The 57,671-nt window shown below is 71.9% G+C and carries 45 protein-coding genes (1 of these 45 running past the window's edge); 21 read left to right on the top strand and 24 right to left on the bottom strand.

Going from position 1 to position 57,671, the window contains the following annotated elements:
• Positions 1-8: 8 nt before the first annotated feature.
• Positions 9-1,550, bottom strand: a complete 1,542-nt coding sequence (locus tag RB608_RS06625; protein WP_308087024.1) for a PucR family transcriptional regulator — start codon at positions 1,548-1,550, stop codon at positions 9-11.
• A 112-nt stretch (positions 1,551-1,662) separates the two neighbouring features.
• On the opposite strand from RB608_RS06625, the gene RB608_RS06620 reads away from it, so the two are divergent.
• On the top strand, positions 1,663-2,121 hold the full coding sequence (locus tag RB608_RS06620; RefSeq protein WP_308087023.1) for a nucleoside deaminase: 459 nt from the start codon (positions 1,663-1,665) through the stop codon (positions 2,119-2,121).
• The gene (gene codB / locus RB608_RS06615) at positions 2,118-3,434 is read left to right on the top strand and encodes a cytosine permease (protein ID WP_308087022.1); all 1,317 of its coding nucleotides are present in this window, start codon (positions 2,118-2,120) and stop codon (positions 3,432-3,434) included. The genes RB608_RS06620 and codB overlap by 4 nt, the downstream gene beginning before the upstream one ends.
• A 66-nt stretch (positions 3,435-3,500) precedes the next feature.
• On the opposite strand, the gene purQ is transcribed toward codB, so the two are convergent.
• Together purQ and purS are read right to left on the bottom strand one after the other, a co-directional pair.
• Entirely contained in the window at positions 3,501-4,169 is a 669-nt protein-coding gene (purQ, locus tag RB608_RS06610) for a phosphoribosylformylglycinamidine synthase subunit PurQ (RefSeq protein ID WP_308087021.1), read from the bottom strand.
• The gene (purS, locus tag RB608_RS06605; RefSeq protein ID WP_308087020.1) at positions 4,166-4,423 is read right to left on the bottom strand and encodes a phosphoribosylformylglycinamidine synthase subunit PurS; all 258 of its coding nucleotides are present in this window, start codon (positions 4,421-4,423) and stop codon (positions 4,166-4,168) included. Before purS ends, purQ begins: the two co-directional genes overlap by 4 nt.
• Positions 4,424-4,498: 75 nt before the next feature.
• Here purS and RB608_RS06600 point away from each other — a divergent pair, with 75 nt between their 5' ends.
• The 6 genes from RB608_RS06600 (at position 4,499) to RB608_RS06575 (ending at position 9,240) form a co-directional block, all read left to right on the top strand.
• On the top strand, positions 4,499-5,005 hold the full coding sequence (locus RB608_RS06600) for a general stress protein (RefSeq protein ID WP_308087019.1): 507 nt from the start codon (positions 4,499-4,501) through the stop codon (positions 5,003-5,005).
• 163 nt (positions 5,006-5,168) lie between these two features.
• On the top strand, positions 5,169-5,537 hold the full coding sequence (locus tag RB608_RS06595; protein WP_308087018.1) for a hypothetical protein: 369 nt from the start codon (positions 5,169-5,171) through the stop codon (positions 5,535-5,537).
• Between the two features lie 178 nt (positions 5,538-5,715).
• Entirely contained in the window at positions 5,716-6,213 is a 498-nt protein-coding gene (locus RB608_RS06590; protein WP_308087017.1) for a hypothetical protein, read from the top strand.
• Between the two features lie 35 nt (positions 6,214-6,248).
• Positions 6,249-7,382, top strand: coding sequence for a peptidoglycan-binding domain-containing protein (locus RB608_RS06585; RefSeq protein ID WP_308087153.1), 1,134 nt, complete (start codon positions 6,249-6,251; stop codon positions 7,380-7,382).
• Positions 7,379-8,065 (top strand): ABC transporter ATP-binding protein, encoded by a 687-nt coding sequence (locus RB608_RS06580; protein ID WP_308087016.1) that lies wholly within the window; start codon positions 7,379-7,381, stop codon positions 8,063-8,065. The genes RB608_RS06585 and RB608_RS06580 overlap by 4 nt, the downstream gene beginning before the upstream one ends.
• A complete protein-coding gene (locus RB608_RS06575) occupies positions 8,062-9,240 on the top strand; it encodes an ABC transporter permease (protein ID WP_308087015.1) in 1,179 nt (392 codons plus the stop codon). Before RB608_RS06580 ends, RB608_RS06575 begins: the two co-directional genes overlap by 4 nt.
• A gap of 41 nt (positions 9,241-9,281) precedes the next feature.
• Here the strand turns inward: RB608_RS06575 and RB608_RS06570 are convergent, their stop codons facing one another.
• The 4 genes from RB608_RS06570 to RB608_RS06555 form a co-directional block, all read right to left on the bottom strand.
• Positions 9,282-10,847, bottom strand: a complete 1,566-nt coding sequence (locus tag RB608_RS06570) for a long-chain fatty acid--CoA ligase (RefSeq protein WP_308087014.1) — start codon at positions 10,845-10,847, stop codon at positions 9,282-9,284.
• A gap of 140 nt (positions 10,848-10,987) precedes the next feature.
• Positions 10,988-11,890: a phosphoribosylaminoimidazolesuccinocarboxamide synthase gene (locus RB608_RS06565; RefSeq protein WP_308087013.1), complete on the bottom strand. Its 903-nt coding sequence runs from the start codon at positions 11,888-11,890 to the stop codon at positions 10,988-10,990.
• 45 nt (positions 11,891-11,935) lie between these two features.
• Complete coding sequence (locus RB608_RS06560) at positions 11,936-12,634, bottom strand: hypothetical protein (protein ID WP_308087012.1); 699 nt, start codon at positions 12,632-12,634, stop codon at positions 11,936-11,938.
• Entirely contained in the window at positions 12,631-13,209 is a 579-nt protein-coding gene (locus RB608_RS06555; RefSeq protein ID WP_308087011.1) for a sigma-70 family RNA polymerase sigma factor, read from the bottom strand. Before RB608_RS06555 ends, RB608_RS06560 begins: the two co-directional genes overlap by 4 nt.
• A gap of 171 nt (positions 13,210-13,380) precedes the next feature.
• On the opposite strand from RB608_RS06555, the gene RB608_RS06550 reads away from it, so the two are divergent.
• The gene (locus RB608_RS06550) at positions 13,381-13,743 is read left to right on the top strand and encodes a hypothetical protein (RefSeq protein ID WP_308087010.1); all 363 of its coding nucleotides are present in this window, start codon (positions 13,381-13,383) and stop codon (positions 13,741-13,743) included.
• 73 nt (positions 13,744-13,816) lie between these two features.
• On the top strand, positions 13,817-16,375 hold the full coding sequence (locus RB608_RS06545) for a LuxR C-terminal-related transcriptional regulator (protein WP_308087009.1): 2,559 nt from the start codon (positions 13,817-13,819) through the stop codon (positions 16,373-16,375).
• Here the strand turns inward: RB608_RS06545 and RB608_RS06540 are convergent.
• The gene (locus tag RB608_RS06540; protein ID WP_308087152.1) at positions 16,314-17,789 is read right to left on the bottom strand and encodes an MFS transporter; all 1,476 of its coding nucleotides are present in this window, start codon (positions 17,787-17,789) and stop codon (positions 16,314-16,316) included. The genes RB608_RS06545 and RB608_RS06540 overlap by 62 nt on opposite strands.
• An 81-nt stretch (positions 17,790-17,870) precedes the next feature.
• Between RB608_RS06540 and RB608_RS06535 the strand changes: the two genes are divergently transcribed.
• The 8 genes from RB608_RS06535 to RB608_RS06500 all read left to right on the top strand — a co-directional run bounded on the left by RB608_RS06535 (position 17,871) and on the right by RB608_RS06500 (position 37,835).
• Positions 17,871-18,374 (top strand): hypothetical protein, encoded by a 504-nt coding sequence (locus RB608_RS06535; protein ID WP_308087008.1) that lies wholly within the window; start codon positions 17,871-17,873, stop codon positions 18,372-18,374.
• 8 nt (positions 18,375-18,382) lie between these two features.
• Entirely contained in the window at positions 18,383-24,097 is a 5,715-nt protein-coding gene (locus tag RB608_RS06530; RefSeq protein WP_308087007.1) for an Ig-like domain-containing protein, read from the top strand.
• Positions 24,098-24,249: 152 nt separating this feature from the next.
• Positions 24,250-24,810, top strand: a complete 561-nt coding sequence (locus tag RB608_RS06525; RefSeq protein ID WP_308087006.1) for a hypothetical protein — start codon at positions 24,250-24,252, stop codon at positions 24,808-24,810.
• Between the two features lie 8 nt (positions 24,811-24,818).
• Complete coding sequence (locus RB608_RS06520; protein WP_308087005.1) at positions 24,819-29,705, top strand: Ig-like domain-containing protein; 4,887 nt, start codon at positions 24,819-24,821, stop codon at positions 29,703-29,705.
• A 303-nt stretch (positions 29,706-30,008) separates the two neighbouring features.
• Entirely contained in the window at positions 30,009-32,618 is a 2,610-nt protein-coding gene (locus RB608_RS06515; RefSeq protein WP_308087004.1) for a LuxR C-terminal-related transcriptional regulator, read from the top strand.
• 294 nt (positions 32,619-32,912) lie between these two features.
• Positions 32,913-35,795, top strand: a complete 2,883-nt coding sequence (locus RB608_RS06510; protein ID WP_308087003.1) for a hypothetical protein — start codon at positions 32,913-32,915, stop codon at positions 35,793-35,795.
• Positions 35,796-35,981: 186 nt separating this feature from the next.
• Positions 35,982-37,484 carry a hypothetical protein gene (locus RB608_RS06505; protein ID WP_308087001.1) on the top strand — a complete coding sequence of 501 codons (1,503 nt, stop codon included), beginning with the start codon at positions 35,982-35,984 and terminating at the stop codon, positions 37,482-37,484.
• Between the two features lie 33 nt (positions 37,485-37,517).
• The gene (locus tag RB608_RS06500; protein ID WP_308087000.1) at positions 37,518-37,835 is read left to right on the top strand and encodes an antibiotic biosynthesis monooxygenase; all 318 of its coding nucleotides are present in this window, start codon (positions 37,518-37,520) and stop codon (positions 37,833-37,835) included.
• A gap of 12 nt (positions 37,836-37,847) precedes the next feature.
• On the opposite strand, the gene RB608_RS06495 is transcribed toward RB608_RS06500, so the two are convergent.
• The 15 genes from RB608_RS06495 to purD all read right to left on the bottom strand — a co-directional run bounded on the left by RB608_RS06495 (position 37,848) and on the right by purD (position 53,053).
• Positions 37,848-39,701, bottom strand: coding sequence for a carboxypeptidase-like regulatory domain-containing protein (locus tag RB608_RS06495; protein ID WP_308086999.1), 1,854 nt, complete (start codon positions 39,699-39,701; stop codon positions 37,848-37,850).
• A 55-nt stretch (positions 39,702-39,756) separates the two neighbouring features.
• Positions 39,757-41,061, bottom strand: a complete 1,305-nt coding sequence (locus RB608_RS06490) for an ABC transporter substrate-binding protein (protein WP_308086998.1) — start codon at positions 41,059-41,061, stop codon at positions 39,757-39,759.
• A 34-nt stretch (positions 41,062-41,095) separates the two neighbouring features.
• Positions 41,096-42,220: a branched-chain amino acid ABC transporter permease gene (locus RB608_RS06485; RefSeq protein ID WP_308086997.1), complete on the bottom strand. Its 1,125-nt coding sequence runs from the start codon at positions 42,218-42,220 to the stop codon at positions 41,096-41,098.
• On the bottom strand, positions 42,217-43,104 hold the full coding sequence (locus RB608_RS06480; RefSeq protein ID WP_308086996.1) for a branched-chain amino acid ABC transporter permease: 888 nt from the start codon (positions 43,102-43,104) through the stop codon (positions 42,217-42,219). The genes RB608_RS06485 and RB608_RS06480 overlap by 4 nt, the downstream gene beginning before the upstream one ends.
• Positions 43,101-44,942 (bottom strand): AMP-binding protein, encoded by a 1,842-nt coding sequence (locus RB608_RS06475; protein ID WP_308086995.1) that lies wholly within the window; start codon positions 44,940-44,942, stop codon positions 43,101-43,103. Before RB608_RS06475 ends, RB608_RS06480 begins: the two co-directional genes overlap by 4 nt.
• Entirely contained in the window at positions 44,939-45,757 is an 819-nt protein-coding gene (locus RB608_RS06470; protein WP_308086994.1) for an ABC transporter ATP-binding protein, read from the bottom strand. Before RB608_RS06470 ends, RB608_RS06475 begins: the two co-directional genes overlap by 4 nt.
• On the bottom strand, positions 45,754-46,542 hold the full coding sequence (locus RB608_RS06465) for an ABC transporter ATP-binding protein (protein ID WP_308086993.1): 789 nt from the start codon (positions 46,540-46,542) through the stop codon (positions 45,754-45,756). Before RB608_RS06465 ends, RB608_RS06470 begins: the two co-directional genes overlap by 4 nt.
• 98 nt (positions 46,543-46,640) lie before the next feature.
• Positions 46,641-47,132 (bottom strand): SRPBCC family protein, encoded by a 492-nt coding sequence (locus RB608_RS06460; protein ID WP_308086992.1) that lies wholly within the window; start codon positions 47,130-47,132, stop codon positions 46,641-46,643.
• The gene (gene purB / locus RB608_RS06455; RefSeq protein ID WP_308086991.1) at positions 47,060-48,499 is read right to left on the bottom strand and encodes an adenylosuccinate lyase; all 1,440 of its coding nucleotides are present in this window, start codon (positions 48,497-48,499) and stop codon (positions 47,060-47,062) included. The genes RB608_RS06460 and purB overlap by 73 nt, the downstream gene beginning before the upstream one ends.
• Positions 48,500-48,564: 65 nt before the next feature.
• Positions 48,565-49,131, bottom strand: coding sequence for a Uma2 family endonuclease (locus RB608_RS06450; protein WP_308086990.1), 567 nt, complete (start codon positions 49,129-49,131; stop codon positions 48,565-48,567).
• Positions 49,132-49,234: 103 nt separating this feature from the next.
• Positions 49,235-49,996 (bottom strand): DUF6891 domain-containing protein, encoded by a 762-nt coding sequence (locus RB608_RS06445; protein WP_308086989.1) that lies wholly within the window; start codon positions 49,994-49,996, stop codon positions 49,235-49,237.
• 81 nt (positions 49,997-50,077) lie between these two features.
• Positions 50,078-50,587: a GNAT family N-acetyltransferase gene (locus RB608_RS06440; protein WP_308086988.1), complete on the bottom strand. Its 510-nt coding sequence runs from the start codon at positions 50,585-50,587 to the stop codon at positions 50,078-50,080.
• Positions 50,580-51,200: a hypothetical protein gene (locus RB608_RS06435; RefSeq protein WP_308086987.1), complete on the bottom strand. Its 621-nt coding sequence runs from the start codon at positions 51,198-51,200 to the stop codon at positions 50,580-50,582. The genes RB608_RS06440 and RB608_RS06435 overlap by 8 nt, the downstream gene beginning before the upstream one ends.
• Before the next feature lie 55 nt (positions 51,201-51,255).
• On the bottom strand, positions 51,256-51,762 hold the full coding sequence (locus RB608_RS06430; RefSeq protein WP_308086986.1) for an N-acetyltransferase family protein: 507 nt from the start codon (positions 51,760-51,762) through the stop codon (positions 51,256-51,258).
• The gene (gene purD / locus RB608_RS06425; protein WP_308086985.1) at positions 51,755-53,053 is read right to left on the bottom strand and encodes a phosphoribosylamine--glycine ligase; all 1,299 of its coding nucleotides are present in this window, start codon (positions 53,051-53,053) and stop codon (positions 51,755-51,757) included. Before purD ends, RB608_RS06430 begins: the two co-directional genes overlap by 8 nt.
• Before the next feature lie 76 nt (positions 53,054-53,129).
• Here purD and RB608_RS06420 point away from each other — a divergent pair, with 76 nt between their 5' ends.
• Together RB608_RS06420 and RB608_RS06415 are read left to right on the top strand one after the other, a co-directional pair.
• Positions 53,130-53,882: a hypothetical protein gene (locus RB608_RS06420; protein WP_308086984.1), complete on the top strand. Its 753-nt coding sequence runs from the start codon at positions 53,130-53,132 to the stop codon at positions 53,880-53,882.
• Positions 53,883-53,891: 9 nt separating this feature from the next.
• Complete coding sequence (locus RB608_RS06415) at positions 53,892-55,964, top strand: protein kinase (protein ID WP_308086983.1); 2,073 nt, start codon at positions 53,892-53,894, stop codon at positions 55,962-55,964.
• A 41-nt stretch (positions 55,965-56,005) separates the two neighbouring features.
• On the opposite strand, the gene RB608_RS06410 is transcribed toward RB608_RS06415, so the two are convergent.
• Entirely contained in the window at positions 56,006-57,304 is a 1,299-nt protein-coding gene (locus tag RB608_RS06410) for an adenylosuccinate synthase (RefSeq protein WP_308086982.1), read from the bottom strand.
• A gap of 230 nt (positions 57,305-57,534) precedes the next feature.
• Between RB608_RS06410 and RB608_RS06405 the strand changes: the two genes are divergently transcribed.
• On the top strand, positions 57,535-57,671 hold the beginning of the coding sequence (locus RB608_RS06405) for a nuclear transport factor 2 family protein (protein ID WP_308086981.1). It continues 238 nt past the right edge of the window; only the first 137 of its 375 coding nucleotides appear in the window; it begins with the start codon at positions 57,535-57,537; the stop codon falls past the right edge of the window.

Genomic DNA, 57,671 nt, shown 5'->3' with positions numbered 1-57,671 from the left:
AGCAAGGTTCAGCCGCCGAAGCCGACCTGCGGGTCGAGGCCGGTCCGCATCCGCCAGCCGAGCAGCGCGATGCCGAGCCCGGTGCGGTGGTCCGGCTCGTCGAGGGAGACGCCGAGCAGTCGCTCGATCCGAGTCAACCGGTCGTAGAGCGACTGCCGGCGGATGCCGAGCAGGTCCGCGGCGCGGGCCTTGGACAGCGAGCAGGCCAGATAGGCGTCCAAGGTCCGCAGCAGCTCGCTGCGGTGCTCGCGGTCGTGGTCGATGAGCGGACCGATCTGCTCCCGGACGAACCCGCTCATCGCCGCGGGGTCCACCGACGAGGTGACCAGCCGGTGCGCCGCGACGTCACGCTCCATGACGACCCCGTCGCGCCGGCCGTAGCGCCGAGCCGTGCGCAGCACCTGCCGGGCACGGCCGACGGCCGGGGCGAGATCGCCGGGATCGGCGACCGGCGTGGCGGCGGCGACCAGGACCCGCCCGGGCAGCCGGGCGAGGAGGTGCTCCCGGGCGCCGGTCAGCTCCTCGCGGACCTGGGCCGGCACCGGGCGCCGGCCGCCGCGGTGCACCACGACGACGTGCCCACCGCTCACGCCGACCAGCACCGCCGGGTCAGCACGCTCGTCGTCGTGGAAGGCGGCCTCCACGGCGGCCGCAGCGTCGGTCAGCGGGACGGCGGCGTCGACCTCGACCGCCGCGACCACCAGGTGGCGTCCCTCCTGGGGCGGCCAGCCGAGCGCGGTGAGCCGGTGCAGCACGTCGGCCCCGGAGACCACCACACCGGCGACTAGGTCGGAGACCAGTGACTGCGCGGGACCGGGCCGGTGGCCGGCCCCGCTCCCCCTGCCGACCTCGAGCGCCACCGCGTGCGCGGCGACCTCGGCCACCCGCAGCCGCTCGGGACTCTCCGCCCCCAGGAGCCGCAGCGTGCCGACCGGCCCGGCCGGTCCGCGGACCGCCGTGGCGATCTCGTCGTCGTCGGAGACCGACGCGATCCGGCTCCGCTCGACGGTCTGCCCCTCCGGGTCCCGCAGCTCGACGGCACAGCCGGCGAGCCGGGACACCTCGTCGAGCAGCGCCCGCAGCCCGCGGCCCTCGATCACCACCTGGGTGAGCGCGCGCCAGCCCGCGTCCCCGGCGTCGCCGCCGGCGGCCACCCGGCGGCGCACGAGCAGCTCGTGGAAGTCCTCGACCATCCGCTCGAAGGGCACCATCGCCGGGAACGCCAGCAGCGCCAGGTCGCGGCGGCGCGCGGCGGCCAGGATCGGCTCGGGGACGGCGAAGAACGTCCGGCCCAGCTCCAGCGCGAGCGCCGCGACGCCCGCGTCGGCCAGCTGGTCGACGTACGACGCCAGGTGGTCGGCCGTGCGCCCGTGGAGGCCGAGGCCGGTGGTGAGCAGCACCTCGCCCCCGGCGAGCAGGGCGCCCATCTCGAAGACCTCCGAGGAGTGCACCCAGCGCACCTGGACCCGGTCGACGTCGCCGTGCAGCACCTCGGTGCTGGCAGCCCGGAACGACGGGAGGGCCAGCACCTCGGCGAGAGTTGCCCCCATTAGGACGAACCGTCCAGGGAATCGTGGATCATGCGGGACATTATGTCCCTTGTCGCGGTGCGGCGCCTCTGGTGATGTGAGCCCCGACACACCGACCAACGGAGGCAGTCCCATGATCACCGACGACGACCGCAGGTTCCTCGACCTCGCCATCGAGCAGGCCCGGATCGGCTGGGAGGAGGGCGGCATCCCGATCGGCGCCGCGCTCGTCCACGAGGGCGAGGTGCTCGCCGTCGGCCGCAACCGCCGGGTCCAGCAGGGCTCGGCCATCCGGCACGGCGAGACCGACTGCATCGAGAACGCCGGCCGACTCCCCGCGAAGGTCTACCGGGCGAGCACGCTCTACACCACGCTCTCCCCCTGCTTCATGTGCGCGGGAACCTCGGTGCTCTACGACATCCCCCGCATCGTCGTCGGCGAGAACCAGAGCTTCCAGGCCTCCGAGGAGTGGCTGCGCTCGCGCGGCGTCGTCGTCGACGTCCTCGACGACCCGGCGTGCCGCGAGCTGATGCTCACGATGATGCGCGAGAAGCCCGACCTGTGGGCCGAGGACATCGGGGAGGAGGCATGACCCTCTCCAACGACCAGGCGCAGCCCGGCGCCGAGGCCGCTGTCCCGGTCGTCGACCCCGACTACCCGGTGACGCCGGTCCCGGCGCACGCCCGCAAGTCGTTCATCTCCCTGGCGGTCGTGCTGCTCGGCTTCACCGTCTTCACGCCGACCATGCTGGCCGGCGCCCAGCTGGGCTCGGCCTTCGCCCTCGGCGAGCTGCTGCGGGTGATCCTGCTCGGCTCCCTGATCCTCGGCACGTACGTCGCCCTGCTCGGCTGGATCGGCGCCAACACCGGCCTGACCACCGTCGTGATGGCCCGCTACGTGCTGGGCTACCGCGGCAGCAAGCTCGGCTCGATCCTGCTCGGCGGCACCCAGATCGGCTGGTACGGCGTCGTCATCGGCACCATCGGCGACCTCACCGCCCAGGCCTTCGAGTGGGAGTCCGGCGCCGCCAAGGCCGCCGTGATGATCCTGACCAGCGTCCTGATGTGCCTGACCGCCTGCTACGGCTATCGCGGGATGTACTGGGTCTCCGCCATCTCCACGCCGCTCATCCTGATCCTCGCGTTCTGGGTGCTCTTCCGCTCCCTCGAGGAGGTCGGCGGCTGGTCCGGGCTGGCCGACGTCGAGCCCAACGGCTCGATGACCATGGCGGTCGCCATCACCACCGTGGTCGGCACCTTCGTCTCGGCGGGGACCCAGGCGCCCAACTGGACCCGCTTCGCCCGCTCCGGCAACCAGGCGCTGGTCGCCTGCGTGATCGGCTTCCTCATCGGCAACGGGCTGATGATCTTCTTCGGCGCCACCGGCGCGATGACCTTCGGCCAGGGCGACTTCGTCCTCGTGCTCTACGACCTCGGCCTGGTCACCTGGGGTCTGGTGCTGCTCTTCGGCAACCTGTGGAAGTCGAACGCCGACACCGCCTACGCCTTCGGCGTCGCGGGTGCCGAGCTCTTCGAGAAGCCCAAGAAGACGCCGTTCGTCATCTACGGCTCGATCGTCGGCACCGTGCTCGCGCTAGTCGGCGTGCAGAACCACCTGGTCGACTACCTGGTCCTGCTCGGCGTCTTCATCCCGCCGCTCGGCGGCGTCATCATCGGCGACTACTACGCCCGCTGGCGCCGGGGCGGGATGCCCGAGGGCGAGCGCCTGCCGGCCCTCAACGTCGTGAACCTCGCGGTCTACGCAGGTGCCAGCGGCATCGCGTGGATCGCCAAGGAGACCGAGTTCGGCGTGCCACCTGTCATCGGCGTCGTACTGGCCGCAGTCGGCTCGTACGCCGTCGGGCGCGCCGGGCTCAACCGCCGGCTCACCTCCACCCGGAGCTGAGCCGGCTCCTGGCCCCGGGCCCCACTGGGGCGGGTCCGGGGCCGGGGCTTCCCCGGACGGGGAACGTCAGGCGAAGGCGGTCTCGACGAGCGAGGTGAAGAAGCCGAGCCCGTCGAGGCCGCTGCCGGTCAGCTCCTCGACGGCGTGCTCGGGGTGCGGCATCAGGCCGACGACATTGCCGCGCTCGTTGGCGACACCGGCGATGTCGTCCAGGGAGCCGTTGGGGTTGACCTCGAGATAGCGCGCCACGACCTGGCCCTCGCCCTCGATCCGGGCGAGGGTCTCGGCGTCGGCGACGAAGCCGCCCTCGCCGTTCTTGAGGACGATCCGGATCTCCTGGCCGGCGTCGTACGCCGAGGTCCAGGGGGTCCGGTTGTTCTCGATGCGCAGCAGCTGGTCGCGGCAGACGAACCTGCGGTGGTCGTTGCGGATCAGCGCGCCGGGCAGCAGGTGGGACTCACAGAGGATCTGGAAGCCGTTGCAGATGCCGAGGACGGGCATGCCGGCGTTCGCGGCCTCGACGACCTTCTCCATGACCGGCGCGAACCGGGAGATGGCGCCGCAGCGCAGGTAGTCGCCGTACGAGAAGCCTCCGGGCAGGATGACCGCGTCGACTCCCCGGAGGTCGGCGTCACCGTGCCAGAGGGCGACCGCCTCGTTGCCCCCGATGCGGACCGCGCGCTGCGCGTCGACGTCGTCGAGCGAGCCGGGGAAGGTGACGACGCCAACCTTCACGGCGCGACGCCCTGCTCGACGGTGACGGTGTAGTTCTCGATCACCGGGTTCGACAGCAGCGTCTCGGCCATCTTGTCGACCTCGGCGAGGACCGCGTCGGTGACCTCGCCCTCGAGCTCGATCTCGAACCGCTTGCCCTGGCGGACGTCGGTGACGCCGGTGAAGCCCAGCCGGGGCAGTGCGCCCTGGACGGCCTTCCCCTGGGGGTCGAGGATCTCGGGCTTCGGCATGACAGCTACGACGACTCGGGCCACGGCCCGCAGTCTAGTGGTGCAGCGCGCGGCGTCCGATTCCGCACTCCCCTGCCGGACGAGGGGCAGACTGGAGGAATGAGCAACCCCACGCCCGGCGGACTCGGCCGCCCCCTGCTGACGCTCGAGTTCCCCCAGTCGCTCGCCGTCTACGACGACTACACGACAGCGCAGCGCACCGTGGACTTCCTCTCCGACGAGGGCTTCCCCGTGCAGAACTGCATGATCGTCGGCACCGACCTCAAGCAGGTCGAGCGGATCACCGGCCGCCTCACCAGCGGCCGGGTCGCGGCGGGAGGCGCGATGAGCGGGCTGTGGTTCGGCCTGTTCGTCGGCGTCCTGTTCAGCTTCTTCGGCACCGGCGACACCCTGGCGATCATCGCCTCGACGGTCCTGCTGGGTGTGGCGTTCGGCGTGGTCTTCGCCCTCGCCGGCTATGCCGTCACCCGCGGCCAGCGGGACTTCTCCTCCGTCAGCTCGGTCGTCGCGACCCGCTACGAGGTGCTCGTCGAGCACAAGGTGGCGGCGCAGGCCCGGGAGCTCCTCGCGAAGCTGCCCGGCGCGCTGCCGAACCCGTTCGCCTGAGGACCAACTCACCCGTTGACTCTCGGCTGGCGGATCTTGTCAGTCCGGTAACAAGATCGGGCCGGTTCTCGCGCCCCCTCCTACTCTCCCCAGACATCGTCCAAGAATTCCAGTGACGCTTTAGGTGGAAATAACACCGAATTCCGATACAAAGGAGTTCACAATGGACATCAAGAAGCGGGTCGCGAAGCTCTTGGCGTCGTCGATCGTTGCGACGGGAATGATCATGGGGGTCGGGGCAGCAGTCGACAGCGCGAGCGCAGCATGCCCCGGGTCCCCCTCGTGGAGGACCGGAAACAACGACAGATTCAACAATGCCTTCAGCGAGGACAACGTGCCTGTCCGCGTGGCCCCGTACGCGGAGTGCGCGCAGGTCGGCACTGCTCATCGCTGGCACGACATGAACTCGCATTGCGTCGCATTGAACAGCCATGGCAATTGGTGGCTGCACATGTGGGACCGAGACATCTCAGTGAACGGATGGGTCGTCACCACCAAGGTGGTGGGTTCGGTGTCAGCGGTCTACTGCTGACTTCACCGAGAAAGGTTTAAGGTCGACTATGCGCATCGGGTGCTACACCTTCTTGCTCGTCGTTCGCAAGGTGGCGCGGAGCGCATGGGCAGCAACCGGTCGGAGGCGCCTCGCCTGGGTATGTCTCGTCGCGGGTGTAGCCGTGGCCGGCTGCTCCCCAGACCGCACCGCGCCCCAGGTGCCGAGCATCGAGAGCAACGCAGTGCCGTCAGCCGGATCCGAACCAGGGACGGCTGTAGAGCGGACCGAGGTAGAGACATACCTGGAACTGCGTCAGGACTTGGCGGAGTGCCTGCGCGACAACGGACTCCCCGACACGAAAGACCCGGACGACTTGGGGGTGTTCACCGTCCAGATCGGTGCACCGGGCGCCGACAAGGCGTTGACCGCATGTCGGGAACTCGGATTGGAATCTCGGGAGGTTCCGAAGGTGATCCAGGAGCAGATTGAAGCACGACGACTGTCCAAGATCACCCCCCAGGAGAAGCAGTTCGAAATCGACCTCGCGGACTGCATGCACGAGAACGGCATCGCGGAGTGGCCGGACCCGCCCGCCTCCGGAGATCGACCGACCCCCAACTGGGAGCAGCCCGACACGACCTCCTCTGCACCCAATGGCCTACGCGAAGTGATGGAACTGTGCAACCGCAAGTTGGGCAACGGGCCGGCCAACTGATGATCCAATCCCTGACCTGAGGAGCGGTGCGCCTGATGATCCAGCCAAAGCGAGCCATGGTGGCCGCTCTGGTGATCTTGCTCGCGATGGCGGGAGTGGTCGGCTGGGTGCTGATCGCGCCGGACGACGAAGGCGCGGCTGGCGAGGATGCTACGCCGTACGACTTGGTAAACGTCGAGCGTCGCGACTTGCGGGTCGGGATCCGGGTGTCCGGGCGGTGGGGGTACGGCGCCCAGCAGCCGATCCCGATCCGGAGGTCAGGGACGGTCACCTGGCTACCCCCGGTTGGGGAACAGGCGAGCCTGGGAGATGTGTTGGTGCGCGTTGATGATCGGCCGGTGGTGTTGATGTACGGCGCAACGCCGGCATATCGGACGATGGACACAGGTTCGCGGCCGGATCCATCACCGTCGGGGCCGCCTGGAGCGGATCCTGACAACGGCGAGAAGAATCCGACTCCCCCGACTGTGCCGGAGGAACCAGTTCCGGCGTCGGTGGGCCCTGATGTGGAGCAACTGGAGCTGGGGCTGTCGCGGCTCGGCTACTCCGGGTTCACGGTGGATGAGGAGTTCACCGACGCGACCGCGGCCGCAGTGCGGGCTTGGCAGGAGGATCTGGGTGCGCCGGCCACCGGACGGGTCGAGTTCGGCGATGTCGTGTTCCTCCCGGGGCCGATCCGGTTGCATCCCTCGCCGGGTTCGTTGGGGCAGGGTGTGAGCGACTCGTCGGTTCAGCAGAGCGGGACCCAGCGCCTGGTCACGGCGGAGGTCGACGACGCTGATTGGGCTCAGGCGGGAGTTCGTGTCGAGGTGACGTTGCCGAACCAGAAGACCACAACCGGGAAGGTAGTAGCGGTCGGCAGCGTCGGCGGCGACTCCGAGGGCGGTGGTGGCTCTAGCGGTATGGCCGCTCAACGGGTCACGATCCGGTTGACGCGGGACTATCCGCGGATCGGGCCCGGACCGGTCGAGGTCACCTATGTGTCGGCGCGAGCCGACGACGTGCTGACGGTCCCCGTGACCGCGCTGGTTGCCCTGGCCGAAGGAGGGTACGGCGTCCAGGTCGCCGATGGCGGGTACGTCGCCGTCGAGCCGGGCCTCTACGCCGAGGGCCTGGTCGAGGTGGGGGGCGATCTCGAGGTTGGCACCAAGATCCGGGTGCCGAAGTGAGCGCACCGGTCCTCGAGTGCCACGACCTCACCCGTCACCACCCCGGCGGTGTCCAGGCGCTGCGTGGAGTGAGCCTGCGGGTGTGGCCCGGCGACTTCGTGGCGGTGGTCGGTCCCTCGGGCTCGGGCAAGTCCACGCTGTTGCAGCTCATCGGGGCGTTGGATCGGCCCACTGCGGGCGAGGTCGTCCTCGCGGGGCGCGACCTGGCTCGCCTCTCAGACCGCGCCCTGTCTCGGTTGCGGGCCGAGACGATCGGATTCGTCTTCCAGCAGTTCCACCTCTCACCCTTGATGACGGCCTGCGACAACGTGGCCGAGGGCCTGCTCTACTCCGGGGTCAGGCACGGCGAGCGCCGTCGCCGCGCCGCCGCAGCGTTGGCTCGACTCGGTCTGGAAGACCGGCTGCACCATCGTCCCCAGGCACTTTCGGGTGGTGAGCGGCAGCGGGTGGCGATCGCTCGCGCCCTGATGGGCGAGCCGGCCGTCATCCTCGCCGACGAGCCCACCGGCAACCTCGACAGCGTCAATGGGCAGCTGGTCGTGGAGATCCTGCGTGAGCTGACCGCGGACGGCACCGCCGTGGTTGTGGTCACCCACGACCATGAGCTCGCGGCACGGATGGGCCGCCGCATCGAATTGCGCGACGGACTCGTCGTCCACGAGGCCGGCAGTGGTCGGCAATGAGCCTGCTGCGACCCACCGATGTGCTGCGACTCGCCTCGCGGGGGCTGCGAGGTCACCCGCTGCGGTTCTTGCTGTCCGCGGCCGGCATCGCCATCGGTGTGGCGGCGATGGTGGCCGTCACGGGGATCACCCAGACCTCGCGGGTCGACCTCGAAGAACAGCTCGCCAAGCTCGGTACGAACCTGCTCACCGTCGTGCCTTCCGACGACATGAACGGCGAGCCGACGCGGTTGCCTGCCACCGCCGTCACCATGGTGGGGAACATCAGCCCAGTCACCGACATCAGCGGGGTCGGTGAACTCGACAGTGTTGGCGCCTACCGCTCGCCCTATGTGCCGTCCGGACAAACCAGCAGCGTGGTCGTCACCGCCGTGGACCCCTCGCTGATCAACACGCTGCGCGCGAGGACCGCCCAAGGACACTGGTTCACCGCTGCCAACGAGGACTACCCCACAGTCGTCCTCGGGTCCGCGGCAGCCACCCGGCTCGGTGTCGATGCGCCGGGCACCCGGCTGTGGTTGGGGCGCCAATGGGCCGTCGTGATCGGCATCTTGGCCCCCGTCGACCTGGCCAGCGAGATCGACCCCATGGTCATGCTGCCCACCCCCGCCGCCCACACCTACTTCGACTACGACGGCACCACCACCGGCCTCTACCTGCGCTCCATCGAGTCACAAGTGCACGCCGTCAGCGACGTCATACCCCAGACAGCATCTCCCCAACAACCCGGTCAGGTCGCCGTCTCCCGACCCTCGGATGCCCTTGCCGCCAAGGTCACCGCGGACAACGCCCTCAACCGCCTCCTCGTCGCACTCGCCGCCATCGGGCTGCTGGTCGGAGGGATCGGCGTGTCCAACACCATGATCATCGCCAGCATCGAACGCCGCTCCGAGATCGGCATGCGCCGCGCCCTCGGCGCAACCCGCCTCGACATCGCTACCCAGTTCCTTGCCGAGTCCATGCTGATGGCCACCAGCGGCGGAGTCCTCGGCGTCATCGCCGGCTACACCGTGACCGCCTACTACGCGCGAGCCCAAGGCGTCAGTCCCGCCCTGCCGCTCTGGGTCGGCCTGACCGCCATCCTCATCACAGCCGGCGTCGGCAGCATCGCCGGCCTCTACCCGGCGGCACGCGCAAGCCGACAGGCACCCGTCGCCGCACTCGCCGCGCTCTGACCCTGGAGCACCGAGGTCAGAGCGCCGGCGAGGGCGCCCGTTCAGCTGAGCTCGCGCTTGAGGATCTTGCCGGTGGCGGTCATCGGGAGGGCCTCGACGATCTCGACGACGCGCGGGTACTTGTAGGCCGCCATCTGCTCCTTGCCCCAGGCCACGATCTCCTCGGGGGTGGCGCTCGCGCCCGGCTTCAGGATGACGAACGCCTTGATCTCCTCGCCGTGGCTCTCGTGCGGGACGCCGATCACGGCCGCGAGGGACACGGCGGGGTGGGTGAGGAGGACCTCCTCGATCTCGCGCGGGTACACGTTGAAGCCACCGCGGATGATCATGTCCTTGGAGCGGTCGACGATGTAGTACCAGCCGTCGGCGTCCTTGCGGCCGAGGTCGCCGGAGCGGAACCAGCCCTCGGCGTCGATCGCCTCGGCGGTGGCGTCGGGCCGCTTGTAGTAGCCCTTCATGATGTTGTGGCCCTTGATGGCGATCTCGCCGATGCCGTCCGGGTCGGTGACCTCGTCCCAGGTCTCGGGCACGAGGAGCTTCATCTCGACGCCGGGGATCGGCGTGCCGATCGAGCCCACCCGGACCGGCGAGCCGTGCGGCGAGAAGCTGGCCACCGGTGACGTCTCGGAGAGGCCGTAGCCCTCCAGGATGGTGACCCCGAAGCGCTCCTCGAACTGGTGGTGCACCTCGACCGGCAGCGCCGCGCCGCCGGCGACCGCGACCCGGAGGTTGGCGGCGAGGGTCTTCACGTCGACGGTGTCGTCGAGCGCGTTCAGCAGGCCCCAGTACATGGTCGGGACACCCGCGAAGAAGGAGACCTTCTCCTTGAGCATCAGGCCGATCGCGGGCGCGGCCTCGAACCGCGGGAGCATCACCACGGTGCCGCCGAACGCGAAGCCGCCGTTCTGGATGACGGTCTGGCCGAAGGAGTGGAACAGCGGCAGGACGCACAGGTAGGTGTCCGGGCGGGCGGGGTCGGCGCCGAAGAGGTCCGTGCCGGACAGCGCGTTGTCGCGCATGTTGCGGTGCCGCAGCTCGGCGCCCTTGGGCTGACCGGTCGTGCCGGAGGTGTAGAGGATGACGGCGGTGTCGTCGTCGTCCACGGCGACGGTGTCGAACGTCGGCGCCTGGCCGGCGAGCGCCTGACCGAAGGTCTCGGTGCCCTCGATCGGCGACGGCGCGGTCGGGTCGGCGGTGATGACGAAGAAGTGCTCGCAGTCCCCGTTGTCGCGGGCCTCCTGGAAGCCGGCGTACGCCTCGGCGCCGATCGCGAGCTCCGGCGTGCCCTGGAAGGCGAAGTAGGCCTTCGCGTCCGAGTCGCCCAGGTGGTAGGCGACCTCGCGGCCCTTGAGCAGCACGTTGAGCGGGACGACGGTCGCGCCGGCCTTGAGGATGCCGTAGTAGACGATCGTGAAGTACGGCAGGTTCGGGCAGCTCAGCGCGACCTTGTCACCGGGCTTGATCCCCCGCGACACCAGGAGGTTGGCGACCTGGTTGGCCGCGCCGTCGACCTGCGGGTAGGACAGCCGGGTGTCTCCGAAGACGATCGCGGTGCGGTCGGGAAAGTTCTGGGCGCTGTTCTCGAGGAACTCGGCGAGGTTCGTCATGCGCACAAACTACTGGCCGGTCGTGAGCCCGGTCACTGGTCGTGGGCCCAGAAGCTCGCCGGGGCGGTTGTGCGCGGGACTAACCGCGTCGGTGAGGTGGCAGTAACACGCTGCTCGCGCCCCGCCCGTCCGCTCTCCGGTCAGAAGGTCTCGCCGGTGAGGAGCTCGTAGGCCTCGATGTAGCGACGGCGGGTGCGCTCGACCACCTCGGCGGGGAGCGGCGGCGGAGCCTCCCCCGACGCCTTGTCCCAGCCGCTCTCGGGCGAGAGCGCCCAGTTGCGCACGATCTGCTTGTCGTACGACGGCTGCGTGCGGCCGGGCTGCCAGTCGTCGGCGGGCCAGTACCGGGAGGAGTCGGGGGTGAGCACCTCGTCGGCGAGCACGATCCGGCCGTCGCCGTCGGGGACGACGCCGAACTCGAACTTGGTGTCGGCGAGCAGGATCCCCTGCTCGCGGGCGATCTCCTCGGCCCGGCGGTAGACCCGGAGGGTGAGGTCCCGCAGCGCCGCGGCGGTCTCGGCGCCGACGGTGGCGGCGACGGCGTCGTACGAGACGTTCTCGTCGTGGTCGCCGAGCTCGGCCTTCGTGGCCGGCGTGAAGATCGGCTCGGGCAACCGGCTGCCGTCCTCGAGACCCGCGGGCAGGGCGATCCCGCAGACCTCGCCGCTGGCGCGATAGTCGAGCAGGCCGGAGCCGGTCAGGTAGCCGCGGGCGACGCACTCGACGGGGAACATGTCGAGGCGCTCGCAGATGACCGCGCGACCGCGCACGGCCGCGGGGACGTCCGTGGAGATGACGTGGTTCGGCACCAGGGACGCCAGCTGCTCGAACCACCACAGCGACATCCGGGTGAGGATCTCGCCCTTGTCGGGGATCGTCGTCGCCAGCACGAAGTCGAAGATCGACAGCCGGTCGCTGGCGACCATGAGCAGCTTGCCGGCATGCGGGCCCTCGGTGAGCTCGTAGAGGTCACGCACCTTGCCGGAGTGCAGATGGCGGGCGCCGGGGAGCTCCGGGGCGGGCGGGATGTTCGCGAGCGTCACGGGCGACAGCCTATTGAGCGGGCGACCGTCCGCGCGCGGGCGGTCTCAGCCGGTCGCCGCGACGATCGCCTCCTCGTAGTCGGCCCGCGTGACCCGCTGCGCTGTTCCGACGACGTCGAGGAAGTCGGCCCTGGCCATCGCGGTGCCCTCGAGAATGAGGATCGTCGTGCGATTCATGGACACCACGGCCGCGCGATACTGGACGTCGCCTTGCTTCCACTCGGCGAGCAGGGCGCGCTTGCCCAGGACGGTGATCTCCCGCCGAACGTCCGCGTCCTCGTAGCGGTCGTAGCGAAAGGGGTCGCGCACGTTGCCCACCGTCACCGTCAGCAGCCGTGCGTCGCCGGGGCCGCTCCACGCGACCTCGCCGACCTGCTCGTCGATCCCGATCTCCCAACCCACGGCCCTGATCAACACCGGGCGCTTCGGAATCGGCGGCAGCTGGTCGGCCCTGCTGCTCGGGGTGGGGGTCCCGCTCGGCGGAGCGGTGACGGTGCTCACCGGGGCGGCGGGCTGCGGGTCCACGGCCGGCTCCGGCCCGTTCAGGCGGCCGAGCCAGGCGGCGCCGGCGACGACGGCCAGGACCGCCGCGGCGGCGGTGAGGACGGGCAGCACGCGGCGGTGCCTGCGGACGGGGACGGGGGTCTCGACGGGGGCGAGGGTCATGATCTCCTCCAGCAGCTCGGCGCGACCCTCGTGGAGGTGGAGACCGGCGACGACGGCGTCGGTGATCGGACGGTTCATCGGGGGCTCTCCTTCGGGATCGACGGGACGGGTTCGCTGGGAAGATGTCCGGCGCCGGGCGGATCGTTGCCGAGCAGCGCACGCAACCGGGACCGCGCCCGCGACAGCCGCGGCCGTACGACGGTCGCCGGGAGACCGAGCACCTCGGCGATCTCGCGCGGCGCCAGTCCCTCCCACAGGTGCAGCTGGAGGACCTCCTCGTCGCGAGCGCTGAGCCGCTTCATCGCGGCGGTCACGTCCGCGCGGTGCACGGCCTCGTCGGCCAGATCGGCGACGGCATGGGCGAGCTGGCCGCGCAGCCGCTCGCCGAGCGCGGTCCGTCGCCCCTCCCCGCGCCGGTGGTTGGCGAGCGTGCGCCGCGCGACGCCGTACAGCCACGGCCGGGTGCCGTCCCCGCGCGGCACGTGCGCCAGGCGACGCCACGCGACCAGGAAGGTGTCGGCGGTGACGTCCGCCGCGTCCTCGGGGCGGTCGGTCCGGCGCAGCGCGAAGCCGAGCACCGCGTCGAAGTGCGCGGCGTACAGGCGGCGGAAGTCGTCCTCCCGGGCGGCTCCGAGATCCGCGATGTCCCTCATACCTCTCCCATGTCCGGATCCGGGACGATCGTTGCACCGCGGAGGCGCGGAGGCGCGGTTCACCAACCAGAATTGCCGTCACCCGGGCTCCCCGACGACGAATTCGGTCGTCGGACCGCACAGACAGGGGGCGCCGGACGGCAGCGGGAGGGCGGGTGGCAGAGTGAGGCCATGACGGAGTCCGCGCAGCCGCTCATCGACAGCACGTCCTTCGCCCCCGGCCAGGTGATCTGGGAGGACGAGGTCTGGATCCTCGCCCGCCACGACGCCGGTGACCGGCTCGGCCTGACCCTCCACCACCGCGAGCCCGAGGCCCTCGGCCAGCTCTCCGACGAGCACGCCTCGCAGCTCGGCCGGATCGGCAACCGACTGATCCGGATCATCGAGCACCTGCCCGAGTCCGGACGGGTCGGCTTCGCCCGCACCTCCGAGGACCACGTCCAGCTCGCCTTCCAGGCGGAGGGCGTTCCCGAGAGCCGCCTGCACGACATCGCCGTCAAGCTCGCCAACTGGGGCGGCGAAGCACGCGTCTGACCTCCGGCCAGTCCCGGATTCGGCTCACAGCGTCGCGGCCCGCCACTAGAGTCGCCCCGAAAGGGGGCGACTCATGACGGGACCGGTCCTGCTCGCACGTCCCCGCCTGCACGCGCGGCTCGACCCCGACGAGCCGCGACTGGTCGTGCTGTCGGCCCCGAGCGGCTCGGGCAAGACCAGCCTGGTCCGTTGCTGGGTCGCGGCCCGCGCGCCCGGCGAGGTCATCTGGGTGACCCTTGAGACCGACCATGTCGCGCGGACGAACTTCTGGCGAGCCGTGCTGACCAACGCTGGCCGGCTCGGCGTGCTGCCCGCCACCGAGGCCGCCGGGCTGGTCGACGACATCGAGCGCGCCGCGGACCTGCCGGTCCTCGTCGCGGGCGCGCTCTCCGGGCGCGGGCCGCTCGTCCTCGTCGTGGACGCCCACGAGCGGCTGCGGGACGACACCGGCCCGGTCGACGCCGACCTGGCCCAGCTGGTCCGGCTCTGCCCCGACCTCAAGGTGGTCGTCACCACCCGGACCACCACCGGCCTCGCCAGCCCCGGGCGCACCCTGCGCGGCGAGGTCGAGCTGTTGACGGGTCCCGACCTCTCCTTCACCGAGGAGGAGACCCACGAGCTGCTGACGGCCTTCGGCGAGCCGGGGGTCGCCGAGCGCGCGATCGGACTGCACGCGGCCACCGGCGGGTTCCCGCTCGCGGTCCGCGCCGGCATGCTGTCGCTGGCCCGCGCCGCGGCCGACCCGAGCACGCCCGACTGGCAGTCGCTGGTCGCCGAGGACCTGCGGGTCCAGCTCGGCACCGGAGCGGCGTACGACCTGGTGCTGGCGACCTGCCTGCCGCCGTACTTCGACGCCGACCTCGCGATCGAGCTGGCCGGGACCGCCGAGGTGAAGGAGACGCTCGCCGAGCTGGAGTGGAACGGCTTCGGGCGCTGGATCCCGTTCGCGCCCGGCCGCCAGGTCTTCCAGTACGTCGAGTCGCTGCGGACCGCGATGCTCGCCGACGCCGCACGTCTCCCGGCCCCGACCCAGGCCCGTCACGCCCGACTCTCGGCGACCTGGCTGTACCGCAACGCCAACTTCGAGACGGCGTTCGACGTGGCCGTCGGCGCCCGGCAGTACGACGTCGCCGGCCGGGTCTACGCCGCGCTGGTGGCCAGCAACCCGGAGACCATCACGACCGCCCGGTTCGACCGTCAGCTGGCGAGCGTCCCGAGCCGCGCGCTGACTCAGTACCCCGCGCTCGCCCTCGGCCGGGGGCTCGCCTGCCACCGGGATCCGGCCACGCTCGGCGCGGCGGCGGAGTACTTCAAGATCCCCGCGTCCTGGGTCGGCCCGCCCCCGCCCACGGCCACCCCCGGCGAGGTGCTCATGCTGCACACCGCCAAGGTCGCCAGCCTGCGCGCGCTGGGCCGCTTCGACGACTCCGGTCGCGCCGCCCAGCAGGCGCTCGCCCACTTCGACACCATCCCCGACGGGGAGCAGCACCACGTCGCCGACCTGGGCGCCACGACGTTGCGCCACCTCGGCTACTCCCTGTTCCAGGACGGGCAGGTCGAGGCGGCCCGCACCGCCGCGATGCGAGCGATCACGATGAGCTCCCGCGCGGAGACGCTCAATCAGACGGCCGTCTACGCGGTGGGGTTCAACGCGATCGACGGGCGGTGCGGCGAGGCCCGCGCCGCGCAGGCCCACGTCGACCCCACCGCCTGGCGCCCCGGCCAGACACGCACCTACGTCAACGCGATGGGCCGGATCGGGCAGGCCGCGCTGCTGCTCGACGACTTCGAGCTGACCGCGGCGATCGCCGAGTACGACGACTGCGCCTTCGTCGCCGCCTCGGAGTTCTGGCCGTTCGTCACCTGGACCCTGATGCACGCGCGCCTCGGCCTGGGCCACGCGGCCACCGAGGCGCACCGGGTCGAGGCCGCCCTCGCCCGCACCCCGGCGCCACCAGGCACCACCGACAGCCTCGGCGGCGCCGCGGTGCGGGCCGCCCTCGCCGTGCTCTGGCTGGCGGCCGGCAACCGCACCAAGGCCGGGCCGCTCCTGCGCACGCGCACGAGGTACGCCGGACAGGTGGCCCCGGCGGTCCTGCTCGGCCGTCTGCTCGCCGGCGAGGCGACCGAGGCGCTCGGTGTGCTCCCCCGCCTCGAGGCGCGCCCCGGCCACACCACCCGCTCCCTGGCCGCCGTCCTCACCCTCGGCGCCGCGGCGGCGCTGCGCGCCGACCGCCCCGACCCGGCGGCGGCGCTCCTGGACCGCGTCCTCGCCATCGTCGGGTCGGGCGGCGCCCGCGCCCACCTGATGTACCTGCCGGCGCCGGACCTGGCCGCCCTCCGCACGCTGGCCACGGACCAGGGCGACACCGCACTGCTCGACTACCTCGCCGCGCCGGTCCCGGACTGCATCACCGGGGAGATCGTCGCGGCATCGCTGACCCCCCAGGAACGCACCGTGATCGCGGCCTTCGCCCGGCATCCCACGCGGGCCGCGGTGGCCGCCGCCCTCCACGTCTCGGAGAACACCGTGAAGACCCACCTGCAACGGATCTACCGCAAGCTCGGGGTCAACTCCCGTGAGGCGGTCGTCCAGAAGGCGATCGAGCTGGATCTGCTGGCCCGGCGCTGACCGGCACCGCGGCCCTCCGCGTCGTGAGGGCCAGCACCGCGGCGGCCAGCAGCCCCGAGGCCGCGCAGATCGACCAGACGGCGTAGTAGCCCCCGAGACTGCCGCCGCTCACCTCCAGCGTCCCGGTGCGCGCCAGGCAGATCGCGAAGATCGACGAGGCGATGCCGCCGCCGACGGTCTTGGCCGCGTTGGTGAGCCCTGTCGCCGAGCCGACCCGCCCCGGCGGCGCCACGGCGGCCGCGGCCGCCGGGATCGCCGCGATCAGGCCTCCCGTCCCGAGACCGATCACCGCCATCACACCCCAGACCGCGCCCGGGCTGCCGTGCAGCGGCAGCCACGCGGCGTATCCGACGGCGTAGACGACGCATCCGGTCACCATCGCGCGACGCGCGCCCAGCAGCCGGCTGACCGGACCGAGCGACAGAGCGCCCACCGCCAGGCAGGCGACGTAGAGCGCGATCCGTGCCGAGCCCTCGGCGGCGGTGAGGCCGAAGCCGTAGCCGTGCACGTCCGGGTCGCTGCGGAAGTACGTCGACAGCGGCACCTGGGCACCGAGCAGCGACATGCCGACGAGGAAGGCCGTGGCCTGCACGCTCCACTGGGCCGGGTGGGCGAGCAACCGGACGTCGACCATTGGGTCGGGGTGGGCGGCCTCGTAGCGCCACCACGGCACGAGCAGGGCCAGGCCCGCGACGACCAGCAGCCACGCGGGGACCGAGGTCGCCCCGTCGACCCGGATCAGGACCAGACCGCCGAGGACGGCCAGGACGGCCAGGGTCATCAGGCCCAGTCCACCCCAGTCGAAGCGGCCGCCGGCCTCGCCGGGGACGTCCTCGAGGAGCGCGAGCAGCGGAAGGCACACGGTCACCACGACCGCGGGCAGGATCAGCATGGTGGTCACCGAGACCCGGTCCGCCAGCTGCCCGGCGAGGATCGCGGCGACGATGATCGCCACCTCCAGCGTCGCGACCAGGATCGCGGCCACCCGGCGGGTGAGCCGGCCCTGGTCGTCGCGTCCGGCGGTCCGGCGGTGGATCACCGCCACCTCGATCGGCAGCCACACGACGTAGATGCCCTGCAGCGTCCAGGCCACCAGCATCAGCGGGAAGCTCGGCGCGAACGCGATCCCCCAGGTCGCGGCGGCGGTCACCGCCGTCGCGATGATCAGCACCCGACGGTGGCCGACCAGGTCGCCGAGGCGGGCCAGCGGGGGCACGACCAGCGCCGAGAAGATCAGCTGGGACGCCTCGAGCCAGTTGAGGTCGGCGTACCGGACGTCGAGGTCGTGGGCGATGTCGACCATGATCGGGCCGTAGTAGCCCTGGATGACACCGCTGGCGACCTCGACGGCGGCCAGCAGGGCGATGACGGCCAGGAGCGGGTGACCCGGCGGGCGACATCCGGGACGGAGCATTGTCACCCGAGCAATGGTGGGGGTTCGCTGGGTGTGCCGGTGCGCATCGTCCGCACCGCGGACCGAAAGTTGCTCCCCACCATGCGTGCTCCCCGCATCCCTGCCCCCTTCAGCCTGCCCTCCTCCGGGCGGCCGGCGGCAGCCTGCGCCGCGACAGCGGTCCTGCTGGCCCTCTCCGCATGCTCGGGCGGGTCGCCCGACCATGAGGCCGAGGCGGAGGCCCGCGCGAAGCCCGCGGAGCGCCCCGCGCCCGACTTCGTCGGCGTCCAGCACGAGCTGCCGGATGGTGCGGCGCTGGACAACGACCCGGACCTCTACGAGCACGTCACACAGACCGGGTGCGAGGCGACGACCGAGGGCTGGCGAGCCGAGGGCACCGCCGAGAACACCGGGACCGAGGAGCAGGCCTTCTCGGTCCTGGTGCTCTTCACCGACCCGCAGGGACGGAGCGTCGACTCGGCCGCGACCTCCGTCACGGTCGGCCCGGGCGAGACCGGCGACTGGATCGCCGAACGCGATTTCGATGCACCCGCGGGGACGCTCTGCGTCGTCCGCGCCGTCAACGCCGTCAACGCCGCGAAGTGAGGCCTCCCATGAAGCTCCCCCGGATCGCACTCTCCGCGGCGCTCGCCGTCAGCGGCGCGCTGGTGATCACCGGCCTCGGCACGACGCTGGCGCCCGCCGCCCAGGCGGCCACCGTGGGCTGCGACACGCTGACGGCGGCCGGCTATCGCCAGTCGACCATCGCCACCGGCCTGACCACGCCGCGTGCCATCGACGTCGCCGCCGACGGCGTGGTCTACGTCGGCAACGGCGACCAGGTCGACAAGCTGACGCCCTCGGGTGGGAGCTACACCCGGACCACCGCGGAGGGCACTTACGCGCCGTACGCGCTCGCGGTGGGGACCGACGGCACGATCTACGTCGCCGACCGGCCCAACGGCAACGTGGAGAGGTTCGTCCCCTCGGGCGGCGCCTACACCGCGGAGAACGTGGCCTGGGGCCTCGGCGGCGGGCTGGGGGCGCTGGACGTCGACCCGTCGGGCACGGTCTTCGTCGGCGACACCGTCAGCCAGCGGATCACCAAGCTGACGCCGGGGCCTGGCGGCTACACCCCCTCCGGGGTGGAGTCGCTCCCGCTGCCGACCCAGGTCCACGGCGTCTCCGTGGCCGGCAACACCCTGTTCTTCACCATGGGCGACACGGTGCGCGCGCTGAACATCCCGGGCAACACCGCGGGCACCCCGCTCCCGACGGCGGGGCTGTCGTCCCCCGGCGGGCTCGACCTCGACACGTCCGGCGCGACGCCGCCGATCGTCGTGGCGGACACCGGCAACGACCGGCTGGTCCGGATCGGCGCGGCGCTCGAGGACCAGACGACCCTGCCGGCCGAGGGCCTCGACCAGCCCCAGGACGTCACGGTCGACACCGACGGCGGCATCTATGTCGCTGACACCGGCAACGGCCGGGTGGTCAAGCTGACCCCCGTCGCGGTCGACGCCGTCGCCGACACCGCGACGACGACCTCCGGCGACGCCGTCACCACCGACGTGCTCACCAACGACTCCGGCGACGGCACCGACCTCGCCGACCCGACCATCGCCGAGAACCCGGCCCACGGCAGCGTGACGGTCAACCCCAACGGCACCGTCACCTACACTCCGGACGCCGGCTTCTCCGGCACCGACAGCTACCGGTACGCCGTCCGCGACTCCGCCGACCCCGCGAGCGTCTGCGCGACCGCGACCGTGACCGTCACCGTCGGCCAGGACAACGCCTGCGGCCCGGTCGGCAGCACCGGTCCGCTGACCCGGCTCCCGATCGAGACCGGCACCGACTACCCCACCTACTTCGACGTCGACGCCGACGGCGGCATCTTCGTCACCGACTCCGAGAACGGCGAGATCGTGAAGCTGACCCCGTCCGGGTCGGGCTACAGCCGATCGGTGGTCATCCCCGGCATCGGCAACGTCACCTCGATCGCGCTCGACGACTCCGACGGCACGCTGTGGGTGGTGCGCTACCCGGATGAGGTGCTCGAGCTGACCCCGTCCGGCTCGACGTACACGGTCGCCAACACCTACAGCGGCGGCCTCCTCAACGGCCTCGGCGGCATCGACGTGGCTCCGAACGGCGACGTCTACGTGAGCATCAACGCCACCTCGTTCGGCTCCGGCGGCGTGGTGCGGATGTCCGGGGCGGGCATGGCCCAGACCCAGGTGATCGGCGGCCTCGAGGTCCCGCACCAGGTGACGGTCGACGACGACGGCGCGGTCTACGTCGCCAGCTACACGCGCGTGGTGAAGCTCGACGGCACCACGCAGACCGACGCCGTCACCGGCCTCGGCAGCGGCCAGGGCGTCGCCGTCGACAGCACCGGCACGCTCTGGATCAGCAGCACCGAGGACCCCGGCGTCTGGACGGCGGCCCCCTCCGGCGCCGGCTACGCCCCGAAGCAGCTCTACGCGCCCTGGGGAGCGAACCACGCCTACAACCTCGTCGTCACCGACGACGACGAGGTCTTCGTCGCCGACTTCGAGAAGCTCTGGGAGTTCGGCCCGCTGTCGGTGGACGCGCAGGACGACTCGGCCACCGTCGGGGCCAACGGCTCGGTCACCACCGACGTGCGGGCCAATGACGTCACCAACTCCGTGCTCGACGACATCAGCGTGGTCGGCGCGCCCGCGCACGGCACCGCGACCGTCAACGACGACCACACGATCACCTACCGGCCGACCCCGGGCTTCTCGGGCACGGACCACTACGACTACCGGGCGTTGGACGAGGACGGGCTGGTCTGCGCGGTCGCACGGGTGACCGTCACGGTCACCACGTCCGACGGCTGCGGCGACCTCCCGTCGAAGGAGTACGGCTACGACTTCCTCGTCAGCGACGACGACTTCACCGAGCCGACCGGGGTCGCGATCGACCCGCGGAACTTCATCTTCATCTCCGACGCGGCCGGGGCCCAGGTGAACGCCTGGGCGCCGGGCGCCGGACCGTCGCCGATCGACGGCGGCCAGGACCTGGACCCGCAGGGCATCGCCGCGGACGCGCAGGGCAACGTCTACTACGCCGACGAGGGCGAGCACGAGATCGTGAAGCTCACCTGGTCGGAGGACGACTTCAACTACACGACCAGGACCGTCCTCGCCCAGAACCTCCAGCGCCCCGCCGGCGTCGCGGTCGATGCCGACGGCAACGTGTTCTTCACCGAACGCGCCAGCGGCCACGTCCACCGGCTCACGCCGTCCGGTGGGACGTACACGTCCTCGCTCGTGGCCTCCGGCCTGAACAGTCCGCGCGGCATCGCCGTCGACGCCGACGGCAACCTCTTCGTCGCCGACCGGAGCGACAACCGGGTCGTGAAGCTGACGCCGTCCGGGCCGGACTACACGCTGAGCGTGGTGTCCACGAGCCTCAGCGGACCGATCGGGGTGACCGTCCGTCCGGACGGTGCGGTCCTCGTGGCCGACACCGACAACCAGCGGGTGCTCCAACTGACGCCGAACGGCTCCGGCTATGCCCAGACCGTCGCCCAGCACTGGGACACGCGCACGCCGACCTGGATCGTCGCGCCCGACAACGATCGGCTGATCGTGTCCGACCCGGCGAACGACGACATCCTGATGATGGTCACGGTCGGCATCACCGCCGAGGACGACACGGCGACGACGACCCTGCAGACCCCGGTGACCACCGACGTGCACGCCAACGACACCGGCATCGATGGCGTGGAGGCCGTCACGACGGTGTCGGTGCAGCCCGACGGAGGTACGGCGAGCATCGGCCCCGACGGGAGGATCACCTACACCCCGCAGGCGGGCTTCTCGGGGACGGACCGCTACGTCTACCAGACCCGCGTCACCATGGAGGGGAGCGCCGAGTTCATCGGGATCATCGCCTTCTTCCACATCGACGTCTGCGACTCCGCCGAGGTCACGGTGACGGTCCCCAATGTCTTCGCCGCCGGCCCCGGCGTCACCACGCCGCAGAACGAGCCGGTGACGGCCCCGCTCGCGGGCATCGCGAGCACCCAGGGCAAGCCGCTCGACCCGACCGCGGTCACCCAGGTGCAGGAGCCGGACCACGGCTCGCTGTCGATCGACGCCACCAGCGGCGCGGTCACCTACACGCCCGACGACGGCTACAGCGGCGGCGACTCCTACCGGGTCCGGGTCTGCGACACGGCCGATCCGGTCGAGTGCGCGGAGATCACAGTGGCCGTCACCGTCGAGGCGAACACGGTCACGGCCGTGGACGACACGGCGACCACCGACGTCGTGACCCCGGTGAGCACGGACGTCACGGGCAACGACGTGTCCGCATCCGGCCAGGCCTTCGACGACCCGACGGTCACCTCCGGACCCGAGCACGGGACGACGAGTGTCGGATCCGGCGGGATCACCTACACCCCCGCCACCGGATTCTCCGGCAAGGACTCCTACGACTACGAGGCCTGCGACACCAGCACTCCGACCCCGGTCTGCGACACGGGCACGGTCACCGTCACCGTGCGCAACGGCTTCCTCCCCGGACCGGACGTGCAGACACCGCAGAACACGCCACTCGTCACGCCCCTCGATGGCCACGTCACCACGTCGGGCCGGCCCCTCGACCCGGAGTCGGTGACCTCGGTGACCGCTCCCGGTCACGGCGTCATCACGATCGACCCGGCGACCGGTGCGGTGACCTACAGCCCGGCCTCCGGCTACTCGGGCGCAGACAGCTACACGATCAAGGTCTGCGACACCTCGGCACCGATCCAGTGCGCGGACGTGATGATGGGGGTGACGGTCGGAGCCAACACCGTGACCGCTGGTGACGACACCGCCTCGACCACGGTCGGAACGGCGGTCGCCACCGACGTCACGGTCGACGACATCTCCGCCTCCGGCCAGCCCCTCGGCGACCCGACCGTCTCGTCGGCGCCGGCCCACGGGAGCACGACCGTCGACGGTGACGCGATCACCTACACCCCGGATGCCGGGTTCTCCGGCGAGGACACCTACGCCTACGAGATCTGCGACACCTCGCACCCGACCCCGGTCTGCGACACCGCGACCGTCACCGTGACCGTCGACAACATCTTCACCACCGGCGCCACCATCACCACGGCGTACAACACCCCCGTCACCACCGGCCTCGACGACTACGCCACCACCACCGGCATGCCCCTCGACCCGGCCGCGACCACCACGGTCACCACTCCCGACCACGGCACCATCGCGATCGACTCCACCACCGGAGCCATCACCTACAGCCCGACCCCCGGCTTCAGCGGCGCGGACGACTACACCGTCCAGGTCTGCGACACCTCCGCTCCCGTGCAGTGCACCGAAGCCACCGTCGAGGTCACCGTCCAGGCCAAGCCGGCCCCGACGAGCGGACCCACCATCACCGTCCACGCCCCCGACAAGGCCACCCTCAAGGTCACCAAGACCGGCAACGTCAAGCCCGTGGCCCTCACCGGCTCGGTCACCATCACCGGCATCAACCCCGCCACCCGCGTCACCGGCAAGACGATCACCGGCAAGACGATCACCGGCAAGGCGACCCTCTACGGGCCCGCCAAGAAGGCCGGCCCCGGCATGTGCACGCCGGCCAACGCCGTCGCGACCGTGCCCTTCGCACCCGTCAACGGCACCACGGCGCTCCCGCCGGTCGCCGTCACCCGGCCCGGCCACTACACCTGGGTCGCCACGACCAGCGCCGACGGTGACAACACCGCCAGCACCCAGTCGTGCGGCTCACCGGACTCGACCACCCTGGTCCACCGCCCGTCCCTGCCGGCCAAGGTCACCGTCAAGACCGGCTACACCGGGGTCGTCGCCGACCCGTCGGTGCACGGCCGCCGGATCCGACCCGTCAAGGTCACCATCCCCGGCATCGGGTTGAACGCCCGCCTCGAGACCGTCGGCATCCGCAAGCGGGACATGGTGATCCCCACCGACACCGCCCGCGGCGGTTGGCTCGCCGGCTCCGCCGCACCCGGCGAGTCGGTCGGCTCCACCGTCATCGCCGGCCACGTCTCCGACCGAGGCGACCGCCCCGGCGCCTTCGGCAAGCTCCGCAGGGCCCGCCCCGGACAGATCGTCACCGTCCGCACCGCCGACGGCACCCGGCTGCGCTACCGCATCGAGACCGTCACCACCCAACCCCGCACCAAGGGACTCACCGGCACCGCCACCTCGACCACCGGCGAGCACCAGCTCACCCTCGTCACCTGCACGGGCCGCGTGACGTACCGCAACGGGAACTTCCACTACACGAAGAACCTCATCGTCACCGCCACACCGATCGGATGAACCGCGGGCAGGCACCGGCTCGTCGAGGCGTCGGCCAGGTGACGCGGTGGGCGACATTCACGGCAGTTCGTTGTTCGACAGTCCGGCCCAGCGGTTCGCTGAACCCGCCGGTGCGTGTCGTCCGCCCCACGGAACGAAAGCTGCTTCCCCCCATGCGTGCTCCCCGCAATGCCCTCCCCTACCGTCGCGCCCTCGGCGCGATCGGCGTCGCCCTCACGCTCGCTCTCGCGCTGAGCGGCTGCGCCGGCGACGGTACCGAGGCCGACGAGAAGTCATCGGCGTCGGGAGTGACGAAGGGCTCGGGCGGCGAGTCGGACAGCACGTCGGAGAAGAAGGACGACGAGGCCGGCGAGCCGGTGCTGGGCAAGCCCGCCAAGGACGAGGTGCCCACGTTCGTCGGCGTCCAGCACAAGCTGCCCGCAGGCAAGGCCCTGAAGAACGTGCCGGACCTCTACGAGCAGGTCGCGCTCACCGGCTGCGAGGCCACCGACGGCGGCTGGGCCGCCACCGGCACCGCCGGCAACGAGTCCGGCGAGGACCTGAGGTTGACGGTGCTGGTCCTCTTCACCGACGCCCAGGCCCGGATCGTCGACTCCGCCGCCACCACCGTCGCCGTACCCGCGGGCGGCAACGAGACCTGGACCGCCGAGCGCGCCTTCGCCGCCCCGGTCGGCACCCAGTGCCTGGTCCGCGCCGTCTCCCAGGAGAAGTGAGAACCATCATGAAGAAGTCTCTGCACGTCACGCTCTCCGGACTGATCGCCGCCACCGGCACGCTGGTCGCGGTCGGCCTCGGCGCCGCTGTCGCGCCCACCGCCCAGGCCGCGCCGACACAACCCTGTGGCCCGCTCGGCTCGTCGGGGTACGTGGTCTCGGCGGTCGCCACGGGGCTGTCGGCTCCGGTGTCCGTCGCGGTCGACGCGGGCGGCAGCGTGTTCGTGGGCGAGCGCACCTCCGGCCACGTCGAGAAGTTCACCCCGTCCGGAGGCGGGTACGCCAACACGAAGCTGCCCGACAGCTTCAACGTCCCGTACGGCGTCGCGGTCGACGCCACCGGCAACGTCTGGGTGACCAACTCCTCGGGCAACCACCTCGTCCGGATGCTGTGGAACGGCTCCACGTACCAGCCGCAGACCCCGTCACCGGATGGCATCTACGTCCCCGGGGACGTAGCCGTCGACAGCTCCGGCGGCGCGTACATCGCGTCCGCCGTCTCCGGCACCATGTCCGGCGTCCCCAGCGGTCGTCAGATCCTGAAGCTCTCCCCGACCGCTCCCTGGACCACCTCGGTCGTCCGCGACACGACCGGCGACACCTGGGGAGTGGCGGTGGGACCCGACGGCAGCGTCTACAACACCGAACACCCCGACAATGTCGTCCGCTCGAGGTGGGCCAGCGGGAGCTGGTCGTCGGTGACCATCCCGAGTACGGGTCTGTCCTCGCCGCAGGGCCTCGCCGTGGATGCCGGCGGCACCGTCTATGTCGCCGACACCGGGAACGACCGGATCGTGAGTTTCGTACCGTCCGGCCCCTCCTCGTGGAACCAGGTCGTGCTGCCGATCGGCGGACTCGGCGCTCCCCTCGATGTCGCCGCCGCCGACGACGGGGTGGTCTACGTCGCCGACACCGACAACAACCGCGTCCTGAAGGCGGCCCCGGTCACCGTGGACGCCACGGCCGACACCGCGAGCACCACGCTCGGCAACGCCGTCATCACCGACGTGCGCAGCAACGACGACGCGACGGGAGCCACCCTGGCCGACCCGACCATCGCGAAGAACCCGAAGCACGGCACCGCCACGGTCAACGCCGACGGCACCATCACCTACACCCCGGCAGCCGGCTTCTCCGGCACCGACACCTACTCCTACGCCGTGGGCGACAACGGCAGCCCGGCCAGCGTGTGCGCCACCGCCACGGTCACCGTGAAGGTCACCCAAGGCAACGCGTGCGACCCGGTGGGCACCACCGGCGAGGGCACGCGGCTCCGGATCGAGACCGGCGTGAGCGATCCCAACTACTTCGACGTGGACGCCGACGGCAGCATCTTCGTCACCGACTACGCGGAGAAGGAGGTCATCAAACTGACCCCCTCGGCCTCCGGCTACGACCGCACGGTCGTGGCCACCGGCGTCGACAATGCGAGGGCCATCGCGATCGGTGAGGACGGCACGCTGTGGGTGACCGGCTTTCTGGGGCGACTCCTGAAGCTGACCCCCTCGGGAGCCGGGTACACGATCGCCGACACCTACACCGGGGGGCTTCTCTCGGGCCTCGGCGGCGTCGACGTCGGCCCCGACGGGAACGTGTACGTCAGCATCAACTCCACCTCGTCCAGCTCGGCAGGCGTCCTCCGGCTGGAGCCCGGATCGGGCATGGCGCAGACCCAGGTGGCGAGCGGCCTCCATTTTGCGGGCCAGGTGGACGTCGCCGAGGACGGCGCCGTCTACGTCGCCAGCCGCTCCCGGGTGGTCAAGGCGGTCGACAACGGGGCCGGCTGGACCCAGACCGACGCGGTCACCGGTTTCCCCACGGGCACCACGGCCGAGGGCGTGGAGGTCGACGACACCGGCACTGTCTGGATCGCCGCCGGCGACGCCGGTGTCTTTCGGGCGACACCGTCAGGCTCCGGATACAGCGCCCCCCAGCCGTACGCCCCCTGGACCGGCGATGAATACACCCTCACCGTGATCACCGACGCGGACGACACCGTCTACGTGTCGTCCTCCGAAGACCTGTGGTTCTTCGACGAGACCACCCTGCGGGCGAGTGACGACACCGCCACCACGAGCTCCCCGAGGCCGGTGACCACCGACGTCCGCGCCAACGACACGTCCAACGTCCGGCTCAGCGACGAGCCGACGGTCCTCAGCGCGCCCGCGCACGGTACGACGACCGTCAACGACGACGGCACCATCACCTACACCCCCGACGCCGGCTGGCACGGCACGGACACCTACCGCTACCGGATCGGCGACGACAACGACGGTGACCCGTCTCGGGTGTGCGACATCGCCACGGTGACCGTCGCCGTCACGTCCCCGACCGGCTGCGGCCTGCTGCCGACCTCGGCGTACACCTCCCGGAGCACCGTCATCTCCAACCTCCGGGAACCGAACGGCATCGTGAGCGACGCCAACAACACCATCTGGCTCGCCGACTCCGGCTACGCGATGGTGGCGACCGCGTGGGGCCCCGGCTACACCCCGAACACCATCGACGGCACCGGCGGCATCGACCCGCAGGGCATCGCGATGGACAGCGTCGGCGCTGTCTATTACGCCGACGAGGGCGAGCACGAGATCGTCAAGCTGACCCGGACCGGCTACACCTGGGCCCGTACCGTGCTCGCCACCGACCTGCAGCGACCCTCGGGGGTCGCCGTCGACGCCGACGGCAACGTCTACTTCTCCGAGAACTCCAGCGGCGACGTGCACAAGCTGACCCCGTCCGGGGGCAGCTACACGAGCTCGCTGGTCGGCTCGGGTCTCGAGCGTCCGCGGGGTGTCGCCGTCGACGCCGACGGCAACGTCTTCGTCGCCGACTGGGCCGACGAGGACAAGATCGTGAGGCTGAGCCCGTCCGGCGCGACGTACACCAGGTCCGTGGTCGCGCTCGGTCTCGACAACCCGTACGGCGTCGCCGTCCAGCCCGACGGCACCCTCCTCGTCGGCGACTCCGGGAACAACCGGGTGCTGCGGCTGATCCCGAACGGCAGCGGCTACGACCAGGAGACCCTCACGGTCTGGGGCAGCAGCTCGCCGAGATGGATCGCGACCATGCCCTCCGGTGACCTGCTCGTCACCGACCAGGACGCCAAGACGATCGTCCGACTGGGCAGGGTGAGCATCACCGCCGCCGACGACACGGCGTCCGTTCCCGCTCCCATGTCCGTGTTCACCGCGGTACGGGCCAATGACGCCAAGACCCCGGCCAGCCCGGCCATGTCACTCCCGACCGTGGTCGGCAGCCCCGCCAACGGCGCCGCGAACGTCGCCGGCGACGGCCGGATCGTCTACGCCCCCGCCCACGGGTTCTCCGGGCTCGACATCGTCCGCTACCGGGTCACCGACGACGAGACCTCACCCCACGTCTGTGCCGCGGCCGACCTCCGCGTCACCGTGCAGAACGTCTTCATGCCCGGCACCGTGAGCACCCCGCAGAACACCCCGGTCACCACACCGCTGTCCGGCCTGGCCAGCACCAACGGAGCCCCGCTCGCCACCGACCACATCTGGTCGATGGGCAACCCTCAGCACGGCAGCATCGCGATCTACGACGTGCCGTGGGACCGGCCGATCCGCGTCGACTACCTGCCGGACCCCGGCTACAGCGGACCGGACAGCTACACCCTCAACCTGTGTGACCAGTCCGAGCCCCAGCAGTGCGCCGATGTCGCCGTCCAGGTCACGGTCGGCACCAACACCGTCACGGCGGTCGACGACTCGGTGGTCACCGATGCCGCGACCCCGGTGACCACCGACGTCACCGGCAACGACATCTCGGCCTCGGCACAGGACCTGGCGGCGCCCACGGTCACCTCGGCGCCCGCCCACGGGGACACCTCTGTCGGCGCCGGCGGGATCACCTACACACCGGCCGCCGGGTTCTCCGGCGGGGACTCCTACGAGTACCAGGTCTGCGACACCAGCACGCCGACCCCGGTCTGCGACACCGCGAGGGTCGCCGTCACGGTCTCCGCCCCGCCCGGCCCGACGACGGCACCGACGATCTCGGTGACCGCGCCCGCCAAGGCCACGCTCAAGGTCACCCGGAGCGGCCGGGCCAAGCCGCTCGCGCTGACCGGGCAGGTGAGCATCACCGGCCTCCATGCTCGCCGGACGACGGCCGGCACCGCCACTCTCTACGGCCCGGCCAGGAAGCCCTCGGCCGCCACGTGCACTCCTGCCGACGCGGTCGGAACGGTGTCCTTCACGCCCGGCAACGGCAGCATCCCGCTCCCGGTGGTCACCGTCACCCGGCCCGGCTACTACACGTGGGTCGCCACGACGAGCGCCGACAGCCGGAACCTCGCGGCCACGCAGTCGTGCGGCGCGGCCGGGGCGACCACCCTGGTCCACCGACCCGACCTCGGCCGGGTCGAGGTCAGCACCGGCTACTCCGGTGTCCGTGCCGACGGCTCCACCGCCGCTCGCAGGATCCGCCCGGTCAAGGTGAGCGTCCCCGCGGTGGGGCTGCGCGCCAAGGTCGAGACCGTCGGCATGCGCAAAGGCTCGATGAGGATCCCGACCGACGTCTCCAAGGGCGGCTGGCTCAACGGGTCCGCCGCTCCCGGCGAGACCGTCGGCTCCACCGTCATCGCCGGCCACGTCTCCGACCGCGGCGACCGCCCCGGCGCCTTCGGCAAGCTCCGCAGGGCCCGCCCCGGACAGGTCATCACGGTCCGTACCGCCACCGGCACGGCCCAGCGCTACCGGATCGCCACGATCACGGCCCAGCCCCGGGCGAAGGGGCTCGGCGGCGCCACGGTCTCCACCACCGGGGAGCACCAGCTCACCCTCGTCACCTGCACCGGGAGGGTCACCTACCGCAACGGGCGCTTCCACTACACGAAGAACCTCGTGGTCACGGCCACGCCGATCGGATGAGCCGTTGGACCCGGCCCGTGGGTGACATGACGGGCGACATCCGCCTCCCGGCATTGCGGGCAGCACGGCGGTACGCGTTGGCTTGACCCGCGGCGCGTGGCTCCGCGCCCGCGGACCACGCGCACAGCACCGGCGTCGCGGGTGGGGCGACGACGCCGGCAGACGGGTGCGACCCGGACGGCCCACTCCCCCCAGGCCAGTCCGGGTCGCACCTCCCTTTCCTCCCGCCTCCCCGCTCCCGCCTCCCCGCTCGCGCCCGTCGTGCGCGATGATGGTCTCGTCGACTCGGGTCGAGGAGGAGCGATGGCGACAGGGAGTCCCGTGCTCCTGTCGCGTGCCCGGTTGCACGATGCGCTCGACGGGTCGGCGACGCCGCTGACCGTCATCGCGGCGCCGAGCGGCTTCGGCAAGACCAGCCTGGCCCGGGCCTGGGTCGAGACGCTCGACCAGGTGGAGGACGGGGCCGATGACGGGGTCGACGTCGTCTGGGTGACCCTCGAGAACGACCTCGAGACCCGCTCTGCCTTCTGGCAGACCGTGCTGGCCGCCGCCGGCCGGGTCGGGATCATGGACGGCCCGGCGGCGGGTCTGCTGACCGAGATCGAGTCCAGCACCGATCCCGCCGCGGTGATCGCCCGCGGCCTCGCCGGCCGCAGGCGTCCGCTGCTCGTGGTCGACGCCTACGAGAAGGTCCGGGCCGCGGCGGCACAGGTGGACGCGGACCTGCTCCGGTTGGTCCGACTGATCCCCCAGCTCCGGGTGGTCGTCACCACCCGGGCCCCGGGCGGCCTGGCCGGCCCGGCCCGCAGCCTGCGGGGCGAGGTGCAGCTGCTCACCGAGCACGACCTCGCCTTCACCCTCGACGAGACCCGGGACCTGGTGGCGGCCTTCGGCGACCCGGCGAGAGCGGACACCGCCCCCGCCCTGCACGCGGCGACCCACGGGTACTCCCTGGCGCTGCGCGCCGCGATGCTGGCCCGTCCCCAGGACCGGCCCCGGGCGACCGCGGGCCAGCACGACCCCGCCTGGCAGGCGCTGGTGGCCGAGGACCTACGGGTCCAGCTCGAGCGCGGTGCGGCGTACTCCTTCGTGCTGGCGACCAGCGTGCCGCCGTACCTCGACGCCGAGCTGGCCCTGGAGCTGTCCGCCGCGCTCCCGGGCGTCGCCGGACCGGCCGAGGTGAAGGAGATGCTCGACGACCTCGAGTGGAACGGATTCGGGCGCTGGATCCCGTTCGCGCCCGGCCACCAGGTCTTCCAGTACGTCGAGTCGCTGCGGGACGCGATGCTCGCCGAGGCCCGCCGGCGACCCGCCGACGAGCAGCGGCGGGCGGCCGAGCACAGCGCAGCCTGGCTGCACCGCCACGGCAGCTACGAGGCAGCGCTGGAGATGGCCGTCGACGCCGGCCTGTTCAGCATCGCGGCCCGGGTCTACGCGGCGGTCGTGGTCACCACGCAGGACGCCCACTCCGCGAGCCTGGTGGACCGGCATCTCGCCTCCGTCCCGAGCCGGGCGCTCGCGCAGTTCCCCGCCCTGGCCTTCGGGCGCGGGCTCGCCTGCTTCCGCGACCCGGCCCTGCGGGGCGCCGCCGCCGACTACTTCCGGATCTCCGCGCGCTGGGACGGGCCGCGCTTCCCCAACCCGACAGCCGGCGAGTACCTCCTCGGGTACGTCGCGAAGGTGGTCAGCCTGCGGCTCCTCGGCCGGGTCGAGGAGTCGGCCCGAGCCGCCGCGGACGCCCTCGTCTTCCACGACCGGATGTCGGACGGCGACCGCGAGCGGGTCGCCTTCCTGGGGCCGATGGCACTGCGCCACCTCGCCTACTCCCAGTTCCTGGCCGGCGCGACGGAGGGCGCGCGCGACACCACCTCCCGAGCGGTCGCCATGGCGACCGACCCGGTGGTGCGCAACCACACCGCGGTGTACGCCGTCGGGCTGGGCGCCTTCGAGGGACGGACCGTCGAGGCCCGCTCGGCCCGGTCCCTGCTCGCCGCGGACGCCTGGCGTCCCGGCGAGGACCGCTCGTACGCCAACGCCCTGGGCCGGATCGGGGACGCCGTCCTGCTGCTCGACCACTTCGACTTCGCCGGTGCCGCGACCGCGTTCGACGGCACGACCTTCCGCGACACCACGGAGTTCTGGCCGCTGCTGACCTGGACCCTGCTGCACGCGCACGTCGGTCTCGGCACCGCCGCTGCCGAGGCGCGCCGGGTCGAGGAGCAGCTCCGCCGCACCCCGGCGCCGCCGGTGATGGGCGACAGCGTCGGTGCGGCCGCCGTCCGCGGCGCGCTCGGGGTGGCCTGGCTCGCGGCCGGCAACCACGCGCGGGCGACGGCGGTACTCCGCTCCCGGACGAGGTACGCCGGCCAGCTGGCGCCCGCCTCCGCGCTGGCCGGCCTGCTGGCCGGTGACGCCGTGGGCACCCTCTCCGCGCTTCCGGAGTGGGAGATCCGCCCCGGACACACGGCACGCTCGCTCGCCGCCCTGCTCGTCCTCGGCGCCGCAGCCGCCGCGCGCACCGGGCAGGAGGAGGCCGCGGCGGCGCTGCTGGAGCGGGTGCTCGCCCAGGTCGGCCCCGACGGGGCACGGCTGCACCTCATGTACCTCCCCCCGGAGGACCTCGCCGCGCTGCGTCGTACCGCCGCACGCCGCAGCAGCGTGGCGGTGCAGGACCACCTGGCCGTGCCGGTCCCGGCCTGCTTCGTGGCGGCCCACACGGTCATCGCGCTGACCCGACAGGAGCGGGCCGTGCTCGCGGCGCTGGCACAACACTCGAGCCGGAGCGAGCTCGCGGCGGCGATGCACCTCTCGGAGAACACCGTGAAGACGCATCTGCAGCGGATCTACCGCAAGCTCGGGGTGAGCTCGCGCAAGGCCGTCATCGAGAGGGCCATCGAGCTCGACCTGCTCTGACTTCGGGTCGAGCGTGTCGCATACGGAGACCGACGCACAGACCCTCCGGGCCCATGGCCGGCCGCCGTGCCGCTCCGCGGCCGTGCGCCACGCTGCCGACCAGACTTCGGGTCGAGCGTGTCGCATACGGAGACCGACGCACGGACCCTCCGGGCCCATGGCCGGCCGCCGGCATTTGGGTGATATTCGGGGCGACTTCGCGCCGGGGTGGGTTGCCGGGACCGGAGCGGGGGCGTTCGGTGGAGTCGCCCGCAGCGCGCTCAGCCCGCGGCATCTGGATCGGAGTCCTCCCCCATGCGTTCACGCCGCCGTCCGGCCGTGGTCGTCGCCCTCGGCGCGGCCACCCTGCTCCTGCTCACTGGGACAGCACCCGCCGTGGCCGACGACCCGGCCGCACCGAACGACACGACCCCGGCCACGACGGCCGACACTCCCGAACCACAGCCGACCCCGGAGCCGACCCCGGAGCCGACTCCCGACCCGACGCCCACCGACACGCCCGCGCCCTCGCCGACCGAGGAGAGCGAGGAGAGCGAGCCCGGCGAGAAGGTCGAGCCCAACGACACGTCCCCGTCCGAGCCCACCGGCATCCCGACGACGCCGTCCGTCGACCGGGCCGCGCCGACGGACGGGCCCGCGACGCCCGCGGCCGCCGAGCCCACGGGCATCACGATCGACCCCGGGACCAACGAGATCACCGTGGGCGAGGCCGCGTCCCTGACGGTGTGGACGGTCGACGACAGCGGGACGCACCTGGTCGACGTGACCGAGGAGGCCGGCTACGAGTTCGTGGGCGGCCGCGGTTCGTGCACCGCCGGCTCCTGCACGACCACCGTCGCCGGCTACTTCGCGATCAAGGTGACCTGGGGCGCCTTCACCAACATCGCCGGCCTCGTCGCCCGCCCGGGTCCGGCCGTCGGGATCTCGCTGTCCCCCGCGACCGCGACACTCGGCGTCGACGACCAGCAGCTCTTCACCGCCTACGCCCTCGACCAGTACGGCAACGCCAGCACCGTCGCCGACGACACCGACTTCACCGGCGAGGCCGGACTCGACTGCGTCGACGACAGTCCGGGCCGCGCCCGCTGCTCGGCGAGCACGCCGGGCACCTACACCCTCACCGCGACCCTGCGCAGCGACCCGTCCCGGACCGCCGACGCGAGCCTGAGCGTCGTCGAGGAGAACGACACCCTCACCAGGATCGAGGTCAGCGTCCAGGAGTCCACCGTCGTCGCGGGTGAGCCGATCGTGGTGAAGGTCGCGGGCCGGAGCGCCAGCGGCCAGTACGTGGACGTCACGGACCGCGCCACCTTCCAGATCTGGCAGGCCGACAGCCTCACCGCCCTGGATCTCTCGGACCCGCAGCCGTGCCCCGCAGGTACCTGCACCATGACGCGAGCGGGTGGCTACGTCGTCGCCGCGACGGTCGGCCAGCTCACCGGCGGCACCGGCGTCGAGGTGATCGCAGCGGCCGCGACCGGACTCGCGATCTCACCGGCCGACGCCGCCGCGACCGTCGGCGTGACCCAGACCTTCCAGGCCGAGGACGTCGACGCGTTCGGCAACCGGACCGTGACCGACAGCGCGACGTACACGATCGAGGCTCCCGGCACCTGCACCACCAACGCCTGCGGGTCAGCGACGCCGGGTTCCTACACCGTGACCGCGACCGCGGACGGACACAGCGCGACCGCCCGGCTGAACGTGCACGCCGACGTCCGTCCGACGGAGGAGATCGCCCGGATCGAGCTGCGGCCGAGCGCACCCAGTGTCACCGCGGGAGAGCCCGGCACCTTCGCCGTCTACGCCTACGACGCCGACGGGCGCCCGCTCGGCACGGTCACCGCGGAGACGAGCCTGGAGATCGAGGGTGCCGGCACCTGGCGCACCCCGTTCGGCCTGCACTCCCTCGGCTGCAGCGCCGACACGTGCACCTCCACCGTCGCCGGCCGACACGCTGTCACCGGGAGATTCGGCGAGCTCACCGCCACCAGCACCCTCGTCGTGGTCCCGGGCGCCCTGGCGATCAGCGGCATCGCTCCCGGCAACGCCCTGATCCGGGCCGGCGGCACGCAGACCTTCACCCCCGGCGTGATGGACCAGTACGGCAACCTCGCACAGCCGAGCGGCCTGCCGTTCGGCATGGAGCTCGCGGCCAGCAACGGCGCCAGCTGCACGGGCACGGTCTGCGGGTCGACGAAGGCGGGCGTCTATGTCATCCGGATCGCCTCCGTCAACGGCGTCGAGGCCGGGGCCGGGGGGCCGTTCTTCGGCTTCTTGACGGTGATCCCCGCCGAGGCGGACCACCTCACCCTGGACCCGTTCACCGCAAGGGTCCCGGCCGGCACGGCGGTCGAGCTGACCGCGACCGCCTACGACGAGTACGACAACGCGATCGGCGACGTCACCGAGGAGACGACCTTCACAACCGGGCCCGGCGCCTCGTGCGAGACGTCCCGCTGCTCGAGCACGGTCGCGGGGTCGTACCCGATCACGGGCACGCACGACGGCATGACGGGGACCGCGCAGCTCACCGTGGTGCCCGGCCCGGTCGACCGGGTCGTCGTCTCGCCCGGCACCGCGTCCATCCGGACCGGTGAGACCCAAGCGTTCACGACCGCCGGCTTCGATGCCTACGACAACGCGGTCGGCGACCTCACCGACGACACGACCTTCACCGTCTCCGAGCCCGGAGCCTGCACCGCCAACGCCTGTGGCTCCACCCAGGCGGGCGAGCTCACCGTGACCGGGTCGTACGTCGTCCCGGGCCTGCCCCTGCGACAGCGGATCGCCTCCGGCCGGTTCGGCGCGGTGTTCGCCGCCGCGCCGGGTGACACCGTGACCGGGACCGCCCTGCTCACCATCACCGCGCCGAGCACGCCGAACCCGGGCACCACCGATCCGGGCGCGGGGACCCCCGGGGGCGCCGCGCCCGGCACGGGCGGCGCCCCCGGTGACGGCGGCAAGAACGGCGGCAAGAACGGTGGTGCGCAGGGCGGTGCCGGCGGGGACGGCTCCGGAGCCGGTGGGCAGAGCGCCGACGCCGGGGAGGCCGGCGCCCTGCCCGCCACCGGGTCCGGACTGGAGTGGTGGCACGGTCTCGCCGCCGCGCTGCTTCTCCTCGCCGGACTCGCCGTCGTGCTCATTCCTCAGCGCAGCGGGCGACGCGCCCTCTGAGTCGCATCAGGACATCGGTCGCTCCCCCCGGGGGAGAGACGTCATCAGAATCTGTCAGCCAACTGTTTCCGAGCGAGCCGTCCCGGCCCGTGATACTCGCGGGGCGGGAGGCCCCGTGCCACAGGCGCGTGCCACCACAGGCGCGCCCAACTTGTGTTCGAACATATGTTCGAGTAGCATGGGGTGATGGTGGACCTCTCGGAACTCGACGCGGCGGCACTGCTCGCCGCCGAGGAGTCCGGGCTGCGCCAGCGACGCCAGGGCGATGTCGACGAGCTGCGGCGTCTCCTGGCCTGGTGCGACCTGCACTCCGTGGACCCGCAGTCCCAACCCGGGGCAGTGCCGGCGCGCCTGGGCGGCGACCGGCTCTGCCAGCTCGGCGGCGAGGGCACACCCCAGGTCGCGGAGCTCTGCTTCGCCGAGTTCGCGATCGCCGGCCAGGCCGGCACGATCGCCACCACCCACCGCGCAGCGGCCGCGCTCGACCTGCGCCACCGCCTCCCCCTCCTGTGGCAGCGGGTGCAGAACCTCGACGTCGAGGTGTGGGTCGCACGCAAGATCGCCGACCTGTCACGGCCCCTCACCAAGGACGCGGTCGCCCTCGTCGACACGTCCCTCGCCGCCGCCCACGACCTCCCCACCGGCAAACTGATCGAGCTCGCCGAGGCCCGGACCATCGAGGCCGACCCCGAGACCCACCACAAGCGGATCGCCGCCGAGGAGGCCCGGACCGGCGTGTTCGCCCGCCGACGCCGACCCGGCCAGACGGTCGCCGCCATCGACCGACAAGCCGACGTCCAGCCGATCACGCTCCGCCTCCCCACCGCCGGCGCCCTCGAGTTCACCACCACCGTCGAGGAGATCGCCGCCGCGCTCGCCGACCAGCACGTTCCGGAGCATGACGACGACGTGCCGACCATGGACCAGTTCCGCGCCCGCGCCGCCGAGCTGCTCGCCGATCCCCACGCCGCCGTCCGCTTCCTCGAAGGCGTTCGCGGCCCAGACGCGGATCCGGACGACACCACAGCCCCTGAATCGCCCCGGCCGTCACGCTCGTCGCGCGCCGAGCGCAAGGCCGTCGTCCACGTCCATCTCAGCGCCGCCGTCCTCGCCGGCCTCACCCAAGGCCTCGCCCGCGTCGAGGACCTCGGCCCGATGCTCCTCGACCAGCTCGCCGCCCTCCTACGCCACCGCCGCATCGACCTGAAACCGGTCATCGACCTCAACCACACCACCGCGGTCGACGCCTACGAACACCCCGCCGCCTGCAAGGAACGCACCCAGCTCCGCACCAACGGCGACGTCTTCCCCCACTCCCTCTCCCGCACCCGCCACCTCGACCACGACCACCTCACCCCCTACGACAGCCACGGCCCACCCGGCCAGACCGGCGACCACAACGACGCACCCCTCACCCGCCGACATCACCGCACCAAGACCCACCTCCCCTACCGCACCCGGCAACTCGGCCTCGGCGCCTACCGCTGGGAGACCCCCCACGGCCTCGTCCGCGTCGTCACCCGTTACGGCACCACCGTCGTCGAAGCACTACGCGACCCCGACGGCGCCCTGATCGGCGAGATCTACCCCGCGCGCTACGAGCTGATCCTGGATGCGGCACTCGCCTCCGCGCCGGTGACATCCGCTTCCACCGACGCACGTAGGCCAGCGGACACTGCGACTGGATAGGCTCGCGGAAACCCACCGCCCCGAAGGAAAACCATGTCCGTCGTGAAGATCAACGCCATCCAGGTCCCGCCGAACGCCGGGCCCGAGCTGGAGAAGCGGTTCGCCGCCCGGGCCGGGGCGGTCGAGGGCGCGCCCGGCTTCCTGGGCTTCCAGCTGCTGCGGCCCACGGCCGGCGAGGAGCGTTACTTCGTGGTCACCCACTGGGCCGACGAGGAGTCCTTCGCGGCCTGGCGGGACGGCGACGCGCGCGCCGCCCACGCCTCGCCCGCGGGCGAGGCCCCGCGCAAGCCGGTCTCGACCGGTGCCGACCTGCTGGAGTTCGAGGTCGTGCTGGACGTCAAGCCGGCCTGAGGTCGGCCACGGTCAGCAGCCCGCGGGAACCGCGGCCTGCGCCCCGGCGAGAGCGGCGGTGGCCGCCGCCTGCTCGGACCGGGCGCCCGCGAGGGCCTTCCGGGCGGCCTTGGCACGCTTCCTGGCCTTCGCGACCTTCGGCTTCGCGGCACCCGCCTTCTTCAGCTTCTTCAACTTCTTCGCGGCCTTGGCCGCCTTCGCGGTCGCGACGTCGAGCCCCGTCGCCGCGACCGTCGCCGCCGCGCTCGCCCCGGCCACCGCGGCCGTCGCCGACGCGCACGCCGCCGGGTCGGTCACCGGACCGCGGGCCGCGGACTCGGCGAAGCCCGGCTCGGTGAAGCCGGCGGCCGTGACGACCTCCTGGACGACGACGCTCCGGCCCACGTCGCCGGGCCGGAGGAGATAGGTCGGGGCGGCGCCGGTGGCCACGATCGCGTCGCCCACCGTCCAGACGTACGACTGCACGTCGACGTCGCCGGGCTCCCAGAGTCCCGGCGTGACGGTGAGGACCTGCCCGACCTGGAGCGTGCCGGTGACCACCGGCCGCCGCACGTTCGCGATCCTCCGCCCCGGGTCCGCGCCCGTGCAGCTACCGGCGTCGGCGGCCGTGAGGTTGGCATCGATGCCCGTCCGGTTCCCGCCGCCGACCTCCACGATCGTCGCGACCTCCTGCGTCGCGGCGCCCGCGTAGTACTCGCACCGGTGGATCTCCGCGTCCCGGAACCGGACCCGGTAGGAGCCCTCCGGCACGGTGACGGCGTAGCTGCCGTCCGAGCCGGTGAACCTGGTGTAGGCGTCCTCCTCGGCTCCGGACGTGTCCCCCTCGGGCCACACCGACACCCGGACGAACCCGCGTGCCGTGCCATCGACCGCGACCCGGCCGGCGATGGTCCGCGCCGCCGAGAGCCGGGGACTGATCCCGTCGACGCCGGCGGCGCCCACCGTGATCGGCGCGCCGTCCGCCCACCGCTCCTCGAACCAGGCCGCGCCGTCCTGGTCGTCGAAGCGGATCGCGTAGCTTCCCGGGACGGCCCGGAGGGTGTAGGTCCCGTCGGCGGCGGTCCTCGTGCTGGCCACGGGGGTCAGGCCGCAGCCCTCGCCACACGACCCGGAGGCGGACACGGTGATGCCTCCGATCGGGTGGTCGTCGTCGTCGCTCACGACGCCGGAGACCTGGGTCAGCGGCCCGAACCGGAGATCGATCCCGCTCACCCCTCCCACTGGTACGACGAACGCCGCGCCGTCCTGGTAGGAGCGCGTGCCGTAGCCGTAGGTGTCGTCCCCGCCTCCGACAGGGAGGGCGTTCGCCTCCGCCCTGACCTGGTAGGCGCCCGGCGCCACCCCGACGGCGTACCCGGCCGGGCCGGCGGTCGTCTCGGCCACCACGTCCCAGACCTTGCCGACGGCGTCCCACTGCAGGACGGAGACGCGCGCGCCCACGACGGGGGCTCCGGCGTCGTCGGTCACCATGCCGGTCACCGTCGCGGCCGTGGTGAGCTGCGCATCGACGACACCGCCCGTGGGGGCGACGCTCGTCGCCCTGCGCAGCACCCGCGCGTCGTCGTAGTACTCCGTTGCGTAGCCGTCGGCGCTGAAGCGGACCCGGTGCTCCTCCTCGTCGAGGGAGAGCGCGGAGGTGTCATAGGCACCGGCGGCGTCGGTCGACGTGGTCCCCGCCTGGATCCACAGCGTGCCCAGGCGCGTGTAGAGCGTGACCGACGCCCCCGCGACCGGGTCACCCCCACTGTCCGTGACGTGGCCGGTGATCGTGCCGGCCGCGGCCGACGCCGGCGAGCCGACCACGCTGAGGCCACCGACGACCAGGAGCGCCGCGACGAGCTGGGGGACGAGTCGGAGAGGGGACACGCAGGTACAACGGCCCGCCGCCCCCGGGGGAACGGCGGGCCGCCGATCTCGTCGGCTACTTCATCAGGTAGCAGGGCTCGGTGAACTCGTAGCCCTCCGCGGTCGGTCCGGTGAACGGGTCGACGGCCACGGAGACCTTCGACGACGCCGCCTGGTCGACCTTGTTGAGCTGGGTCACCCGCACGGCGTCCTCGTTGGGGTCGCCGGCCCAGTTGGCCGTGCCCTCGGGGAGCGTTCCCTCGCTGTCGATGCCGGTCAGGCTGTTGGCGACGTCGACCATCCCCTCCCGGTCGAGCTTGTCGTCGTCGATCGCCTTCTCGAGGATCGCCTTCATCACGTAGCCGCTGCTGAAGCCGATCGAGAACCAGTCGTTGGGGGCCGTGTCACCGGCGGCCTCGCGCATCTTCTCCATGCCGGGCACGTCGGCGTCCCACGTCGGGAACGACGATGCCTGCAGGTACATCGCCTCGATCGCGGGCCCCGCGGGCGAGGCGAGGATGGCCGCGTTCCAACTCGGGATCGAGCCGATGAACCGGCCCTGGTAGCCCTGCTGCGCGGTGCCGCCCACGACGGCGGCCACCTCCTTGGGGCTGGTGGCGATCACCACGTAGTCGGGCTTCGCCTTGAGCACCGCGGCGACCGCGGCGGACTGGTCGTCGCCGCCGTCGACGGTGCCGGTCGTGATGTCGGTGAACTCCAGGCCCCGCTCCTCGGCGGCGATCCGGGCACCGACCATCGCGTCGTCGCCGTAGTCGCCGGGGAAGTGGACGACGGCGACGGACTTGCCGCCCTCGTCGGCGGCGTAGTCGACGATGTTCATCGCCTCGGTGCAGTAGCTCGAGCCGACCTCGATCGAGATGTCGTCGAAGATCCAGTTCGAGCCCAGCGAGGCCGGGCCGAGCAGGATCGACTCGTTGGTCGCGTCCTCGAGGATCGCGTTGGTGTGCGCGGTCCCGAGGGACTGGGTCACCGCGAGGATGTCGTCCTTGATCTCGTTGAAGAGCTCGGCGTGCTTCTCGGGGTCGTAGCCGCTGTCCTTGACGTACTCGGACACGTTGACCTCGTAGTCGCCTACTCCGCCGTCGGCGTTGACCTGGTCCCAGAACGCCTTCTGCCCGGCGGTGAACGGCTCGCCGACGCCTTTGAAGACGCCGGTGAGGTCGGTGATCGTCCCCAGGTAGATGCAGCCCTTGTTGTCATCGACAGCGTCCGGGCACGCCTCCTCGGTGACGCCCGGCGCCGCGCCGCCACCGCCACCGCCGCCGTCGCCGTCGCCGTCGTCACGACCGCAACCCGTGACGGCCACGGACAGGGTCAGCGCGCTGGCGAGGACGCCCAGCCTTCTCGACCTACGATTCACGGTTCCTCCTGGGTTTCCTGGTGCGGTCCCCGGCTCAGTACGAGAAGGGGAAGCTCTTCCAATAGGTGCGGACGCGGTGCCAGATGCCGAAGAGTCCGCGCGGCTCGAACAGCAGGAAGGCGACGATCAGCACGCCGTACATGACCTGCTCGAACTCGAAGACGTTCGGGTGCTCGCTGGCCGAGCTGGACAGGAAGGGCACGAAGGCAGGCAGCTCGCCGGCGATGCGCGGCAGCAGGGCGATGAGCAGCGCGCCCATGATCGTGCCGGAGACGGTCGCGACGCCGCCGATGAGCACGATCGCGATGAACTGGACCGACATCAGCAGGCTGAAGGACTCCGGGGTGAAGTGCCCGCTGGCGGAGTACATCAGCGCACCCGCGACGCCGGCGTAGAACGACGACAGGGTGAACGCGATGACCTTGTAGTGGGTGAGGTTCACCCCCATGACGCCCGCGGCCACGTCGCGGTCGCGGATCGCCGCGAAGGCCCTGCCGATCCGCGAGCGCGCGACATTGCGGGCGGCCACCGCGGCGATCACCAGGACCGCCAGGAACAGCCAGAACAGCTTCTGCTCCTCGGTCCACCCGCCCTTGAACCCGTTGTCGACGGTGAACTCGATGCCGAACAGCTCCGGCTTCGCCGCCTCGCGGCCGACCTGGGGGCCACCGCTCAGGTCGTTCCACTCGAAGAAGAGGTACTGGCCGATGAAGACCAGTCCGAGGGTCACGATCGCCAGGTAGAGACCTCGCAGCCGGGTCGCCAGCGGCGCGACGAGGGCGCCGAACAGCGCGGCGATCAGGCCGGCACCGAGCAGCCACAGGGGCATGAAGTCGATGCCGAGGCCGAGATAGCGGCCGTCCGGGTCCCCGGCCATCACCGCGGCGGTGTAGGCGCCGACCCCGACGAAGAAGGCGTGGCCGAGCGAGACCTGGCCGGCGTACCCGGTCACCAGGTTCAACCCGAGCGCGCCGATGGCGAGGACCAGCCCGCCGCCGAGGATGACGAGCAGGTCGTCGGCCACCAGGAGCGGCAGCAGGGCCGCGACGACCAGGATCGCGGCGACGCCCAGCGTCTTGGCGCGGGTGTTGAGCAGCGCCATGTCCTGCTTGTAGTCGGTGTAGAGCTCGGGGCGGCCCCAGGGCGTGCCGATCGTCATACCCGCTCCACCTCCCGCGTCCCGAACAGGCCGTAGGGCCGCACGAGCAGCACCACCAGCATCACGAGGTACGGCGTGATCGACCCGATGTTGGTGTCGAGGCCGGGGAACCACTGGCGGTGGTACGACGCCACGACCTGTTGCGCCACCCCGATCAGCAGCCCGCCGATCACCGCACCGCCGAGCGAGTCGAGCCCGCCGAGGATGATCACCGGCAGCGCGGCGAGCGCGATGTGCCACAGGTTCTGGTCCATCGTCCGCCCGCTCGCGGCGAACACGCCCGCCACGGCGGCCAGCCCGCCCGCGAGCGCCCAGGAGACGGCGAACACCGCGCCCACGCTGACGCCCTGGGCCATCGCGGCCTCCTGGTCCAGCGCCGAGGCCCGCATCGCCAGGCCGATCGGGGTCCAGCGGAAGAAGGCGAACAGGGCGAGCACCAGCACGGTCGTCACCAGGAACGCCGCGATGTGACGGTGCGCGATGTAGACGCCGCCGATCTCCCACGCGTCGATGCCCCACGGGTCGCCCACCTGGCGCGGGTCCCGTCCGATGAAGGCGCCGGCCACGACCCGAACGACGATGTCGATCCCGATGGTGATGATGGCGATCACGAAGACCGCCTTGCCCACCATCGGCCGGATCGCGACCCGCTCCACGACCAGTGCGACCCCGGCGATCGCGATCGCGCCGACCACCACCGCCGGCACGAAGCCGATCGAGGGCGAGAGGTAGGACACCAGCACCGCCCCGGCCAGCATGAAGGCCGGCTGGGCGAAGCTGATCACTCGCATCGACTTGTAGATGATCACGAAGCCCAGCGCCAGCAGGGCGTACACGGAGCCGAGGCCGACGCCGCCCGCGACCGCACCGAGGAACTGGGTCATGCCGCCCCCTCCCGTCCGCCGACGTACATCTCCTCGACGAGGTCGTGGAACATCGCATCGATCGCCGAGCGCTTGACCTTCTGGGTCGCGGTGAGCTCGCCGTCCTCGTGGTCGAGCTCCTTGGGGAGCATCCGGAAGTGCTTGATCTGCTCGACCGGGTTGTGCCGGCTGTTGACGTCGTCGACGACGCCCTGCACCAGCGCCCGGACCTCCGTCTTCTCCGACAGGTCCCGGTAGGTCGTGAACGCCAGCCGCTGCTGCTGGGCCCAGGCACCGACGGTGTCGAGCTCGATGCCGATCAGCGCGGTGAGGTACTTGCGGCCGTCGCCGACGACGACGGCCTCCTTGACGAACGGCGAAGCCTTGAGGGCGTTCTCGATCTCCGACGGCGCGACGTTCTTGCCGCCGGCGGTGATGATGATGTCCTTCATCCGGTCGGTGATCCGCAGGTGGGTGCCGTCGACCCACTCCCCCACGTCTCCGGTGTGCAGCCAGCCGTCGGCGCCGATCGTGCGCTCGGTGGCCTCCGGGTCCTGCCAGTAGCCGGCGAAGACCGCCGGATGCCGGGTGAGGATCTCCCCGGTCTCGTCGTCGAGGCGCACCTCGGTCCCGTCATGGATCTCGCCGACCGTGCCGAGCCGGACCCGGCCCGGTCGGTTCGCCGTCGCGATCGCGGTGTTCTCGGTCATGCCGTAGAGCTCGTGCATGGGCACCCCGATCCCCATGAAGAACTGCAGCACCTCCGGCGCGATCGGCGCCGCGCCGCTGCTCGCGTGCCGGACCCGGCGCAGGCCGAGCCGGTCGCGCAGCGCGCGATAGAAGAGCACCCAGCCGACGGCGTACGCCAGCCGGGTGCCGATCGTGTGCCGCCCGCCGGTGGCGGCCAGCCGGGCACCGAGCCGCTCGGCGCGGCGCAGCCAGAAGGCGGCGTACCGGCGCTTGACCCAGGTCGCGGAGTCGAGCTTGATCCGGGTGGTCGCGAGCAGCTTCTCCCAGATCCGCGGCACCGCGAAGAAGAGCGAGGGCTGCACCTCACGCAGGTTCTGCGGCACGGTCTCGATGGACTCGGCGAAGTTGACCTGGGTGCCGGCCCCGGCGTTGTACCAGGTGGTCAGCACCCGCTCCGCGACATGGCACAGCGGGAGATAGGACAGGGTCAGGTCGCGCGGGCCCGGTGGTGGATCGGCGAACGGGCTGCGCTCGAGCACCGTCTCGAGTGCGAACTCCGCATTGCCGATCGTGAGCATCGCGCCCTTCGGCGGGCCGGTCGTGCCGGACGTGTAGACGAGGGTCATCACGTCGTCGGGCTCGGCCGCGTCGACGAGCGCCTCGACCGCGCCGGGGTGGGCGGCCCGGTGCTCCCGGCCGAGCTCGAGCAGCCGGGTCCAGGTCATCAGCCGCGGGTCGTCGTAGGGCGAGAGGCCGCGCGGGTCGACGTACACGATCCGGCGCAGCCGGGGGACGTCCTCGACGCCGAGCGCCTTGTCGACCTGCTCCTGGTCCTCGGCGAGGTGGACGCAGGAGCCGCTGTGGGAGAGGAGGTACGCCGTCTCCGCGGTCGGGTTGGTCGGGTAGAGGCCCACCGTGATGGCACGGACGGCGACGGCCGCGATATCGAGGAAGAGCCACTCCGGCCGGTTCTCGCTCTGTACCGAGACCCGGTCGCCCGGGCGCACGCCGAGCGCGAGCAGGGCGTGACCGACGTCGAGGACGGAGTCCCAGTAGTCCGACCAGGTGATCTCGTGCCAGATGCCGAGCCGCTTCTCGCGCATCGCGACGCCCTTCGGCGTGGACCGCGCGCGGTCGCGGATCCGGGTCACCACGGTGCGGGTGCTCATGCCGGGGCCTGCTCACCGGCGACCTCGGCGGCGCCACCGAGGTAGGCCCGGATCACGGCGGGGTCGCGCTGCACCTCGGCCGGCGTGCCCGTGGCGACGGGCGTCCCGAAGTCGACGACGAGGATCCGGTCCGCGATGTCCATGACCAGGCCCATGTCGTGCTCGACCATGATCATCGGGATCCGCAGCTCGTCGCGGATGTCGAGGATGTAGCGCGCCATGTCCTCGGTCTCCTCGAGGTTCATGCCCGCCACCGGCTCGTCGAGCAGCAGCAGCCGCGGCTCCATCGCCAGCGCCCGGCCGAGCTCGACCCGCTTCTGGACGCCGTACGGCAGGAGCCCGACGGGGAGCTTGCGCCACTGCTCGAGCTCGAGGAAGTCGACGATCTCCTCGACCCGGCGGCGGTGTCGCAGCTCCTCGTTGCGTGCCCGTCCGACCCAGGCCAGGGCGGCGAAGGTGCCGTAGCCGATGTGCTGATGGCGCCCGAGCATCAGGTTGTCGAGGACGGTGAGGTTCGCGAACAGCTCGATGTTCTGGAAGGTGCGGGCCATGCCGAGGCGGGCGATCGCCGGCGGCCGCTTGCCCAGCAGGGACGTGCCGTGCAGCCGGACCCTGCCCTGCTGGGGCCGATAGACGCCGGAGAGCACGTTGAAGATGCTCGTCTTCCCCGCGCCGTTGGGGCCGATCACCGCGAACAGCTCGTCCGCGCCGACCGTGAAGCCGACGCCGTTGACCGCCTTGACCGCGCCGAAGGACAGGTGGACGTCCTCGAACTCGAGGACGGTGCTGCCCGCGATGCTGCCCGCGGTGCTCACGAGGCCCACCGCTTCCGGCGCCGGTAGTGCTTGACGTTGCGGAACGACGAGGCCGCCTCGCCCTCGGCGCCGAGCCCGAGGTAGAACTCCCTGACGTCGGCGTCCTCGCGCAGCTCGGCGGCGGGCCGGTCCATCACGACCCGGCCGTTCTCGAGGACATAGCCGTGGTGGGCGACCTCCAGCGCCATCGTGGCGTTCTGCTCGACGAGCAGGATCCCGGTGCCCTGGCCGTTGATCTCGACGACGATGTCGCGGATCTGCTCGACGATCTTGGGCGCCAGGCCCAGCGACGGCTCGTCGAGCAGCAGATAGCGAGGATCCGACATCAGCGCCCGCCCGATGGCGAGCATCTGCTGCTCGCCGCCGGACAGCAGGCCCGCTTGGCCGTCGCGGCGGTCCCGCAGCACCGGGAACAGCCCGTAGACCCGCTCCAGGTTGGCTTTCAGGTTGCGCCGGTCGGCGTACGCGCCGACGCGGAGGTTCTCCTCGGCGCTGAGCTCCTTGAACACCCGGCGCCCCTCGAGGACGTGCTTGATGCCGCGCCGCGCGAGCGCCGAGGGGCCGAGGTGTCCGACCCGGTCGCCGTCGAGCGTCACCGAGCCCTTGCGGATCTCACCGTCGTGGACGCCGAGCAGCCCGGACAGCGAGCGCAGCAGCGTCGACTTGCCCCCACCGTTGGCGCCCAGGAGCGCGACGATCCGCCCGTCCGGGACCCCGAGGCTCACACCCCGCAGGGCGAGCACGACGTCGTCGTACACCACCTCGAGGTTCTGGACAGCGAGCACCCGCGCTCCCTCCGACTGTGACCGACATCACAAGTGCGGAGAATGTAACGGCACCGCCGCCGCTTGGACAGTGGTTACCGGCCGGTAGGTCCGGAATGTTACCGACGGTCGCGGACAACGTCGGCGGCCGCCCGGCGGAGATCGGCCGCGACGGTCGCCCGGCTGCCGGCGGTGATCGCCGGGCCCAGCCCGAGGCCGCGGACGGTGAACTCCGCCCTGACACGGCAGGCCGCGGGGTCGGCGGCATCGGGCTCGAAGGTCAGCTCGAGGCGCGCACGGAACGGCCCGCAGTGACCCTGCTCGACCCAGCGGCGCGGCCGCTCGGACACCGTCGTGCGCATCCGCGGCCGGACTCCGGGCACGACGGTGACGTCCGTCCAGGCGGCACCGTCGTCGCGGACGTCGGCGACGGCGCGCAACGTGGACTGCCAGTCCGGCCGGTTGCGCGGGTCGGCGAGGTAGTCGAACGCCCGGTCCGCGGGGACCGGGAACGCGACGACGATCCGCGCCGGGGACCTCAGAGGATCGCGCCCGGGTGGTAGTCGGCGGCGCCGGGGTGCGCGGCCACGACCGCCTCGACCAGGCGGCACACCGCCTGGGTCTGGGCGACGGCCGCCCCGGTGAAGGTGATCGGCTCGGCGACGAGCGACTGCAGCTGCTCGCCGGTCAGGCCGAGCCGGTCGTCGGCGGCCAGCTTGGCGAAGACGTCGTTCTCGGCCTGCCCCTGGCGCATCGCGAGCGCGGTGCCGACGGCGGCCTCCTTGATCGCCTCGTGCGCGCTCTCGCGGCCGACGCCGTTGCGCACGGCCGCCATCAGCACCTTGGTGGTGGCGAGATAGGGCAGGTAGCGGTCGAGCTCGCGCTGGATCACCGCGGGGAAGGCGCCGAACTCGTCGAGGACCGTGAGGAACGTCTGGAACAGGCCGTCGACGGCGAAGAACGCGTCGGGCAGCGCCACCCGGCGTACGACGGAGCAGGAGACGTCGCCCTCGTTCCACTGGTCGCCCGCGAGCTCCCCGACCATGGAGAGGTAGCCGCGGGTGACGACGGCGAGGCCGTTGACCCGTTCGCAGGAGCGGGTGTTCATCTTGTGCGGCATCGCCGACGAGCCGACCTGACCCTCCTTGAAGCCCTCGGTCACGATCTCGTTGCCGGCCATCAGCCGGATCGTGGTGGCCAGGTTGGACGGCGCCGCGGTCAGCTGGACCAGCGCCGAGAGCACGTCGAAGTCGAGCGAGCGCGGGTAGACCTGCCCGACGCTGGTGAGCACCCGGTCGAAGCCGAGGTGCTTCCCCACTCGACGCTCGAGCTCGGCGAGCTTGGCCATGCCATCGGTGTCATCGCCGAGCAGGTCGAGCATGTCCTGTGCGGTGCCCATCGGGCCCTTGATGCCGCGCAGCGGGTAGCGGCCGAGCAGGTCCTCGATCCGCTCCACCGCGATCATCAGCTCGTCGGCGACCGTCGCGAACCGCTTGCCGAGGGTGGTCGCCTGGGCGGCGACGTTGTGGCTGCGGCCGGCCATGACCGTGGTCTCGTGCTCGGCGGCCAGCCGGCCGAGGCGGGCCAGCGTGGCGACCGCGCGGTCGCGCAGCAGCGTGAGGGACTGCTTGACCTGCAGCTGCTCGACGTTCTCGGTGAGATCGCGACTGGTCATGCCCTTGTGGATGTGCTCGTGGCCGGCGAGCGCCGCGAACTCCTCGATCCGCGCCTTCACGTCGTGCCGGGTGACCCGCTCCCGGTCGGCGATGCTCGCCAGGTCGACGTCGTCGATCACCTTCTCGTAGGCCTCGACCACGCCGTCGGGTACGTCGATCCCGAGGTCCTTCTGCGCCTTGAGGACGGCGATCCACAGCTGCCGCTCGAGGACGATCTTGTGCTCGGGCGACCAGATCGCGGTCAGGTCGGCGGCGGCGTAGCGGGTGGCCAAGACATTGGGTACGGCGGTCGGCGCGGTCACGGGTGGTGATTCTCCCATCCCTGCGGGGCAGGTCCGAATCGCATGCGTCCGGCGGACCCGCGGGCTCAGCCGCCGAGGATCGCGGCCAGGTCGAGCGGGACGACGCCGAACTCGCCGACGGTCACCTCACCGGTCGGTGTCTCCTCGTCGAGGTGCAGCAGGACGCTCCACTCGCCATCGGTGCTGGCCAGCACGTCGATGGCGCGCAGCCTGCGGTCGACGATCCAGTACTGGCCGACGCCGCCGGCGACGTACTCCAGCGACTTGCGGAACAGGTCCTCGTTGCGGGTGCTCGGCGAGAGCACCTCCACCACCAGGATCGGCGGCTCGGTGACGTGGTGGCCCTCGGGCCGTCGCTCGGTGACGAGCAGGTCCGGGATCCGGACCCGGTTGCGGGGCAGCCGCACCGCCACCTCGGGATAGACCTTGACGCCGGTCAAGGAGTGCCGCAGCAGGATCAGCAGGTTGGCCGCGGCGTCCTGGTGGTCGGGCGACCCGCTCATGTGGAACACGGCCTCGCCGTCGACCCACTCGACCTTGACGTTGTCCGGGAGCGCGAGCCACTCCTCGTAGGACATGGGGACGCGCCGGAGCCCGTCGGTCTCCTCCGCTGCCGCCACTGACACATCCATCCCCTCCATTCTGGCCCGTCGTCGGGCCCGGGGAAAGACCAGCACGGATGAGCGGATCCTGCTCCCGCCCTCCACAGGCATCACCGGAAGGAGGCGCACCGGCTCAGACGAGGACCACCGTGTCGACGTCGTCGAGCAGGATCCGGGTGCCGAGCTCGCGGTTCCACTCGACCCGGACGCCGTGCCGCTCCAGGACCGGGAGGACATCGCCGACCATCAGGTCGACGGTGAGGCGCTCGTAGGTCGCCTCCTTGTCGGCGTCCGACAGCGCGAGCCACTCCTCCTCGGTCATGAACGCGTCCAGGAACGCGCCGTAGCCGACGTACGTCGACCGCGAGCTGAGCAGACTCTCGGTGTCCTGCTGGTGGTAGTAGACGTAGCCGCGCCAGGTGCGGGAGTCGTCCCGCTCGTCGGCGATCTCCGCCGAGGCGCAGGTACCGCAGCACGAGAAGTTCTCCCGGGCCACGATGCCGGCGTCGGCGAGGGCGGCGAACGCCGACGTCAAGGGGAGGACGTCGTCCGGCCCCCAGGACGCCTGCTGGGCGCGGCGCGCCGCCAGCACCGCCTCGAACGCGCGGTCGGCCTGCTCGTCACCGATCCCCTCGGCCGCGATCTCCTCGCCCCAGACGTCGAGAAGATCAGGCTCGGCGCTGGTGAGCACCCGGTCCCAGAGGAAGGCGCGCAGTCGCGTCTCGGTGTCCGCGAGGAGACCGAGGTCGCCGGGGAGGCGGAACCCCTCGGGCTGCTGGTTGAGGGGGTGGGCCGGCGGGTCGGGCTCGGGCAGCCGCGCCGGCCCCGCGTCTCCGGCCGTCTCGGTCGTGTCGTCGCCCGGCCTGCGCTTGCGGAACCTGTCGAAGATCCCCATCGGCTCGCTCCTCTGCCGCCGTCGCCACCCGCGGGCGACACGCACGGACAGGGTACGGAGGCGGGGAACTCGGCGGCGACGTCATCCACGGGCGGGTCGACGCCGCGGACGCACCAGGACCAGCTCGCCTTCCTCGGTGCTGCCCCGGATGCCGGTGAATCCGGTCTTGGCGGCGACCCGGAGGCTGGCGGCGTTGTCGGGCGCGATCGAGGCGCGGACCCGGACGCCCGCGGCGTCGGCGCGGGTGAGCAGGGCCGACAGCGCCTCCGTGGCCAGGCCGTAGCCGCGGGCGGCGGCGACCAGGCCGTAGCCGACCTCGACCTCAGGCACGTCGTCGGCCGCCGGCTCGGGCGGTCCGAAGAAGCCGATCGAGCCGATCACGAGACGCTGCTTGCGCGACACGATCGACCGCGGACCCCACGGATCGCCGTCACGCCACAGGGTCGCGGCGCCGCGGTCGTCCTCGCGGGGGAAGTCGTCGTGCCAGCCGGACAGCTGCGCGCCGGCACGGATCGCGCTCACCGTCGGCTCGTCCCAGAGGACCAGCTCGAGGCGCTCGGTCCCCACCCCGGCGGGGCGGTGATCAGTCATCGAGCGGCACCGCCCGGCCGTCGTACGCCGCCAGCCGCTCGGCGACCGCGGCCAGGTCGCCGAGCCACACGTCCTCCGGCCCCGGCGGCAGGATGTCGTCCCAGTCGACGGCGAAGGAGCCGCGGATCGACGACAGCCCGGCGGTGCGCGCCATGAACCAGGTGTGCAGGTGCTCGGCGCCGTCGCCGATGCGCTGCACGTGACAGCGCGCGATGTTCGGCAGTCCCTCGACGACCCGGGCGATCCGGACCGCGAGCACACCGTGCTCGGCGGCCATCGCGTCGTCGAGGTCCGGGAGGTCGAGGTGGGCCGACGGTTCCAGGATCAGCACCAGCGGCAGTCCGCTGCGCTCGGACAGGTGCCGCAGGCGCCACCGGTCGTTGGCCCAGATCACCCCGCGCGGCCCGTCGGCGCAGGCCGCGCAGTCCACCCCGCCCTCGCCCTCGCGTGGCTCCTCCGGGCCCGGTGCCGCGAGCGGCTTGGCGGCCAGCGCACCGTCGACGACCTCCCACGGGAAGACGTCCCAGGAGGCGACGGACGGCAGCGGCACCCGGCCGTGCTCGTCGGCCACGGCCCTCACGCGGGCATGGACCTGTTCGGCGGACTCAGCCATGGCGCCACTCTGCCACTCGCGCGCGCACTACCGACCACCGCGATCCACAGGGCGCTCAGCCGGCGAGCCGGCGCTGCCACCACGCGATGTCGATCCATCGGTCGAACTTGCGACCGACCTCGCGCAGCACGCCCTGCCGCTCGAACCCGCACGCCCGATGCAGGCCCTCGCTCGCGTCGTTGGGCAGCGCGATGCAGGCCAGGACGGTGCGCATCCCGGCCACCTCCAGGCGCGGCAGGAGCTCGCCGTACAGCGCACGTCCGAGGCCCCGCCCGGTCGCGGCCGGGTCGAGATAGACCGTCACCTCGCGGGTGCGGTCGTAGGCGCCGCGGTCGCGGAAGGGACCGGAGTAGGCGAACCCGACGACCGCGCCGTCGGCGGCGGCGACGAGGAAGTGGTCGCCCGGGTGGGCCGAGCCGAGCTTCTTCTCCCAGACCGACCGCGGGGGCGGCTCCGTGTCGAAGGTGGCGTGGCCGGCGCGGACCTCCCGGGCGTAGATCGCGGCGACCGCGTCGAGGTCCGCGTCGGTCGCCGCGCGGACGACGGCGCGACGGTCAGTCATCGGCGAGGGATGCGCCCTCGACCACGCCGAGGGGCTCGGCGGCGATGTCGGAGCGGCGCTGCATCCCGGGGAAGGCGATGAGGTCGGCGGCGGCGTACGCGCGGGCCCGCGCGTCGGCGATGTCGTACCCGACGGCCCGGACGGCCAGGACCCGCCCGCCCGCGGTGACCAGGTGCCGGTGCCCGGGGTCGCCCTCCTCGGGCGCGGCGACGATCGCCGTCCCGGCATGGATGACGTCGACATCGCTGACGCCGCCGGCGCGGCCGACCCCGGTGATGACGTCGCCCTTCGACGACGACACGGGGTAGCCGGCGGAGGCGAGCACGACGGTGACCGACGCACCGTCGCGGAACCGCGGCGCCGCGACGTCGCCGAGCCGGCCCTCGGCCGCCGCATGCAGCAGCTCGCCGAGCGGGGAGGCGAGCAGGGCGAGCACCGGCTGCACGTCGGGATCGCCGAACCGGCAGTTGAACTCGATCACCCGTGGGCCGGCCGCGGTGAGGGCCAGGCCGACGTACAGGCAGCCGACGAAGGGCGCGCCCCGGCGGGCCATCTCGTCGAGCGTGGGCTGCACGACCGTGTCGATCACGGTGGTCGCGAGGTCGGTGGGCGCCCAGGGCAGCGGGGAGTAGGACCCCATGCCGCCCGTGTTGGGGCCGCGGCCGCCATCGTGGATCCGCTTGAAGTCCTGCGCCGGCTGCAGCGCGTACGCGGTCGTGCCGTCGCACAGGGCGAACAGCGAGACCTCGGGGCCGTCGAGGAACTCCTCGATCACGACCCGGCCGCAGCCCGCCGCGTGAGCGATCGCCTCGGCCCGGTCGCGGGTCACCACAACGCCCTTGCCCGCGGCCAGGGCATCGTCCTTGACGACGTACGGCGGCCCGAACTCGTCGAGCGCGGCGGCGACCTCAGCCGCCGTGGTGCAGGTGCGCGAGCCCGCCGTCGGCACGCCCGCGGCGGCCATGACCTCCTTGGAGAAGGCCTTGGAGCCCTCCAGCATCGCGGCCGCCCGCGACGGCCCGAAGACGGCCACCCCGGCCGCCCGGACGGCGTCGGCGACCCCCGCGACGAGCGGTGCCTCGGGGCCGACGACCACGAGGTCGACGCCGGTCCGGGTCGCGAGGGCGGCAACGGCCGCGCCGTCCATCGGGTCGACCTCGTGCAGCGTCGCGAAGGCAGCGATACCCGGGTTGCCGGGAGCCACGTGCACCTCGCTCACCCCGGGATCACGGGAGAGCGCGAGGGCGAGCGCGTGCTCGCGGCCGCCGGTGCCGATCACGAGGGTCTTCACGGACGCCCAGCCTAGGGGCTGGCTCCGCGGGCGACGTAGGGTGGCCGAGGCTGACACCGACCACCCGGGGGTAGGGATGTTCCACCGACTGCTGACGTTGACCGTGACCGCGGCCCTGACCGCCGCACTCGCGCTCGCCTCGACGGCACTTCTCCGACCGGCCCAGGCGGCGGCACCGCAAGCCACCATCACCACCGTCGAGCTCCTCGACACGCCGGTCACCCGGCTCAAGCTGGTGCCCGGCGTGTGGACCCAGCTCGACCTCAAGGTGCTCAACACCGGGGATGTCGAGCTGCCCTCGGTCACCGTGACCGGGAGCGGCAAGAAGCTCAAGGTCCAGCCGGGCGCCACCGAGACGTCGTCCGACCCTGGCGACACCCGCTCCGCCTCGGTCCGGGTCAAGCTCGGCAAGGCCAAGCGCACCACACTGACCCTGACCGCGGTGGCCGGAGGCGTGGCCACCGAGCGGGTGATCCAGGTGAAGCGGGCCAAGACGCCGCCGCGCCCGAAGGCCGGCGCCTATGAGAGCCCGGACGGCCGCATCCACCTCACGATCACCAGGAACGGCAGGATCACCGGCTTCCGCGCACAGGCGTACACCACCTGCGGGGGCTACCCCAGCCTGCCGACGCACTCCTGGAGCTACTACGACTTCCCGACCACCAAGGTCCCACGCAACGGGATCGTCACCGCGGTCGAGCGGGGCAGCAACTACACCGTGCGCCTGCAGCTCAAGGCGGCCGGCAAGAAGGTGACGCAGGGACGGTTCAACTACAACGGTCCCAACCGCTGCTGGGCCGTCTCCAACTTCACCGCCAAGCGGACCTGAGCCGACGGCATGCGTGTGCCCAGCGTCGGCGAGCAGTTCGGTCGCTACCAGCTGGACCGGGTGCTCGGCCAGGGCGGCATGGGGGTCGTCTTCGCGGCGAGCGACCCGCGTCTCCAACGGACCGTCGCGCTCAAGGTCATCACCGGCCTGCTCGCCCGCTCGCCGGAGTTCCGGGCCCGGTTCCAGGCCGAGGCGGCGGCGCTCGCCCGGCTGGACTCACCCCATGTGACGGTGATCCACGATCACGACGAGGTCGACGGGACGCCGTACATCGTGACCCAGTACGTCGACGGCCGGGATCTGTGGAGCTGGCTGCGCGAGCACGGCGCGATGCCCGCCCCGCAGGCACTCGGGCTCTGCGCGCAGCTCGCCCGCGGCCTGGCCGACGCGCACCGCGCGGGGGTGGTCCACCGCGACGTGAAGCCGTCCAACGTGCTGATCCGCGACCCCGGCACCGCCGACCAGCACGCCTATCTCTGCGACTTCGGCATCGCCCGCACCGACGGGGTGGAGAGCGCCGACGGTGCGCCGCCGACCGCGGCCGGCACCGTCGCCGGCACCTGGTCCTACCTCTCCCCCGAGCGGACCGAGGGCCTGCCCGCGACCCCGTCGAGCGATGTCTACGCCCTCGGCTGCGTGCTCTGGGCGTGCCTGACCGGGCGCGAGCCCTACCAGGGCACCGACGCGCAGATCGCGCTCGCGCACCAGCAGGCACCGGTGCCCCGCCTGCCCGGGACCTCCGACTTCACCGCCGACCTCAACGCCGTGCTCGGCCGCGCGCTCGCCAAGGACCCCGTCGACCGCTACCCCGACGCCGCCTCCTTCCGCGCCGACCTCGAGCGGCTGGCGGCGGTGGCGCCGGCCGGTGTCGTCGAGGGCCCGGCGTCGATGCCGGGCGCGGGCACCGCCGTACGGAACCCGGTCCCACCTGCGCCCCGCCGGTCCCGGTGGCCGCTCGCCGTCGCCGGTGTCGTCGTGCTCGCCCTGGCGGCCGGCGTGGCCGGCTGGCTCGTCGTGCGTGACGACGCCCCGGATCCGGCCGCGCCCGGCGGGGAGGATCCGGCGGCGACCGTGGCCGGCGACCTCACCGGCGACGGGTACGGCGACGTGCTGATCCACCAGACCCGGTTCGAGGCACTCAACCCGCTCTCCGTCTGGACCGTGCCGTCGTCCGGCCTGCAGTTCGGCTCGCCGCTGCGGGCCGGCGCCGAGGTCGGCCTGCCGAGGTTCGGCGACGTCGACGGCGACGGTCGGACCGACGTGCTGTGGCTCGACGAGGACGACGACCGGCTGAGCGTGGTGGTCGTCCCCGGCAGGGGCGAGAGCTGGACCACCGAGCTCGATCTCGACCCGGCGTTCGACATCAAGGCGTACAGCGCGAGCGTCGGCGACCTCGACGGCGACGGGAAGGACGACCTGGTCCTGTACGGCGACCAGACCGACGAGCTCGACAGCCTGCACGTCGCCCTGGCCCAGGACCACGGGTTCGCCACGCCGCGGCAGTGGTACTCCTCCGAGCTCTCCGACAGCAGCACCGTGGCCGGCGACTTCGACGGCGACGGACACGACGAGCTGGTCTACTTCGGCACCGACGCCGACCGCAACGACGTACTGCGGCTGCTGCGGCCCGAGGACGGCACGCTGGTCGCCGCGGCCGAGAAGGTGCTCGGCGGCAAGGCGGTCAACCCGCTGCTGGCCCAGTGGCTGGTCGGCGACGTCGACGGGGACGGCGCGGACGAGCTGGTCGCCCCGAACGCGACCGGCCGGGCGATCTTCGTCTACGACATCGCCGAGGACGCCTTCCAGCCCCGCACCCGGTGGCACCACACCCGGATCTCCGTCGACGACGCCCGCGAGAACCTCTACGACAGCGGTCTGGCCGGCCAGGCGGTCAGCGACGTCGACGGGGACGGCGACGCCGACCTGGTGCAGCTGCGCTACGCCGCCAACGACGGCACCGAGGACGACGAGCTGATCCTCTTCGTGCAGCTCTCCGACGGCTCTTCCTTCGGCGACCCGCAGCAGTGGGGCTCGCTGGCCTGCGCGCCGGAGTGCGACGACGGGTTCAAGCTCGTCGGCTGAGCCGGATCAGCCGGATCAGCCGGATCAGCCGACGAGCTGGATCAGCGCAGGGGGTGCCGTACGACGGCCTGCTCGCGCTCGGGTCCGACGCCGACGACCGAGATCTTCGCGCCGGAGCGGGCCTCGACGAACTCGACGTACTCCTGCGCGGCTTTCGGCAGCTCCTCGAAGGACCGGCAGCCGGAGATGTCCTCGGTCCAGCCGGGGAGGTTCTCGTAGATCGGGACGGCGTGGTGGAAGTCGGTCTGGTTGACCGGCATCTCGTCGTGGCGGACCCCGTCGACGTCGTACGCGACGCAGACGGGCAGCTCGGCGAGCCCGGTGAGGGTGTCGAGCTTGGTGAGCACGAAGTCGGTGACGCCGTTGACCCGCGCGGCGTACCGGGTGATGACGGTGTCCATCCAGCCGCAGCGGCGCGGGCGGCCGGTGGTGGTGCCGTACTCCCAGCCCGCCTTGCGCAGGAACTCGCCGTTGTCGTCGTGCAGCTCGGTCGGGAACGGGCCCTCGCCCACGCGGGTCGTGTAGGCCTTCGCGATCGCGATGACCTGGTCGATGCGGGTCGGCGGGATGCCGGTGCCGGTGCAGGCGCCGGCCGAGATCGCGCTGCTGGAGGTCACGAACGGATAGGTGCCGTGGTCGACGTCGAGCAGGGTCGCCTGGCCGGCCTCCATCAGCACCACGTCGCCGCGGTCGAGGGCCTGGCTGAGCAGCAGTCCCGTGTCGCAGACGTACGGCGCCAGCCGCTCCGCGTGCGCCAGCAGCCCCTCGACGGTCTGCTCGACCGAGGGGGCTCGGCGGTTGTAGATCTTGGTGAGGATCTGGCTCTTCAGCTCGAGGGCGCCCTCGACCTTCTGGGTGAGGATCTTCTCGTCGAACAGGTCCTGGACCCGGATGCCGATCCGGTTCATCTTGTCGGCGTAGGTCGGGCCGATCCCGCGGCCCGTCGTACCGATCTTGCGGGAGCCGAGGAAGCGCTCGGTGACCTTGTCGATGGTCCGGTTGTAGTCGGCGATGACGTGCGCGTTGGCACTGAGCTTGAGCTTGCTGGTGTCGACTCCGCGGCCCTCGAGGCCGTCGATCTCCTGGAACAGCACGTCGATGTCGACAACGACGCCGTTGCCGATGACGGGCGTGCAGCCCGGCGTGAGGATGCCGCTGGGCAGCAGGTGGAGGGCGTACTTCTCAACGTCACCTGATTCTTGGCGAATGACGACGGTGTGGCCGGCGTTGTTGCCGCCGTTGAACTTGACGACGTAGTCGACCTGGCTGCCGAGGTGGTCGGTCGCCTTGCCCTTGCCCTCGTCGCCCCACTGGGCTCCGACGATCACGATTGCAGGCATCTTGGTTGCTCCTTCGCACGGACGGAGTCCCTCCGTCCGCGAGGACGGCTGCTCAACGCACCACTGGTTCTCTTGCTGGTGTCGGACAAGCAGGAAGCCCCGGCAAGACCGGGGCTCTTGCGGCGTCACGTTACCAAAACGCGACCTGGGAGCTAGATTCGGCACAACGAGAACACGTTCTAGTTCATCGCCACCGACCGAACCCAGCCGAACCGAACCAAGGAGCCGTCATGGGCGCCAGCCGCGAGACCATCCTCGAGACCATCCAGACCTATGTCGACCTCGTCGCCACCGGCGCCTCCGCCGACGTCGTCGCCCTGTACGCCGACGGCGCGACCGTCGAGGACCCGGTCGGCTCCGAGGTGCG

The organism is Nocardioides sp. LHD-245 (assembly GCF_030929495.1).
GTDB lineage: Bacteria > Actinomycetota > Actinomycetes > Propionibacteriales > Nocardioidaceae > Nocardioides.
Note: the sequence above shows the minus strand (reverse complement) of the source record. Positions and strands in the feature narration are given on the sequence as shown.

What these genes read in the sequence shown, in the direction of transcription:
- RB608_RS06625 (WP_308087024.1), bottom strand. Translation starts at nt 1,550, where the DNA reads ATGGGGGCAACTCTCGCCGAGGTGCTGGCCCTCCCGTCGTTCCGGGCT.
- RB608_RS06620 (WP_308087023.1), top strand. Translation starts at nt 1,663, where the DNA reads ATGATCACCGACGACGACCGCAGGTTCCTCGACCTCGCCATCGAGCAG.
- codB (WP_308087022.1), top strand. Translation starts at nt 2,118, where the DNA reads ATGACCCTCTCCAACGACCAGGCGCAGCCCGGCGCCGAGGCCGCTGTC.
- RB608_RS06600 (WP_308087019.1), top strand. Translation starts at nt 4,499, where the DNA reads ATGAGCAACCCCACGCCCGGCGGACTCGGCCGCCCCCTGCTGACGCTC.
- RB608_RS06595 (WP_308087018.1), top strand. Translation starts at nt 5,169, where the DNA reads ATGGACATCAAGAAGCGGGTCGCGAAGCTCTTGGCGTCGTCGATCGTT.
- RB608_RS06585 (WP_308087153.1), top strand. Translation starts at nt 6,249, where the DNA reads ATGATCCAGCCAAAGCGAGCCATGGTGGCCGCTCTGGTGATCTTGCTC.
- RB608_RS06575 (WP_308087015.1), top strand. Translation starts at nt 8,062, where the DNA reads ATGAGCCTGCTGCGACCCACCGATGTGCTGCGACTCGCCTCGCGGGGG.
- RB608_RS06570 (WP_308087014.1), bottom strand. Translation starts at nt 10,847, where the DNA reads ATGACGAACCTCGCCGAGTTCCTCGAGAACAGCGCCCAGAACTTTCCC.
- RB608_RS06560 (WP_308087012.1), bottom strand. Translation starts at nt 12,634, where the DNA reads ATGAACCGTCCGATCACCGACGCCGTCGTCGCCGGTCTCCACCTCCAC.
- RB608_RS06555 (WP_308087011.1), bottom strand. Translation starts at nt 13,209, where the DNA reads ATGAGGGACATCGCGGATCTCGGAGCCGCCCGGGAGGACGACTTCCGC.
- RB608_RS06550 (WP_308087010.1), top strand. Translation starts at nt 13,381, where the DNA reads ATGACGGAGTCCGCGCAGCCGCTCATCGACAGCACGTCCTTCGCCCCC.
- RB608_RS06545 (WP_308087009.1), top strand. Translation starts at nt 13,817, where the DNA reads ATGACGGGACCGGTCCTGCTCGCACGTCCCCGCCTGCACGCGCGGCTC.
- RB608_RS06540 (WP_308087152.1), bottom strand. Translation starts at nt 17,789, where the DNA reads ATGCTCCGTCCCGGATGTCGCCCGCCGGGTCACCCGCTCCTGGCCGTC.
- RB608_RS06535 (WP_308087008.1), top strand. Translation starts at nt 17,871, where the DNA reads ATGCGTGCTCCCCGCATCCCTGCCCCCTTCAGCCTGCCCTCCTCCGGG.
- RB608_RS06530 (WP_308087007.1), top strand. Translation starts at nt 18,383, where the DNA reads ATGAAGCTCCCCCGGATCGCACTCTCCGCGGCGCTCGCCGTCAGCGGC.
- RB608_RS06525 (WP_308087006.1), top strand. Translation starts at nt 24,250, where the DNA reads ATGCGTGCTCCCCGCAATGCCCTCCCCTACCGTCGCGCCCTCGGCGCG.
- RB608_RS06520 (WP_308087005.1), top strand. Translation starts at nt 24,819, where the DNA reads ATGAAGAAGTCTCTGCACGTCACGCTCTCCGGACTGATCGCCGCCACC.
- RB608_RS06515 (WP_308087004.1), top strand. Translation starts at nt 30,009, where the DNA reads ATGGCGACAGGGAGTCCCGTGCTCCTGTCGCGTGCCCGGTTGCACGAT.
- RB608_RS06510 (WP_308087003.1), top strand. Translation starts at nt 32,913, where the DNA reads ATGCGTTCACGCCGCCGTCCGGCCGTGGTCGTCGCCCTCGGCGCGGCC.
- RB608_RS06505 (WP_308087001.1), top strand. Translation starts at nt 35,982, where the DNA reads ATGGTGGACCTCTCGGAACTCGACGCGGCGGCACTGCTCGCCGCCGAG.
- RB608_RS06500 (WP_308087000.1), top strand. Translation starts at nt 37,518, where the DNA reads ATGTCCGTCGTGAAGATCAACGCCATCCAGGTCCCGCCGAACGCCGGG.
- RB608_RS06485 (WP_308086997.1), bottom strand. Translation starts at nt 42,220, where the DNA reads ATGACGATCGGCACGCCCTGGGGCCGCCCCGAGCTCTACACCGACTAC.
- RB608_RS06480 (WP_308086996.1), bottom strand. Translation starts at nt 43,104, where the DNA reads ATGACCCAGTTCCTCGGTGCGGTCGCGGGCGGCGTCGGCCTCGGCTCC.
- RB608_RS06475 (WP_308086995.1), bottom strand. Translation starts at nt 44,942, where the DNA reads ATGAGCACCCGCACCGTGGTGACCCGGATCCGCGACCGCGCGCGGTCC.
- RB608_RS06450 (WP_308086990.1), bottom strand. Translation starts at nt 49,131, where the DNA reads ATGGATGTGTCAGTGGCGGCAGCGGAGGAGACCGACGGGCTCCGGCGC.
- RB608_RS06445 (WP_308086989.1), bottom strand. Translation starts at nt 49,996, where the DNA reads ATGGGGATCTTCGACAGGTTCCGCAAGCGCAGGCCGGGCGACGACACG.
- RB608_RS06440 (WP_308086988.1), bottom strand. Translation starts at nt 50,587, where the DNA reads ATGACTGATCACCGCCCCGCCGGGGTGGGGACCGAGCGCCTCGAGCTG.
- RB608_RS06435 (WP_308086987.1), bottom strand. Translation starts at nt 51,200, where the DNA reads ATGGCTGAGTCCGCCGAACAGGTCCATGCCCGCGTGAGGGCCGTGGCC.
- RB608_RS06430 (WP_308086986.1), bottom strand. Translation starts at nt 51,762, where the DNA reads ATGACTGACCGTCGCGCCGTCGTCCGCGCGGCGACCGACGCGGACCTC.
- RB608_RS06420 (WP_308086984.1), top strand. Translation starts at nt 53,130, where the DNA reads ATGTTCCACCGACTGCTGACGTTGACCGTGACCGCGGCCCTGACCGCC.
- RB608_RS06415 (WP_308086983.1), top strand. Translation starts at nt 53,892, where the DNA reads ATGCGTGTGCCCAGCGTCGGCGAGCAGTTCGGTCGCTACCAGCTGGAC.
- RB608_RS06410 (WP_308086982.1), bottom strand. Translation starts at nt 57,304, where the DNA reads ATGCCTGCAATCGTGATCGTCGGAGCCCAGTGGGGCGACGAGGGCAAG.